This window comes from Aquitalea sp. FG25 (assembly GCF_057809375.1).
The window spans coordinates 1-56,439 of the sequence record NZ_JBMDJV010000008.1 but is presented as its reverse complement, the minus strand read 5'-3'; the positions used below and the strand labels follow the sequence as shown (position 1 = coordinate 56,439).

Annotated in this window: 57 protein-coding genes (1 of these 57 only partly in view); 23 read left to right on the top strand and 34 right to left on the bottom strand. The window is 58.1% G+C overall.

Translation table 11 applies throughout. The annotated features are described in order from the left end of the window. From ACODR9_RS09025 to ACODR9_RS08980, 10 genes are all read left to right on the top strand, one after another. Positions 1-52 carry the 3' end of a 6-pyruvoyl trahydropterin synthase family protein gene (locus tag ACODR9_RS09025; RefSeq protein ID WP_488808913.1) on the top strand. The gene continues 980 nt to the left of window position 1, outside the view, so only the last 52 of its 1,032 coding nucleotides appear in the window; its start codon lies beyond the left edge, outside the window; the stop codon is at positions 50-52. A 1-nt stretch (position 53) separates the two neighbouring features. Further along, positions 54-683: a 7-carboxy-7-deazaguanine synthase gene (gene queE / locus ACODR9_RS09020; protein ID WP_488808912.1), complete on the top strand. Its 630-nt coding sequence runs from the start codon at positions 54-56 to the stop codon at positions 681-683. A 256-nt stretch (positions 684-939) separates the two neighbouring features. Continuing rightward, complete coding sequence (locus ACODR9_RS09015) at positions 940-1,206, top strand: BufA1 family periplasmic bufferin-type metallophore (RefSeq protein ID WP_488808911.1); 267 nt, start codon at positions 940-942, stop codon at positions 1,204-1,206. Positions 1,207-1,299: 93 nt separating this feature from the next. Beyond that, the gene (locus tag ACODR9_RS09010; protein ID WP_159875212.1) at positions 1,300-1,554 is read left to right on the top strand and encodes a BufA1 family periplasmic bufferin-type metallophore; all 255 of its coding nucleotides are present in this window, start codon (positions 1,300-1,302) and stop codon (positions 1,552-1,554) included. Positions 1,555-1,591: 37 nt separating this feature from the next. Beyond that, entirely contained in the window at positions 1,592-2,422 is an 831-nt protein-coding gene (gene bufB / locus ACODR9_RS09005) for an MNIO family bufferin maturase (RefSeq protein ID WP_488808910.1), read from the top strand. Further along, positions 2,412-3,161 carry an HvfC/BufC family peptide modification chaperone gene (locus tag ACODR9_RS09000; protein WP_488808908.1) on the top strand — a complete coding sequence of 250 codons (750 nt, stop codon included), beginning with the start codon at positions 2,412-2,414 and terminating at the stop codon, positions 3,159-3,161. The genes bufB and ACODR9_RS09000 overlap by 11 nt, the downstream gene beginning before the upstream one ends. A 71-nt stretch (positions 3,162-3,232) precedes the next feature. After that, a complete protein-coding gene (locus tag ACODR9_RS08995) occupies positions 3,233-3,691 on the top strand; it encodes a DoxX family protein (RefSeq protein WP_488808907.1) in 459 nt (152 codons plus the stop codon). Between the two features lie 84 nt (positions 3,692-3,775). Continuing rightward, positions 3,776-4,618 (top strand): phosphoserine phosphatase SerB, encoded by an 843-nt coding sequence (gene serB, locus ACODR9_RS08990; protein WP_488808906.1) that lies wholly within the window; start codon positions 3,776-3,778, stop codon positions 4,616-4,618. Positions 4,619-4,643: 25 nt separating this feature from the next. Next, a complete protein-coding gene (locus tag ACODR9_RS08985) occupies positions 4,644-5,156 on the top strand; it encodes a hypothetical protein (protein WP_488808905.1) in 513 nt (170 codons plus the stop codon). Between the two features lie 92 nt (positions 5,157-5,248). Beyond that, entirely contained in the window at positions 5,249-6,178 is a 930-nt protein-coding gene (locus tag ACODR9_RS08980; protein ID WP_488808904.1) for a diguanylate cyclase domain-containing protein, read from the top strand. 7 nt (positions 6,179-6,185) lie between these two features. Here the strand turns inward: ACODR9_RS08980 and ACODR9_RS08975 are convergent, their stop codons facing one another. Both ACODR9_RS08975 and mpl read right to left on the bottom strand, forming a co-directional pair. Further along, the gene (locus tag ACODR9_RS08975) at positions 6,186-6,818 is read right to left on the bottom strand and encodes a LysE family translocator (protein ID WP_488808903.1); all 633 of its coding nucleotides are present in this window, start codon (positions 6,816-6,818) and stop codon (positions 6,186-6,188) included. Positions 6,819-6,849: 31 nt separating this feature from the next. Continuing rightward, a complete protein-coding gene (gene mpl, locus ACODR9_RS08970; RefSeq protein WP_488808902.1) occupies positions 6,850-8,235 on the bottom strand; it encodes a UDP-N-acetylmuramate:L-alanyl-gamma-D-glutamyl-meso-diaminopimelate ligase in 1,386 nt (461 codons plus the stop codon). 147 nt (positions 8,236-8,382) lie between these two features. Here mpl and ypfH point away from each other — a divergent pair, with 147 nt between their 5' ends. Continuing rightward, on the top strand, positions 8,383-9,069 hold the full coding sequence (gene ypfH / locus ACODR9_RS08965) for an esterase (RefSeq protein ID WP_488808901.1): 687 nt from the start codon (positions 8,383-8,385) through the stop codon (positions 9,067-9,069). 66 nt (positions 9,070-9,135) lie between these two features. Here the strand turns inward: ypfH and ACODR9_RS08960 are convergent, their stop codons facing one another. The 16 genes from ACODR9_RS08960 to ACODR9_RS08885 all read right to left on the bottom strand — a co-directional run bounded on the left by ACODR9_RS08960 (position 9,136) and on the right by ACODR9_RS08885 (position 26,854). Continuing rightward, on the bottom strand, positions 9,136-10,539 hold the full coding sequence (locus ACODR9_RS08960; RefSeq protein WP_488808900.1) for a sodium:proton antiporter: 1,404 nt from the start codon (positions 10,537-10,539) through the stop codon (positions 9,136-9,138). A 123-nt stretch (positions 10,540-10,662) separates the two neighbouring features. Continuing rightward, the gene (gene gloA, locus ACODR9_RS08955) at positions 10,663-11,052 is read right to left on the bottom strand and encodes a lactoylglutathione lyase (RefSeq protein ID WP_488808899.1); all 390 of its coding nucleotides are present in this window, start codon (positions 11,050-11,052) and stop codon (positions 10,663-10,665) included. Between the two features lie 50 nt (positions 11,053-11,102). Further along, positions 11,103-11,813 carry a M48 family metallopeptidase gene (locus ACODR9_RS08950; protein WP_488808898.1) on the bottom strand — a complete coding sequence of 237 codons (711 nt, stop codon included), beginning with the start codon at positions 11,811-11,813 and terminating at the stop codon, positions 11,103-11,105. Beyond that, positions 11,773-12,543, bottom strand: coding sequence for a lysophospholipid acyltransferase family protein (locus ACODR9_RS08945; protein ID WP_488808897.1), 771 nt, complete (start codon positions 12,541-12,543; stop codon positions 11,773-11,775). Before ACODR9_RS08945 ends, ACODR9_RS08950 begins: the two co-directional genes overlap by 41 nt. 29 nt (positions 12,544-12,572) lie before the next feature. Further along, positions 12,573-13,109 (bottom strand): D-glycero-beta-D-manno-heptose 1,7-bisphosphate 7-phosphatase, encoded by a 537-nt coding sequence (gmhB, locus tag ACODR9_RS08940; protein WP_488808896.1) that lies wholly within the window; start codon positions 13,107-13,109, stop codon positions 12,573-12,575. Positions 13,110-13,216: 107 nt separating this feature from the next. After that, positions 13,217-15,277 carry a glycine--tRNA ligase subunit beta gene (gene glyS / locus ACODR9_RS08935; protein WP_488808895.1) on the bottom strand — a complete coding sequence of 687 codons (2,061 nt, stop codon included), beginning with the start codon at positions 15,275-15,277 and terminating at the stop codon, positions 13,217-13,219. A gap of 3 nt (positions 15,278-15,280) precedes the next feature. Beyond that, positions 15,281-15,715: a surface-adhesin E family protein gene (locus tag ACODR9_RS08930; protein ID WP_488808894.1), complete on the bottom strand. Its 435-nt coding sequence runs from the start codon at positions 15,713-15,715 to the stop codon at positions 15,281-15,283. Between the two features lie 6 nt (positions 15,716-15,721). Then, positions 15,722-16,612 carry a glycine--tRNA ligase subunit alpha gene (gene glyQ / locus ACODR9_RS08925; RefSeq protein ID WP_045847557.1) on the bottom strand — a complete coding sequence of 297 codons (891 nt, stop codon included), beginning with the start codon at positions 16,610-16,612 and terminating at the stop codon, positions 15,722-15,724. 228 nt (positions 16,613-16,840) lie between these two features. After that, positions 16,841-17,866 (bottom strand): L-threonine 3-dehydrogenase, encoded by a 1,026-nt coding sequence (tdh, locus tag ACODR9_RS08920; protein WP_488808893.1) that lies wholly within the window; start codon positions 17,864-17,866, stop codon positions 16,841-16,843. Positions 17,867-17,928: 62 nt separating this feature from the next. Further along, a complete protein-coding gene (locus tag ACODR9_RS08915; RefSeq protein WP_488808892.1) occupies positions 17,929-19,128 on the bottom strand; it encodes a glycine C-acetyltransferase in 1,200 nt (399 codons plus the stop codon). A gap of 219 nt (positions 19,129-19,347) precedes the next feature. Continuing rightward, positions 19,348-20,313 (bottom strand): PDR/VanB family oxidoreductase, encoded by a 966-nt coding sequence (locus tag ACODR9_RS08910; protein ID WP_488808891.1) that lies wholly within the window; start codon positions 20,311-20,313, stop codon positions 19,348-19,350. Between the two features lie 44 nt (positions 20,314-20,357). Then, positions 20,358-21,806, bottom strand: coding sequence for an NAD-dependent succinate-semialdehyde dehydrogenase (locus ACODR9_RS08905; RefSeq protein ID WP_488808890.1), 1,449 nt, complete (start codon positions 21,804-21,806; stop codon positions 20,358-20,360). 57 nt (positions 21,807-21,863) lie between these two features. After that, entirely contained in the window at positions 21,864-22,982 is a 1,119-nt protein-coding gene (locus ACODR9_RS08900) for an aromatic ring-hydroxylating oxygenase subunit alpha (protein WP_488808888.1), read from the bottom strand. A gap of 145 nt (positions 22,983-23,127) precedes the next feature. After that, on the bottom strand, positions 23,128-24,075 hold the full coding sequence (locus tag ACODR9_RS08895) for an alpha/beta hydrolase fold domain-containing protein (protein ID WP_488808886.1): 948 nt from the start codon (positions 24,073-24,075) through the stop codon (positions 23,128-23,130). Positions 24,076-24,081: 6 nt separating this feature from the next. Further along, complete coding sequence (locus ACODR9_RS08890; protein WP_488808884.1) at positions 24,082-25,656, bottom strand: BCCT family transporter; 1,575 nt, start codon at positions 25,654-25,656, stop codon at positions 24,082-24,084. 112 nt (positions 25,657-25,768) lie between these two features. Continuing rightward, positions 25,769-26,854: a tartrate dehydrogenase gene (locus ACODR9_RS08885; RefSeq protein WP_488808882.1), complete on the bottom strand. Its 1,086-nt coding sequence runs from the start codon at positions 26,852-26,854 to the stop codon at positions 25,769-25,771. Between the two features lie 110 nt (positions 26,855-26,964). Here ACODR9_RS08885 and ACODR9_RS08880 point away from each other — a divergent pair, with 110 nt between their 5' ends. Continuing rightward, positions 26,965-27,870 (top strand): LysR family transcriptional regulator, encoded by a 906-nt coding sequence (locus ACODR9_RS08880; RefSeq protein WP_488808881.1) that lies wholly within the window; start codon positions 26,965-26,967, stop codon positions 27,868-27,870. Positions 27,871-27,906: 36 nt separating this feature from the next. Here ACODR9_RS08880 and ACODR9_RS08875 read toward each other — a convergent pair whose 3' ends face one another. Together ACODR9_RS08875 and hemB are read right to left on the bottom strand one after the other, a co-directional pair. Then, a complete protein-coding gene (locus ACODR9_RS08875) occupies positions 27,907-28,116 on the bottom strand; it encodes a hypothetical protein (protein ID WP_488808880.1) in 210 nt (69 codons plus the stop codon). Positions 28,117-28,178: 62 nt separating this feature from the next. Beyond that, complete coding sequence (gene hemB / locus ACODR9_RS08870) at positions 28,179-29,183, bottom strand: porphobilinogen synthase (RefSeq protein WP_488808878.1); 1,005 nt, start codon at positions 29,181-29,183, stop codon at positions 28,179-28,181. Between the two features lie 608 nt (positions 29,184-29,791). Between hemB and ACODR9_RS08865 the strand changes: the two genes are divergently transcribed. Next, the gene (locus ACODR9_RS08865) at positions 29,792-30,901 is read left to right on the top strand and encodes a porin (RefSeq protein ID WP_488808876.1); all 1,110 of its coding nucleotides are present in this window, start codon (positions 29,792-29,794) and stop codon (positions 30,899-30,901) included. 160 nt (positions 30,902-31,061) lie between these two features. On the opposite strand, the gene dnaJ is transcribed toward ACODR9_RS08865, so the two are convergent. The 3 genes from dnaJ to grpE form a co-directional block, all read right to left on the bottom strand. Next, positions 31,062-32,189: a molecular chaperone DnaJ gene (gene dnaJ / locus ACODR9_RS08860; protein ID WP_488808875.1), complete on the bottom strand. Its 1,128-nt coding sequence runs from the start codon at positions 32,187-32,189 to the stop codon at positions 31,062-31,064. A gap of 130 nt (positions 32,190-32,319) precedes the next feature. Beyond that, positions 32,320-34,239, bottom strand: coding sequence for a molecular chaperone DnaK (gene dnaK / locus ACODR9_RS08855; RefSeq protein ID WP_488808874.1), 1,920 nt, complete (start codon positions 34,237-34,239; stop codon positions 32,320-32,322). Positions 34,240-34,370: 131 nt separating this feature from the next. Continuing rightward, the gene (grpE, locus tag ACODR9_RS08850) at positions 34,371-34,916 is read right to left on the bottom strand and encodes a nucleotide exchange factor GrpE (RefSeq protein WP_488808872.1); all 546 of its coding nucleotides are present in this window, start codon (positions 34,914-34,916) and stop codon (positions 34,371-34,373) included. 452 nt (positions 34,917-35,368) lie between these two features. Here grpE and aceA point away from each other — a divergent pair, with 452 nt between their 5' ends. Together aceA and ACODR9_RS08840 are read left to right on the top strand one after the other, a co-directional pair. After that, the gene (gene aceA / locus ACODR9_RS08845; protein WP_488808871.1) at positions 35,369-36,667 is read left to right on the top strand and encodes an isocitrate lyase; all 1,299 of its coding nucleotides are present in this window, start codon (positions 35,369-35,371) and stop codon (positions 36,665-36,667) included. A gap of 230 nt (positions 36,668-36,897) precedes the next feature. Then, a complete protein-coding gene (locus ACODR9_RS08840; protein ID WP_488808869.1) occupies positions 36,898-37,452 on the top strand; it encodes a flavodoxin family protein in 555 nt (184 codons plus the stop codon). Between the two features lie 77 nt (positions 37,453-37,529). Here the strand turns inward: ACODR9_RS08840 and bcaP are convergent, their stop codons facing one another. Then, complete coding sequence (bcaP, locus tag ACODR9_RS08835; protein WP_488808868.1) at positions 37,530-38,927, bottom strand: branched-chain amino acid transporter BcaP; 1,398 nt, start codon at positions 38,925-38,927, stop codon at positions 37,530-37,532. A gap of 467 nt (positions 38,928-39,394) precedes the next feature. Further along, positions 39,395-40,291: a LysR family transcriptional regulator gene (locus ACODR9_RS08830; RefSeq protein WP_488808867.1), complete on the bottom strand. Its 897-nt coding sequence runs from the start codon at positions 40,289-40,291 to the stop codon at positions 39,395-39,397. Between the two features lie 150 nt (positions 40,292-40,441). On the opposite strand from ACODR9_RS08830, the gene aceB reads away from it, so the two are divergent. The 6 genes from aceB to ACODR9_RS08800 all read left to right on the top strand — a co-directional run bounded on the left by aceB (position 40,442) and on the right by ACODR9_RS08800 (position 46,589). Beyond that, positions 40,442-42,037 carry a malate synthase A gene (aceB, locus tag ACODR9_RS08825; protein ID WP_488808866.1) on the top strand — a complete coding sequence of 532 codons (1,596 nt, stop codon included), beginning with the start codon at positions 40,442-40,444 and terminating at the stop codon, positions 42,035-42,037. Positions 42,038-42,262: 225 nt separating this feature from the next. Then, positions 42,263-43,222, top strand: a complete 960-nt coding sequence (locus ACODR9_RS08820) for an ABC transporter substrate-binding protein (protein ID WP_488808865.1) — start codon at positions 42,263-42,265, stop codon at positions 43,220-43,222. Between the two features lie 130 nt (positions 43,223-43,352). Further along, positions 43,353-44,255 (top strand): ABC transporter permease, encoded by a 903-nt coding sequence (locus ACODR9_RS08815; RefSeq protein ID WP_488808863.1) that lies wholly within the window; start codon positions 43,353-43,355, stop codon positions 44,253-44,255. Then, positions 44,252-45,046, top strand: coding sequence for an ABC transporter ATP-binding protein (locus ACODR9_RS08810; RefSeq protein WP_488808861.1), 795 nt, complete (start codon positions 44,252-44,254; stop codon positions 45,044-45,046). The genes ACODR9_RS08815 and ACODR9_RS08810 overlap by 4 nt, the downstream gene beginning before the upstream one ends. Before the next feature lie 141 nt (positions 45,047-45,187). Then, positions 45,188-45,883, top strand: a complete 696-nt coding sequence (locus ACODR9_RS08805; RefSeq protein ID WP_488808860.1) for an SIMPL domain-containing protein — start codon at positions 45,188-45,190, stop codon at positions 45,881-45,883. A 94-nt stretch (positions 45,884-45,977) separates the two neighbouring features. Continuing rightward, positions 45,978-46,589, top strand: coding sequence for a glutathione S-transferase (locus ACODR9_RS08800; RefSeq protein ID WP_488808859.1), 612 nt, complete (start codon positions 45,978-45,980; stop codon positions 46,587-46,589). A 56-nt stretch (positions 46,590-46,645) separates the two neighbouring features. Here ACODR9_RS08800 and ACODR9_RS08795 read toward each other — a convergent pair whose 3' ends face one another. Together ACODR9_RS08795 and ACODR9_RS08790 are read right to left on the bottom strand one after the other, a co-directional pair. Beyond that, positions 46,646-46,984 carry a YnfA family protein gene (locus tag ACODR9_RS08795; protein ID WP_488808858.1) on the bottom strand — a complete coding sequence of 113 codons (339 nt, stop codon included), beginning with the start codon at positions 46,982-46,984 and terminating at the stop codon, positions 46,646-46,648. A gap of 37 nt (positions 46,985-47,021) precedes the next feature. After that, positions 47,022-47,921, bottom strand: a complete 900-nt coding sequence (locus ACODR9_RS08790; RefSeq protein ID WP_488808857.1) for a LysR substrate-binding domain-containing protein — start codon at positions 47,919-47,921, stop codon at positions 47,022-47,024. 94 nt (positions 47,922-48,015) lie between these two features. On the opposite strand from ACODR9_RS08790, the gene ACODR9_RS08785 reads away from it, so the two are divergent. Together ACODR9_RS08785 and ACODR9_RS08780 are read left to right on the top strand one after the other, a co-directional pair. Next, positions 48,016-48,279 carry a hypothetical protein gene (locus tag ACODR9_RS08785; RefSeq protein ID WP_488808856.1) on the top strand — a complete coding sequence of 88 codons (264 nt, stop codon included), beginning with the start codon at positions 48,016-48,018 and terminating at the stop codon, positions 48,277-48,279. 14 nt (positions 48,280-48,293) lie between these two features. Then, complete coding sequence (locus ACODR9_RS08780) at positions 48,294-48,899, top strand: glutathione S-transferase family protein (RefSeq protein WP_488808855.1); 606 nt, start codon at positions 48,294-48,296, stop codon at positions 48,897-48,899. A gap of 333 nt (positions 48,900-49,232) precedes the next feature. Here the strand turns inward: ACODR9_RS08780 and htpG are convergent, their stop codons facing one another. The 7 genes from htpG to uraD all read right to left on the bottom strand — a co-directional run bounded on the left by htpG (position 49,233) and on the right by uraD (position 56,382). Next, positions 49,233-51,134 (bottom strand): molecular chaperone HtpG, encoded by a 1,902-nt coding sequence (gene htpG / locus ACODR9_RS08775; protein WP_488808854.1) that lies wholly within the window; start codon positions 51,132-51,134, stop codon positions 49,233-49,235. A 126-nt stretch (positions 51,135-51,260) separates the two neighbouring features. Then, the gene (gene xdhC / locus ACODR9_RS08770; protein ID WP_488808852.1) at positions 51,261-52,184 is read right to left on the bottom strand and encodes a xanthine dehydrogenase accessory protein XdhC; all 924 of its coding nucleotides are present in this window, start codon (positions 52,182-52,184) and stop codon (positions 51,261-51,263) included. Positions 52,185-52,253: 69 nt separating this feature from the next. Next, on the bottom strand, positions 52,254-53,609 hold the full coding sequence (locus ACODR9_RS08765) for a nucleobase:cation symporter-2 family protein (protein ID WP_488808851.1): 1,356 nt from the start codon (positions 53,607-53,609) through the stop codon (positions 52,254-52,256). Between the two features lie 111 nt (positions 53,610-53,720). Further along, entirely contained in the window at positions 53,721-54,224 is a 504-nt protein-coding gene (locus ACODR9_RS08760; protein ID WP_488808849.1) for an ureidoglycolate lyase, read from the bottom strand. A gap of 35 nt (positions 54,225-54,259) precedes the next feature. Then, a complete protein-coding gene (gene alc, locus ACODR9_RS08755) occupies positions 54,260-55,300 on the bottom strand; it encodes an allantoicase (protein WP_488808848.1) in 1,041 nt (346 codons plus the stop codon). 42 nt (positions 55,301-55,342) lie between these two features. Continuing rightward, complete coding sequence (locus ACODR9_RS08750) at positions 55,343-55,969, bottom strand: LysE family translocator (RefSeq protein ID WP_488808847.1); 627 nt, start codon at positions 55,967-55,969, stop codon at positions 55,343-55,345. Further along, complete coding sequence (gene uraD, locus ACODR9_RS08745) at positions 55,966-56,382, bottom strand: 2-oxo-4-hydroxy-4-carboxy-5-ureidoimidazoline decarboxylase (RefSeq protein ID WP_488809037.1); 417 nt, start codon at positions 56,380-56,382, stop codon at positions 55,966-55,968. The genes ACODR9_RS08750 and uraD overlap by 4 nt, the downstream gene beginning before the upstream one ends. Between the last annotated feature and the right edge of the window lie 57 nt (positions 56,383-56,439).

The window sequence follows — 56,439 nt, the reverse complement described above, 5'->3', positions numbered from 1 at the left end:
ATCGCTGCTGTTCCATGACGATATGCGCTGGCCGCTGCTGCAAGGGGATTGACATGTACACGGTGAAGGAAATTTTCTACACCCTGCAGGGTGAAGGCCGACAAGCCGGCCGCGCTGCCGTGTTCTGTCGCTTTAGCGGCTGTAATTTGTGGTCTGGCCGCGAGGAAGACCGCAGCAAGGCGGTATGCCAGTTCTGCGATACCGATTTTGTCGGCACCGGCCCGGATGGCGGCAAGTTTGCCACCGCCACCGCGCTGGCCGCCCGCATTGCCAGCCAATGGCCGACTGGCAGCGGCGGCACACCTTATGTGGTGTGCACCGGTGGCGAGCCCCTGCTGCAGCTGGATGCCGAGTTGATTGACGCCCTGCATGCCGAGGGTTTTGAAATCGCGGTGGAAACCAATGGCACCATCGCCGCCCCGGCAGGTATTGACTGGATCTGCGTCAGCCCCAAGGCAGGCGCGCCGCTGCTGCAAACCAGCGGCAACGAGCTGAAGCTGGTTTACCCGCAAGCCACCCAGCTGCCGGAAACCGTAGGCCATTTGCAATTTGATACTTTCTATTTGCAACCGATGGATGGCCCGGAGCTGGCGGCCAACACCCGCGCCGCCATTGCCTACTGCATGGCGCATCCACGCTGGCGGCTGTCGGTGCAAACCCACAAGGTGGTCAATATCCGCTGAGTCATCGGGCAGAACATCCTGCCCGATTTTTTTTTGCCTGCTCCTGTAAGAAGCCGGGGACTGTTCCGACTTATGCAGCAGGGACAGTGATGCAGCGCTACGGAATATTGCATCGAAATACGCACAACCACAGCCAATGACGGCGAATGGCTGCTTATTTCGAAAATAATTCTCCAGCCGTGTAAGAAAGCGGCAGCCTGCACGACTGACTCCTGAAACCCGGCAACAGCCGGTTACCACCCGACAGGAGATAGACATGAACACTTCCAAGACCTTGCTTGCTTCCGCACTCGGTGCCGTTGTCACCATGGCTGCGCTCAGCACCACACCGGCAGCCGCTGCCGACATGGAAAAATGCTATGGCGTGGCCATGGCCGGCATGAACGACTGTGCCTCCACCACCGGCGTACACGGCTGCAAAGGCCAGGCCAAGATGGACAAAGACCCCGGCGACTGGAAACTGGTGGCCAAGGGCAGCTGCGAACAGATGGGTGGCAATACCATGGCACCAATGAAACAATAAGCAGTCTATTGCAAATACGCTCCAGCACGGGCCAGCCCCGGCCCGTGCCACACACCTTACCTTTGCTTGAACTTGCTCCACAGGAGAACCACCATGAATGCTTCCAAAGCCCTGCTCGCCTCCGCCCTGGGTGCTGTTGTTGCCATGGGCGCGCTCAGCGCCACCCCGGCCGCCGCTGCGGAAAAAGAAAAATGCTTCGGCATCGCCCAGGCTGGCAAGAACGACTGCGCCTCAGCCACAGGTGCCCACTCTTGCGCCGGCCAGGCCACCAAGGACAAAGACCCCGGCGACTGGAAATACGTGGCCAAGGGCAGCTGTGAAAAAATGGGCGGCAAGCTGGCCAAGTAAATAGCCCGCTCCCTTTACCTCACCTTGAAGCAGAGCCATGAACCACTCCACCCTTCCTGCCGTTGCCGGTATCGGCCTGCGCGCACCGCATTACCGCCAGGTGCTGGACACCCTGCCACCGCTGGGCTGGGTGGAAGTGCACAGCGAAAACTTCTTCGATGGCGGCATGCCGCTGGCCATGCTGCAGCGCGTGGCAGCGCATTACCCGCTGTCACTGCACGGGGTGGGATTGGGGCTGGGTTCACTGGTGCGGCCCGACGGCGAGCATCTGGCCGCACTCAAGCGGCTGGTGGATGCCATCGACCCACCCGCAGTATCGGAGCACCTGTCGTTCAACCACAGCGCCCAGCGCTATGTGAACGACCTGCTGCCCATACCCTATACCCGGGCCGCGCTGGAGGTGATTGCCAGCCATGTGGATGAGACCCAGCAGGCACTGGGACGGCGCATCTTGCTGGAAAACCTGTCCAGCTATGTGGAATACCCCGGCAACGAGATGCACGAAGGCGAGTTTCTGGCCGAGCTGGTGGCGCGCACCGGCTGCGGCCTGTTGCTGGACGTCAATAATCTCTACGTTAACGGGGTGAATCTGGGCACCGACGTGCAGGCCGTGCTAGCCGCCCTGCCTGCCGCTGCCATCGGAGAAATCCACCTGGCCGGTTACAGCGAGCGCGACGGCATGCTGGTGGACACGCACAGCCAGCCGGTACATCCCGGCGTATGGCAGTTATATACACAGGTGATAGAACAGCTAGGCCCGCGCCCCACGCTGATCGAATGGGATCTGGACATCCCGCCGCTGGATACACTGCAAGCCGAGGCCGCCAAGGCCGATGCCATCCTGCAAGGAGCCCGCCATGACGCCTGAAGCACACTGGCAGGCGCAACTGCTGGAACTGATTGCCCAGCAGGAGCAACTGGCCGACGCCTCACTGGGCCTGAATGCAGCCGGGCTGGCGGTGTATCGCAACAACTACCGTGTAGGCCTGATCGAAACCTTGAGCATGATTTACCCGGTATGCGGGCAAATCGTCGGCGAGGAATTTTTCACCGGGCTGGCACGGGAGTACAGCAAACGCCATGCCTCGCTCAGCGGCAATCTACATCGTTATGGCAGCAGCTTTGCTGCTTTCCTGCAGGACTTTCCACCCGCACAGCAACTGCCCTATCTAGCGGACGTAGCCCGGCTGGAATGGGCAGTGCATCGCAGCTATTACGCCATCGACCAGTCTCCCTTAGCCGCCACGGCACTGGCCGACGTAGCTGCAGAGCAATACGGCCAGCTGCATTTCACGCTGTGCACAGTCTGTGCGCTGCTGGTTTCAGCATGGCCGGTGGTCACGATATGGCAGGGCCATCAGCCTGGCCACACCCTGCAAGTAAATCTGGACAGCGGAGGTGAAACCGCACTGGTAACACGTCGCGCCGGTCAGGTAAGCGTCACCCCGGTCAGCCCGGGCATGGCGGCCCTGCTGCAGTCACTGCAGCAGGAACAAGCACTGGCTGAGGCTGCTGAACAGGCACTGCATGCCGAAACCGGCTTCGACCTGCAAGCCGCACTCGCACAGCTGTTTGCCGACGGCCTGCTCAGCCACTTCCACCTGTAAACACCTGCGCCCTGCTTGATCCGCTCGCACAGCGGAGGGGTGAGGCTTGTCTTTAATCCGGGAGCAACATCATGCAAGCACTGCTGAAAACACTGCAAAACTGGTTCGAACAAGCTAGTCATACCAGCCGCCCGCTGGTACTGCTCTTGCTCAGGCTGTGGGTAGCGAATGTGTTTTTCAAATCCGGCCTGACCAAGCTGGATGACTGGGACACCACCCTGCTGCTATTTACCGAGGAATACCATGTACCGCTGCTGCCACCAGCCGTAGCGGCCGTGATGGGGACTTTTGGCGAAACCGTGTTTTCCAGCCTGCTGGTCGTCGGGCTGTTTGGCCGCTTTGCCGCCGTCGGGCTGTTTGTGGTCAACCTGATGGCGGTCATCAGCTATCCCGGCCTGACCGATATCACCCGCCAGTTTCACTACTACTGGGGCATGTTGCTGCTGGTGCTGTTTACCTGTGGCCCTGGCACCCTGTCGCTGGATAGCGCCTGGCGACACTGGCGTCAGCGGGCCAGGTTTTCACGCTGAGGCGGCACGGCACACATGCCCATTCCGGCAGTCGGCCTGCGAGTGGCATAATGGCGGCTTGCTCAACAGAATCCATGCCAGCCCATGTCCATTACCCTTGTCATTCAGTCCCCCCGTCTCGATAACCGCGAGCTGCAGGAGCTGGCCAACCTTGCCGGTGCCAGCAACATCCAGCAGCCCAGCCCCGACGTGGCCCGGCTGGAGGCGGCCGACCCGGCCAGCCGCGATGCCATCAGCGCCTGCTGCCAGACGCTGGGCTACGACTTTGCCTTTGTCGATGGCACGCTGAAACTGGCAGATTTCGGCCTGCTGGTTTCCGACATGGATTCCACCCTGATCACCATCGAATGCATCGATGAAATTGCCGACATGCAAGGCATCAAGCCGCAAGTAGCCGCCATTACCGAACGCTCCATGCGCGGCGAACTGGATTTTTCCGCCTCGCTGCGCGAGCGGGTATCGCTGCTAGCCGGCCTGCCGGAAAGCGCGCTGGAAAAGGTATATCAGGAACGCCTGCAGCTGAGTCCGGGTGCCGAACAGCTGTTGGCACGCTGCAAGGAAAACGGTATCCGCTTCATGCTGGTATCCGGTGGTTTCACCTTCTTTACCGAACGCCTGAAACAACAGCTGGGACTGGACTATGCTTACGCCAACCAGCTGGAAGTGATGGACGGCAAACTCACTGGCCGCGTGGTGGGCGACATTGTGGATGCCGCTGCCAAGCAACGCCTGCTGATAGAAAAACGCAGCGAACTGGGCCTGCGTGCCGATCAGGTCATCGCCATGGGTGACGGTGCCAACGACCTGTTGATGCTGGGCGAAGCCGGTGTCGGCGTGGCCTACCGTGCCAAACCGGTGGTGCAAGCCAAGGCCGACGTGGCCATCAATATCGTTGGGCTGGATGGTGTGGCCAGTCTGTTTGCCTGATTCCATACCGCACCGGGAGGATGTCATGAATACCTTGCCTGCACTGGACAGTGCCAGTTTTGATGCCCGGCTGCCGCTAAGCGTGCAGCTACTGAGCGAGGAAGAGTGCTCCCCGGCGCGCCAGCGCGAAACCCGGCTGGCACTGCGGATACTGGCCGCCCCCAGCGAAACGCCGGAAGAACCGGACCCCATGCTGGTACGGCTGGAAGCCAAGCTGGACCTGACGCTGGAAATCGCCCTGCTGAGCCACCACCCGGAGCGACCGGCACTCACCCCTTGCCGTCTGGGGCTGGAAAGTATTGCCTGGCTGTCCGACCACCCCTGGCGGGTGGGCGATGCGGTACAGATTGCGCTGATGCCCAACCCGGATTCGGCACTGATGCTGTTTCTTGCCGCCCATATCGAAGCCCAGACCCCCACCCCCGACGAGTCCTACGCCATTACCGCCAGACTGCAACTGCCGGCTGACGAACAAACCAGTCCACTGTGGGAACGCTGGGTGTTCCGTCGGCATCGACGGGCCATTCTGGAACGCTGAAGCCGACCGCCATCATTCCTCGGCAATGCCCTGCCGCCTGGAATAGACTGAAATGATCCGGCAACACCGCCAAGCAGATCAGGTATGCCATCATGGCCAGCATCCCCGTCCTCCAGTCGCTGATTGATACCGTACAGGGCGGACTGCTGCTGGTGGAGCCGGACAGCGGCCACATCCTTGCTGCCAATCAGCTGGCTGCCATTTTACTGGCCACCCCCCATGCGCAATTAATCGGCCAGCCCCTGCATGGTTTTCTGCCGGCTGGTGAGACACAAATCCCCACCCTGCTTGCCGGTCACGACATGGTTTATAACCGTGGCATGCAATTGCAGACCGCAAGCGGGCGGCTGATCAATGTCCAGTTTTCCCTGCGGGAAGTCCTGCTTGATGGCAGCAGAATCATGGTGGTCAGTTTCAGCGACAGAACCGAACAGCAGCTGATGCGCCAGTTGCTGGATTTCGAGCAGCAACTGCTCGCCCGCTCGCTCAAACTGGTCAAGCACCTGCACCAACAACATGCCGCTGGTGCCGAAGACGACCAGCTCACCGGGCTGATCAGCATGCCGGAGTTCCTCGCCGCCGCCCATACCGAAAGCGGGCGCATCCGCCGCTATGGTGGTGCGTTATCCGGCATGGCGGTGCAAATGCTCAGCCTGCCTCCATCCAGTGCCGGTGCCGACATGGCAGCAGCACGTCGGCATTTGCTGCAATTGGCTGCCAGTATTTGTGTGCAGGCCACGCGGGACAGCGATCTGGTGGCGCGGCGGGAAGAAGATGTTTTTCTATTGCTACTGCCCGGCACGCCATTGTCAGGTGCCGATGAACTGGCCCCCCGGCTGCTGCAGGCACTCAGCCAGCCAGCGGGCTTTGCCGAGGTGCAAACGCTGCCACTGCGCGTATGCATTGGCATCAGTGCCTTGCGTGACGATGAACACGCGCCCAACGCCATGTTGACGCGCTTGCAAGGCGCACTGGATCAGGCCCGCATCGCAGGTAGCAACCGGATATTCCGGCAAGCCTAAGCAGGCGTCAGGCCCGGCCCTGACGCGCCAGATGCACAGCCATGACAGCCAGCACGCCACCCATCAGCCAGCGCTGCACGCGCAAAAACAGCGGGCGTCCGCTGAGAAATCGCGCCATGCTGCCGGCCAGCAGCACCAGCACGGCATTGACCAGCAGGCTGATGGCAATCTGGGTAAAACCCAGCCACAAAGACTGAGCCAGTACACTGCCCTGTGCGGTATCGATGAATTGCGGCAGCAGCGACAAATACATCACCGCCACCTTGGGGTTCAGCAGATTGGTCAGCATGCCCATGGCAAACAGTTTGCGCGGGCTGTCGGCGTCCAGCTGACGCACTTCGAAAGGGGAACGGCCACCGGGCTTGAGCGCCTGCCAGGCCAGATACATGAGATAGCCAGCTCCGGCCAGCCGCAAGGCATCGTAGGCCAGCGGAACCGCCAGCAGCAGCGCACTGATGCCCAGTGCGGCACACAACATGTAGCAGAGAAAACCGGTGCCTACGCCTGCCAGCGATATCATGCCGGCACGCCGCCCCTGGCAGATGGAGCGCGACAGCAGATAGGCCATATTCGGGCCGGGGGTCAGCACCATGCCCAGCGCCAGCAGGGCAAAGCTAAGCCAGTGAATGGAGTGTGGCATGGCAGGCGGGGCTTTCAGGAGAAAGGGCTTTTCAGTCTGCCCCAGCGCCAGCCAGCCCGTCCAGCAGCTTCTGATGAATACCGCCAAAACCGCCATTGCTCATCACCAGGATATGATCGCCGCTGCGCGCCTCGGCCAGGATGGCGGCGATCAGTGCATCCAGCTGATCGAAAGTCTCTGCTTTATCGCCCATGGGCAGCAAGGCCTCGGCCGGGCTCCAGTTAAGGCCAACAGCCGAGCAGAACACCCGGTCGGCCAGCGCCAGTGAAGCGGGCAGCGCGTCCTTCATGGTGCCCAGCTTCATGGTGTTGGAGCGCGGCTCCAGCACCGCCAGGATGCGGGCCTCACCCACATGGCGGCGCAAGCCTTCCAGCGTGGTGGCAATGGCCGTGGGATGGTGGGCAAAGTCGTCGTACACGGTGACACCTGCCACCTTGCCGCGCACTTCCATGCGGCGTTTTACGTTGTCAAAGCGTGCCAGTGCGGCGATGGCATCACGCACGCTCACCCCGGCATGACGGGCGGCGGCAATGGCAGCCACCGCATTCAGGCGGTTGTGTTCGCCCATCAGCGTCCACTCCACCCGACCTTGCAGCTGGCCATCCAGCAGCACATCGAAATGACCATTAGCATCCGGCTCGCCCGCTTGCCAGCCACTTGCCACACCAAAGGCTTCCACCGGCGTCCAGCAGCCACGCTCCAGCACCCGGCTCAGGCTGGCTTCACGGCCATTGCTGACAATCAGGCCCTGGGCCGGAATGGTACGCACCAGGTGGTGAAATTGCGTTTCGATGGCAGCCAGATCAGCAAAAATATCCGCGTGATCGTATTCCAGATTATTCAGGATGGCAGTGCGCGGACGGTAGTGGACAAACTTGGAACGCTTGTCAAAGAAGGCGGTGTCGTACTCATCCGCCTCGATCACAAAGAAGGGGCTGGTGCTGGCCGGATCCTGCGCCGGGGTGCCAGGCAGGCGGGCGGATACGCCAAAGTTCTGCGGAATGCCGCCAATCAGGAAGCCAGGGGCCAGGCCCGCGTCTTCCAGAATCCACGCCAGCATGGAGCTGGTGGTGGTTTTGCCGTGGGTACCGGCCACCGCCAGCACCCATTTGTCTTGCAATACGTTTTCGGCCAGCCATTGCGGGCCGGAAATGTAAGGCAGGCCACGATTGAGGATTTCCTCCATCAAGGGCTTGCCGCGTGTCACCACATTGCCAATCACATACATGTCCGCGCCCAGCGCCAGCTGCTCGGCTCCGAAGCCCTGGGTAAGGGTGATGCCCATGGCCTCCAGCTGGGTGCTCATCGGAGGATAAACATTGGCATCGCAGCCGGTAACGGTATGGCCCGCCTGTTTGGCGATGGCAGCAATGCCGCCCATGAAGGTGCCGCAAATGCCCAGGATATGAATGTGCATGACAGTAAATGCTGTGTTAACCGCGAGGGGGCTATTATAACGCCGCATTGGCCTTATATTTCACTCTGTTCGCACGCGGCCCATGGCCCGTCCATCATTCAACACTGGCGCGCCATTTAGGCGGGCCAGCAGTTCAGGAGAAAACACATGCGCCACGACATCGTGATTCAACAACCGGCCAGCCCTGTGCAACTGATGTTGCTATTCCATGGCGTGGGTGCCAGCCCGGACAGCATGGCCGAGGTGGGGCGTTATCTGGGCAAAAACTTTCCGCAGGCGCTGATTGTCAGCGTGGCCGGGGCGGACAGCAGTGACCTGGGCCAGGGTTTTCAGTGGTTTTCGGTGCAAGGGGTCACGGAAGAAAACCGCTTGCAGCGGGTAGCCGACGCCTTGCCGCGCTTTCTTGCTGCAGTTGAATACTGGCAGCAGCAAAGCGGCCTGGGCCATGCGGCCACGGCGCTGGTCGGGTTCAGCCAGGGGGCCATCATGGCACTGGAAGCCGCAGCAGCACGTCCGCAACTGGCCAGCCGCGTGCTGGCCTTCAGCGGGCGCTTTGCCAGCCTGCCGGTTGCAGCTTTGCCGCAAACCACGGTGCACCTGTTCCATGGCAAAGCCGACCCGGTAATTCCGTATGTGCACAGCGTGCAGGCTGCGGAACACCTGATTGCCCTGGGTGGCGATGTGACGGCGGAAATCGAACCGTTTGTGGGTCACCAACTGCATGAAGACTTACTGGAGAAAGCGGTGGAATACCTGCAATCGCATATTCCCAAGCATGTATGGGATGAGGCCATGAGTGCCAGCCCGGAGCAGGCAGCCATCAAGCCCAGGTAAGCAGGCCAACCCCAGTGGCATGACAATGACGGCGCGCCCTCGCAACCAGGGCGCGCCGTCTTGGCATCAGAAGAACAGCCAGGTCATCAAGACAAACAAGGGCAGCAAGATGCTGACCGACCACAACATATAGGCAAAGAAACTGGGCATGGCCACACCGCGCTGCTCGGCAATGGCCTTGACCATGAAGTTGGGAGCATTGCCGATATAGGTATTGGCGCCCATGAACACCGCCCCCATGGAAATGGCCAGCAGAGTTTGTGCCAGCGGCCCCATCAGCGTGCTGGCATTGCCATCGGCCAGATTGAAAAACACCAGATAGGTAGGCGCATTATCCAGAAAGCTGGACAGCAGCCCGGTCATCCAGAAATACATGGCATTCACCGGTTGGCCATCCGCCCCGGAAACCGCATGCACCAGGGCGGCCAGCTGACCTGACGTGCCCGCGCGCAAAATGGCAATAGCCGGGGCGATGGTGATGAAGATACCGGCAAACAGCTTGCCCACTTCCAGAATCGGATCCCAGTTGAACTCATTGCCCGCGCGCACCTGTTTAGGTGTGATCCACAGCGACAGCACGGTCAGCAGCAACAGCAGCCCATCGCGCACCAGGTTTTGCAGCTCGGCATGCACCCCGGCCACCTCCAGATGGATGCCGGGCTGCCAGAAGCCGGACAACAGCACCGCCCCCACCACACCGGCCAGCAAGATAAAGTTGCGCTTGCCATGCAAGCGTAGCGGCTGGTCCCGATGCGGCCGGAACTCCTCGTCCTCACGCCGGTAAAAATAGCTGTCCAGCAGAAAAAACACCAAGAGCAGCGCCAAGGACAACACCAGCACCGGCAGCAGCATGTGCAGGAAAGTCCAGCCGAAGGTGACACCTTTCAGAAAACCCAGAAACAACGGCGGGTCGCCCAGCGGTGTTAAGCCCCCACCGATATTGGCCACCAGAAAGATGAAAAACACCACCACATGTACGCGGTGCTTGCGGTTGTCATTGGCCTTCAGCAAAGGGCGGATCAGCAACATGGCGGCTCCGGTGGTGCCCATGATGGAAGCCAGCGCAGTGCCAATGGCCAGAATGGTGGTATTCACCCCTGGCGAGCCATGCAGACTGCCCCCTACCAGAATGCCACCGGACACGGTATACAGCGCCAGCAGCAGCATGATGAAGGGTATGTACTCGCTCACCAGCGCATGCACGATCAGCCCCAGCGCGCTGCCGGCACCAAAGCTGGCGGTGAAGGGCAGCAGGAACAACACCGTCCAGATGGCGGTGATCTTGCCAAAATGATGGTGCCAGAAGCCCGGCGCAAAAATGGGAAACAGGGCAATGGACAACAGAATGCCGGCAAAGGGCAACACCCAGGCCAGGCTGAGCGTGTGGCCGTCCAGGTCCGCCGCTTGTGCCAGGGCAGGCAGGGCCAGCAGCAGGATCAGGCTGATGGTTTTACGCAGGGTGATTGGCATCTGGACTCCGGTTTAAGCCGCCCGCCAGTACGACTGGGGCAGCGTGAACATGAAAAAGGCTGGAAGACACTGCTCCAGCCTCTTGATCAGCCCTGCCGCTACAGCAGGGAGTGTGCTCGGGGCTTAATGGCTGCCCTTTTGAATAAACTCGATCTTATAACCATCCGGATCTTCCACGAAAGCGATGACCGTCGTGCCATGCTTCATCGGCCCGGCCTCACGCACCACCTTGCCGCCTTTGGCGCGCACGGCATCACAGGCCTGGTAGGCATCTTCCACGCCAATGGCGATATGACCGAAGGCGTTGCCCAGTTCATAGCTGTCGGTATCCCAGTTATGGGTCAGTTCCAGCACGGTGTGGTCGGATTCCTCACCATAACCGACAAAAGCCAGGGTAAAACGGCCTTCCGGGTAATCCTGGCGGCGCAGCAGGCGCATGCCCAACACGTCTTGGTAAAAAGCCAGCGAACGCTCCAGATTGCCGACGCGCAGCATGGTGTGCAGAAATTGCATAGTGGACTCCTGTAATGATGAGGGGGGCCATCTGGTGGCCCGTCGGCATGCTAGCCAAAACGAAAAAGGCCGCTGCCCTGCTGTTTCAGCCAGTGGCGGGCATTTTTCCAATCGGGAAACAAGCGGGCGGTTTCCATCCAGAAGGCCGCCGAATGATTCATGTGCTGCAGATGCGCCAGCTCGTGGGCCAGCACATAATCGATGACGGGGAGCGGGGCCTGCACCAGTCGCCAGTTCAAGCGGATATCCCCCCGCGCAGTACAACTTCCCCAGCGGGTGCGGGCTGATGACAGCGAAAGCTTACCGGGTGGACGCGGGCATTGTGACTGCAGCTGTGCCATGCGCTGGGCAAACAACAATTGCGCCTGTCGTTTTAGCCAGGCGGCCACCACAGCCAGCAGGCCGGATTCATCACCCGGCTGAATGCCCGCCACTTGCAGCACCTCCCCTTCCAGCCGGGCGGAACGACGCGCACCACCAAGCAGCTGAATGGAAAGCTGGCGTCCCAGATAGGTCAAACCGGTCTGATCTGCCAGTTGCTGTTTTTGTTCCCGCTGCAGCACCACATGCCGGGAAATCCAGTCCTGTCTGGCCTGCAACACTTCGTGCAAACGGGCCTGGGTAACACGCGGATGGGCAATCAGCTCCACCCGGCCATTGGCAATGCGTATGCCTATGCTTTTGCGCACCCGGCGCACCAGGTGCACTTCCACCGCGCCCTCAGGCAGCGGCAGGATGGTCCAGGCGGCGGCGCTTGTCATCGGGATGGGCAAAGGGGCCAACGCCGCCGATCTCGCGCTGCTGCGCTTCGATCCACTGCTGGGCCTGTTGAGTCATGGCTTCCGGGCCAACACCATCTTGCGGACGGATTGCCGGGCCGATCACCACGGTAATCTCGCCGGGGTATTTCAGAAAGGCATTACGCGGCCAGAACTCACCGGCATTATGTGCCACCGGCACCAGCGGCATGTCCAGCTGGCGCGACATACGTGCCGCACCATGCTTGTACTTGCCGGCAAAGCCGGGCTTGGTGCGGGTACCTTCGGGAAACACGGTAATCCAGAAGCCATGCTTCTTGCGCTCCAGCCCCTGCTGCAGCATGCGGTCATTGGCGCGGGTGCGGTCGGAGCGGTTGATGGCAATCGGATTCATCAAGGCCAGCCCCCAGCCGAAGAAGGGCAACCACAACAGCTCGCGCTTGGCCACGTAAATCTGCGAGGGAAAAATCTTCTGCAAGGCCAGGGTTTCCCAGCCCGACTGGTGCTTGGAACAGATGATGGACGGTTCGGACGGGATGTTCTCGGCACCGATCACCTTGTACTTCAAGCCCACCACATGCACCAGCAGCCACAGCATGATCCTGGCCCAGCTCTCGCCAAACACATGGCGGGTACGGCGCGGCAGCGGCGCAGCAATGAACAGGCCCAGAAAGCACAGCGGCGTGACAATCAGCAGCAACAGCCAGTAAATCAGGTTACGAATCCAGATCATGAGTTATTTCAGCCTCACAACAAACCACTTCACGAATTGATCAGGTGTTCGGCCGCGTCAAACAGGTCGTCGAACACCAGCGTGCCTTCCGGCAAACCGCCCTTTTCCAGGGTTTGCATGCCTTTGCCGGTGCGCACCAGAATAGGTTGGCCGCCCACGGCAGCAACCGACTCCAGATCACGCAAGCTGTCACCCACCAGCGGCAGGCCCTGCAATTTGACATTGAAACGCTCAGCCAGCTCCAACACCATGCCCGGCAAAGGCTTACGGCATTCACAGCCGTGATCCGGGCCATGCGGACAGTAGGCAACCGCATCAATACGCCCACCGGCCTGGCCAACCAGACGGTGCATTTTCTCGTGCATGGCATTGAGCGCATGCACATCGAACAGGCCACGCGCCAAGCCGGACTGATTGGTGGCCACCACCACGCGCCAGCCAGCCTGGGTAAGGTTGGCTATCGCTTCCAGACTGTGCGGCAGCGGCACCCATTCCATGGTGTTCTTGACGAAATCATCGCGGTCTTCATTGATGACGCCGTCGCGATCCAGGATGACAAGTTTCATGTTGAGCGTGCACTTCCTGAGAAGGGAATGGGGAGTGGCGAGTTAAGAGTAGCGGAGCCCGGCTTATTGCCCACTCCCTATCCCCGACTCTCCACTCCCCTCCCGGGTTAATCCGCCAGCAGCGAGATGTCCGCCACGCGGTTGAACAGAGCAGCCAGGCTAGCCAGCAAGGCGATACGGTTGGCACGTACGGCCAGGTCGTCCGCCATCACCATCACGCCATCAAAGAAGGCATCCACCGGCGCCTTCAGGCTGGACAGTTGCGCCAGCGCACCGGCAAAGTCATGCGCGGCAAACTTGGCATCCACCTGCGGTGCCAGCTCGCGCACGGCAGCATACAGGGCCTGTTCGGCGGCTTCGCTCAGCAGGGCCGGGTTCACCGTGCCCACATCGCCTTCCACTTTTTTCAGGATGTTCTTCACCCGCTTGTTGGCGGCGGCCAGGGTAGCGGCTTCCGGCAGTGCCTTGAAGGCAGCCACGGCGGCCAATACAGCCGGGACTTCGTTCAGGGTGGACGGAGCCAGGGCCAGCACGGCATCGACTTCATCACCCTGATAATCCGCAGCCAGGTAGTTCTTCAGGCGGTCCATCATGAAGGCAAACACTTCGTCCGCCGTGGTGGCGGACAGCTTGCCTGCCGGGAAGGCGGCGGCTACCAGCGTCAGCAGGGCCTTGAGGTCCAGCTTGGCTGCCAGTGCCATGCGCAGCACGCCCAGGGCGGCACGACGCAGGGCGTACGGGTCCTTGTCGCCAGTCGGAATCAGGCCGATGCCCCAGATGCCGACAATGGCTTCCAGCTTGTCGGCCAGTGCCACGGCGGTGGCGATATCGCCCTGCGGCAGGCTGTCACCGGCAAAGCGCGGGTGGTAGTGGCCTTCGATGGCGGCGGCAACCACCTCGCTTTCGCCGTCGTGCTGGGCGTAGTACATGCCCATCACGCCTTGCAGCTCGGGGAATTCGCCCACCATGTCGGTAACCAGGTCGGCCTTGGCGAGCAAGGCGGTACGTTCGGCTGCTGCCTGATCTGCGCCCAGTTGGGCGGCAATCTGGCCGGCGATGGACTGCAGGCGCACTACCCGCTCCAGCTGGCTGCCAATCTTGTTGTGGTAAACCACTTCGGCCAGTTTGGCCAGACGGGTTTCCAGACGGGCTTTCTGGTCTTGCTCGAAGAAGAACTTGGCATCAGACAGGCGGGCGCGCAGCACGCGCTCATTACCCTGGATGATGTGGCTGGGGTCGGCGGTTTCCAGATTGGACACCAGCAGGAAGCGGTTCATCAGCTTGCCCTTGGCATCCAGCAGCGGGAAGTACTTCTGGTTCTGCTGCATGGTCAGGATCAGGCATTCCTGCGGCACCTTGAGGAATTCGGCCTCGAAGCCGGCTTCCAGCACCACCGGCCATTCCACCAGCGCGGTCACTTCGTCCAGCAAAGCGTCGTCGGCGGCAATGGTGGCACCATGTACGGCGGCGGCGTCAGCCAGGCGCTTCTTGATCAGTTCACGGCGGGCATCAAAGCTGGCCAGTACCTTGCCTTGTTCAAACAGCACGCGGGCGTAGTCGTCGGCTTTTTCGACAAATACATCGCCGCTGGACAGGAAGCGGTGACCACGGGTGGCATTGCGGCTGGTGAGGCCCAGCACGCCGCCTTCGATCACGGTTTCGCCCCACAGCATGATCAGGCCATGCACCGGACGCACAAACTGGTAATCCAGATCACCCCAGTGCATCAGCTTGGGAATCGGCAGTTTTTTCAGCGCCAGCGCGACGATGTCGGTGAGTACGGCGGACAACGCTTCGCCGGTCTTGGTGCTTTCATAAGCAAACACATCTTGCTTGCCATCGCTCATGGTGGTGAGCGCGGACACGTCCACGCCGCAGGAGCGGGCAAAGCCTGCCAGTGCCGGGGTGGGCTGGCCATCTTTCATGCCAGCAGTCACCGCCGGGCCCTTGCGCACGATTTTCTGGTCCGGCTGCACGGCCAGCACGGCCGGTACTTGCACGGCCAGGCGGCGTGGCGAGGCAAACACGGTGGCAGCGACATCGGCAGCCACAAACTGCAGTTTTTTCAATTCTTCGGTAATGGTCTGGCCAAAGCTGAGCGACAGCTTTTCCAGCGCCTTGGGCGGCAGCTCTTCGGTGAGCAACTCGATAAGCAGGGTGGCGTTCATGATTTATTCAGGTTTCTTGTGCGGAGCGGTTTTGGCGAGATAGCACACGACTTGCAGCATGGTGTCGGCGACAGACCCCTGCTCCACCGACTGCCATTTCCAGGCAAAGCGTTGCACCGGGAACATCGTGGAGTACAGCTGGCGGCCACGCTTGTCGGCATATTCGAAGCCGACAAAGGTATATTGCTGCTTGCTGCAACTGGCATAGCCACTGGTGCGCCGGATGAAATACTTGATGTCGGTGGCCTTGTCGTACTGACGTTGGCTAAAGCGCTCCTGATTCACAAAATGGACCAGCCCGTCCTTTTCCACCCAGATGGAATTACGGTCCATCGCCAGTTCCAGGGCGGAACCTTGCTGGTAGACACCCCAGTCAGGTTCTGCCGCCATGACGGGCAGGGATAGCAGGGCCAGAAGCAGGCTGATCCGTGTTTTCATGGCCGGTCAGGCCTTGGGGCACATGGGGAAACCCAGTGCCTCGCGGGCGGCGTAGTAAGCCTGGGCCACACCACGCGACAGGGTACGTACCCGGCCAATATAGGTGGCACGTTCGGTTACCGAAATAGCACCGCGCGCATCCAGCAGGTTGAAGCAGTGACCGGCCTTGAGCACCATTTCGTAAGCCGGCAGCGCCAGCGGAATGTCCAGCAGGCGCTTGGCTTCGGATTCGTAGTAGCTGAACAATTCGAACAGCTTGGGCACATTGGCGTGTTCGAAGTTATAGGTGGACTGTTCCACTTCGTTCTGGTGGTACACGTCGCCGTAGGTCACGCGCTGGCCGTTGGGGTAAACCGTCCACAGCAGGTCATACACGTTTTCCACACCTTGCAGATACATGGCCAGACGCTCGATGCCATAGGTGATTTCACCCAGTACCGGCTTGCAGTCCAGACCGCCCACTTGCTGGAAGTAGGTGAACTGAGTGACTTCCATGCCGTTCAGCCAGACTTCCCAGCCCAAGCCCCAGGCGCCCAGCGTCGGGTTTTCCCAGTCATCTTCCACAAAGCGGATATCGTGCACGGTGGGGTCAATGCCCAGCACCTTGAGCGAGCCCAGATACAGCTCCTGGATATTGGCCGGCGACGGCTTGAGCGCTACCTGGAACTGGTAGTAATGCTGCAGACGGTTGGGGTTTTCACCATAGCGGCCATCCTTGGGGCGGCGCGACGGCTGCACGTAAGCTGCATTCCACGGCTCCGGGCCGATGGCACGCAGACAGGTGGCCGGATGTGAGGTACCGGCGCCCACCTCCATGTCGAAGGGTTGCATGATGACGCACCCTTGCTCGTTCCAATAATTCTGGAGGGTAAGGATGATTTCCTGGAAGGTAAGCATAGACGTGGGGTAGCGAGTAAAAAGTCAAAGGTCGATTCTACCGCCTAGCGCCCCCGCCGCAAAGCAAGGCAGTGGCTGAAAGCTGCCGTGCGTTGTGCATTGCACGACTTGCTGCGCATTCTTCCTCGCCTTTTGCCTGGCTGCAGGCCCCCGAACCATGGCGCAAGCAGACAAGAAAAAACCGGCTTACGCCGGTTTTCATCTACACAAGCCAAGGTCGTGACCGGATCAATTCCAGTCCAGAATCACCTTGCCGCTTTGGCCGGACAGCATGGCGGCAAAGCCCTGCTCGAAGTCATCCACCTTGAAGTGGTGAGTGATGATGGGACGGATATCCAGCCCGGACTGAATCAGCGCCACCATCTTGTACCAGGTTTCAAACATCTCGCGGCCATAGATGCCCTTGATTTCCAGGCCCTTGAAGATGACCTGGTTCCAGTCGATGGCAGTATTGGCCGGCGGAATGCCCAGCAGCGCCACCTTGCCACCGTGGTTCATGGTTTCCAGCATCTGGCGGAAGGCTTGCGGATTGCCGGACATTTCCAGCCCCACGTCGAAGCCTTCGCACATGTGCAGCTCGCTCATCACCTGTTTCAGGTCTTCACGCGCCACATTCACGGCGCGGCTGGCCCCCATCTGGAGCGCCAGCTCCAGGCGGTAGTCATTGACGTCGGTAATCACGATATGACGCGCGCCCACATGTTTGGCAATGGCAACGGCCATGATGCCGATGGGGCCAGCGCCGGTAATCAGCACGTCCTCGCCCACCAAGTTGAAGGACAGCGCGGTATGCACCGCATTGCCGAAGGGGTCGAAGATGGCAGCCAGATCGTCGGAAATATCATCCGGAATCGGGAAGGCATTGAAGGCCGGAATCACCAGGTATTCGGCAAATGCGCCTGCGCGGTTAACGCCCACGCCCACGGTGTTGCGGCACAGGTGGCGACGACCGGCACGGCAGTTGCGGCAGTGGCCGCAGGTGATATGGCCTTCGCCGGACACACGCTGGCCGATTTCAAAGCCACGCACTTCAGAGCCCATGGCGGCGACTACGCCCACGTATTCATGGCCAACGTGCATGGGTACCGGAATGGTCTTCTGCGCCCACTCGTCCCAGTTCCAGATATGGATGTCGGTGCCGCAGATGGCGGTTTTGCTGATCTTGATCAGCAAGTCGTTATGGCCGATTTCCGGTTGTGGCACTTCGTTCATCCACAGCCCGGGAGCGGATTTGAGTTTGGAGAGTGCTTTCATTGCATTTGCCTGTCTGTGCTGCGCCCGCCAGGCTTGTGGCCAGCGGGCTGAAGTTTGGGAGATCAGTCGATCACTTTCAGCTCGCGGCCCACCTTGATGAAGGCGGCCACCGCGCGCTGCACCTGCTCCACCGTATGACCGGCCGACATCTGGGTGCGAATGCGCGCCTTGCCCTTGGGTACCACCGGGAAGGAGAAGCCGATGACGTACACGCCTTCTTGCAGCAGGCGGGCGGCCATTTCACCGGCCAGACGCGCATCACCCAGCATCACCGGAATAATGGGGTGCTGGCCCGGCACCAGGGTAAAACCGGCGGCAGACATCTCGTTGCGGAACAGCTCGGCATTACGCTTGAGCTGGGCGCGCAGGCACTCGCCTTCGGACTGGATCAGCTTGAGCACTTCCAGGCTGGCGGCGGCAATGGCCGGGGCCAGGCTGTTGGAGAACAGATAGGGACGCGAGCGCTGGCGCAGAAGGTCGATAATGGGCTGACGCGCTGACACATAACCACCGGAAGCACCGCCCAGCGCCTTGCCCAATGTGCCGGTATAGATGTCCACTTTGTCGGCCACGCCACACAGCTCCGGCGTACCGGCACCGTTTTCACCAATGAAACCGACCGCGTGGGAGTCGTCCACCATCACGATGGCACCATGGCGACCCGCCACTTCGCACAGGGTTTTCAGATCGGCAATGATGCCGTCCATGGAGAACACGCCATCGGTCACGATCAGCTTGAAACGCGCACCAGCGGCTTCGGCAGCAATCAACTGGGCTTCCAGATCAGCCATGTCGTTGTTTTTGTAACGGAAGCGCTTGGCCTTGCACAGCCGCACGCCGTCGATGATGGAGGCGTGATTCAGCTCGTCGGAAATCACCGCATCTTCTTCACCCAGCAGGGTTTCGAATACACCGCCGTTGGCGTCAAAACAGCTGGAATACAGAATGGTGTCATCGGTGCCGAGGAAGCCGGAAATGGCTTGCTCCAGATCCTTGTGTACCTGCTGGGTACCACAGATGAAGCGCACCGAGGCGCAGCCATAACCATACTCATCCAGCCCGCGCTTGGCCGCGTCGATCAGGCGGGCATCATCGGCCAGACCCAGATAGTTGTTGGCGCAGAAGTTAAGTACATGGGCACCACCGGACAGGGCAATGTCGGCACGCTGCGGGGTGGCAATCACCCGTTCCGGCTTTTCAAAACCATCAGCGCGGATTTGTGCCAGCGTGGCATCCAGGTGGGCAAGATAGGTATGGTTCATGGCAGGGATGTCCTTGTAGGCCAATCGTGAGGCGCCGGGACTGCAGTCGCAGCGGGATCACCGCGCGCCGAAAACTGTCATCCATTCTAGCCCAGTGAATCACGCTTTATCAGTGACAGTTGTCAAGGATTTCGCTGCGTAGCTGTCACCACCTGGCCATCACCTGCCGTACAACTGTATTCATCAACGGCGGCTGACCGCCGTCCCTCAGCACCCGGCTTACAAATCAAGCACGATACGCCCACCCCGGGCGCGCGATACGCAAATCAGCAGGCTTTTTTGCGCCTGTTTTTCTTCTTCACTGAGGTACTGGTCCCGATGTTCGGCCTCGCCCTCGACAATGCCCACTTCACAGGTACCGCACACCCCTTCGCGGCACAGGCACTCCACCGCCGCCGTGCCATCGGTCTCGATGGCTTGCAGAATGCTTTGCTCCGCTTCCACCCGGATTTCGTGCCCGGAGCGGGCCAGCACCACGGTAAATGCCTCTCCGCTTTGCGCGCTGGCGGCAAACTGCTCCCAATGCAGGCGGGCTGGCGGTATGCCCTGCTCCGCCCCAGCCAGCTTCACCGCCTCGATCAGCGATGCCGGTCCGCAGACATAGACATGGTCCTGCTCACCCAGTTGTGCCAGCAAGCCCGCGACATTGCATAGCTCGCCCTGGGCAGCATCATAAAAATGGCAGTGCGCACCGTAACGTGCCGCCAGCTCGTCAACAAAGGCAGCCTGTTCGCGACTGCGAAATGCGTAATGCAGCTCAAATGCCGCGCCACTGGCCTGCAACTCTTCCATCTGCGACATGAAAGGGGTGATGCCGATGCCACCGGCAATCAGGATCTGCCGCCCACTGGTGGCATGTAGTGCAAACAGGTTGTTGGGCGGGGATATCTGCAGGATGTCGCCCTCCGCCAGTTGCGCGTGCATGAAAGCCGAGCCGCCACGGGAGGCCTCCTCGCGCCGCACGGCAATCTGGTACTGCTGCAGACTAAAGGGAGATCCCATCAGCGAATAGGCGTTGTGAATCAGCCCGCCTGCAGTGGGAATCTGCACAATCACATGGCTGCCGCCGCTAAAGGCCGGCAGGTCGCGGCCATCCTCGGCCTGCAGGGTGAAGCGCTTGATCAGGGGGCTGGCTTGTTCAATCCGCACCACGCGGACGGTAATCATCGAGGGCTGGAGGGTCATGTTGGTTCAAGTTCGGGGTTGACTGGAAACACAGGGATGCGCGTTTAACACGCCATGCACAGATATTTGGACTCAAGATAGTCATCAATGCCGTAACGGGAGCCTTCACGCCCGAGGCCGGACTGCTTGATGCCGCCAAACGGGGCGACCTCGTTGGACACCATGCCGGTGTTGATGCCGACAATGCCGTACTCCAGTTGCCGCGCCACCCGCCATACCCGGGCAATATCCCGGCTATAGAAATAGGCAGCCAGGCCATATATGGAGTCATTGGCCAGTGCCACCACTTCTTCGTCGGTGGTAAACGGCATGACAGGTGCCAGCGGGCCAAATATTTCCTCGTCCAGCAGGCGCATGCCCGGTTTGACATCGGCAAGGACGGTAGGCGCAAAGTACTGCGGCCCGGCAGCCAGGCTGTGCCCGCCGGTCAGCAAGCGGGCTCCACGCTGTAGCGCGTCGTCCAGCAGCGCTTGCACCTTGCTGACAGCGCGGGCAGAAATCAATGGGCCGATCTCGCTTGCCTCGGCAAAACCGTTCCCCACCCGCAATTCGGCGACGCGTGTGCAAAAGCGCTCCAGAAAGCCGGCATACAGGGACTGGTGGATATAGAAGCGGTTGACGCAGACACAGGTCTGGCCGGCATTGCGGAATTTGGCCTGAATGGCCCCCTCTACTGCCGCATCCAGATCGGCATCGTCAAACACGATAAACGGCGCATTGCCGCCCAACTCCAGCGAGACTTTCTTGATGGTGCTGGCGCACTGTCCCATCAGCAGCCTGCCTATCGGCGTGGAGCCGGTAAAGCTGAGCTTGCGCACCAGCGGATGGGTGCTCAGTTGTCCACCGATGGCCTGGGCATCGCCGGTAACGATGTTGAACACACCCGGCGGGATGCCAGCACGGTGGGCAAGTTCGGCCAGCGCCAGTGCAGATAGCGGCGTTTCATTGGCCGGCTTGATGACGATGGTGCAACCGGCGGCCAAGGCCGGTGCCGCCTTGCGGGTAATCATCGCTGCAGGAAAATTCCACGGCGTGATGGCAGCGCAGACACCGATAGGCTCACGCATCACCAGCAGCTCCTGGCCCTGGCGGGGCGAGGGAATCACATCGCCATACAGACGCTTGGCTTCTTCGGCAAACCATTCAACAAAGGAGGCTGCATAGCGGATTTCACCCCGCGCCTCGGCCAGTGGCTTGCCCTGCTCCCAGGTCATCAGCCGGGCCAGATCCTCTTCGTGTTGCTCCAGCAGGGAAAACCACTGTCTCAGCAACCGGGCGCGTTCTTTTGCGGTCAGGTCACGCCAGGCAGGCAGCGCCGCATCAGCAGCCTGAATGGCACGGATGGTTTCCTGCTCAGCCATTAGCGGAATATGAGCGATGAGCTGATCGGTAGCCGGATCGTGCACCGCAAAGGTGTCCGCGCCATCGGCAGCGCACCATTGACCATTGATATACGCTTGCTGCCGCAACAGCAGGGGGTCATTCAGTTTCATGCAGGATTCTCCAAGCAGAATGGCGGCAGCGCGGATGCGCCGCCGCGAGGGATGGACTTACTCTGCGTGTTGCTGCGCGACCAGATGGTGGAAATGCGCAATGCCGTGCTCACTGATGCCGCTACGCTGGCGGTCGGTCATGATGCGACCCTGACCACGATAGCCACGCGATTTCAGTCCGCGCTGCACGCTCTCTACCAGCCGCAGGTCTTCCGGCCGGAACACGGTGCGATACCACTCCACCAGTGCCTGTTGCTCGGCAGTCAGTTCCTTGTTGCGGAAATAGATGTCGTAGTGCTGCAAGGTGGTTTCGGCATCCACCGGATATTCGTAGATGACGGTCATGAAGTCGGCACCCGGTGGTACGTTGAACATGGTGCTGGGCCAGGCCCAGTAGCCGCTGAAGCTGGGGTCCTTGACCGAGGGGTCGATCTTGAAAGACTTCTCGGAGGAGCGGGCCAAGCCATACTGCAGCGTCCAGTTGCCATGCAAGGTGTGCGTGTATTTGTCCACCTGTACCGAATCGGCAAAGCCCGGATGGGCCGGTGCACAGTGGTAGCACTCCATATAGTTGTCGACGATGATTTTCCAGTTGGCGGGCGTCTCCGTAACAAAACGGGCAGCCAGATGCAACTGGTCGATAACCGGGCATGCCTTGCGCAAGCTGTCGGCCAGGCCAGGCAATTGCTGCTCCACCGGGGCGGCATCCAGATTCATGTTGATGAACACGAAGCCGGCATACTCCTCCACCTTCAAGGGCGACAAGGTCGCCTTGTCTGCATCAAAATCGACCACGTTTTCGCAATTGCGGGCATGGCCCAGCTGGCCGTCCAGCTTGAAAGTCCAGGCATGATAGGGACAGGTGATCACATTCTTGGCCCTGCCACTGCCTTGCAACAGTTGGTGACCACGATGGGGACAGACATTGTAAAAACTGCGCAGCACGCCATCCCGGCCACGAACCACGATGATGTCTTCACCAGCAACCTCGCGGGTGATGTAGTCGTTGGATTCGGCCAGTTCGCTGCCATGGGCCACGCAAATCCAGCTATTGGCGAAAATCTTCTCTTTCTCAAACTGATAGACCTGATCCGAGGTGTAATACGCGGCAGGCAGGGTCCAGGCGCGTTCGGGATCGGCACAGAAATCCGGGCTCAATTTGGTGTAGTCATTCATGGATGTTCTCCTCTGTTTGGGGTTGTCACAGGGCTGTGAATACCTGCCCTTTTTTTGTCCGGTCATCGCTTGCAAATGAAAATTACAAGACCGGGAGAGCGTGCGCAGCGCTACAGAACAGGCCGCTACGCCGCTAATCTGATGTCTAGCCAGCAAGCATGCGAGCAATGGCAACAAGCAGTGCGCGGTACATGCGGGCTGCCTCGCGCCCCTGCGGCCAGAAACGCAGGCAGCCATGCAACAGGCCGGGGCCTATATGGCACTCGGCAGCAACACCGCTCTCCCGCAAGCGTTGTACATAGCGCAGGCCATCGTCACGAAGCGGGTCGTACTCCGCCACTGCTACAAAGGCCGGTGGCAAACCTTGCAGATTGGCGGCTACCAGCGGTGACAGGCGCAGGTCGGTATGCGTAGCCGGATCCGGTGCGTACTGCGCCAGGTAGTAGGCCATGTCATCGCGGCTAAGCAGCGGTGCATCTGCATGTTCGGTGATCGCCGGCTCTGCCGGTTCGGTGGACAGTGCGGGATAGACCAGCGCCTGCCCGCACAAGGGTGGGCCATCTTTCTCACGAGCAGCCAGGCACAGGGCTGCCGCCAGATTGCCACCGGCGCTGTCGCCAGCCACCACCACGCGGGCGGCATTGATACCCAGCGCATGGGCTGAGGTTTGCAGGCTGTCCCATACCGCCATGCAGTCCTCGAAGGCGGCGGGGAACACATGTTCGGGAGCCAGGCGGTAATCAACCACCAGCACCACGGCAGCACACTCTTGCGCCAACGGTGCTGCGATAAAAGCATGTGAATCCAGATCGCCCAACATCCAGCCCCCGCCATGCAGGTACAGCACGCAGGGCCAGCCAGCAGATGGCATGGCAGCAGTGGGGCGGTACAGTCGCAGTCGAATCTGCCGCCCTGCCACCGCTAACGCATGGTCCTCAACCCGTAATCCGGCAGGTAATGGTGGTGTGAAATAACGGCACAGGGCATCGTAGGCCGCCCGCATTTCTGCCAGGCTGTTATCGGCAGGCTGGAACAGAGCGCTCTGCCTCACAAAAGACTGCATTTCTGCAGATAGCTGGTAGTTGCTGGTCATGGCGGCTCAGGAAGCGGACTGGCTGCTGGTTTCCACTGGGGGGGACTGTTCACCAATCTGGTGGGCCGGCACATCGCCATAGTCTTCCCGCAGCCATTTGAGCAGGCCATACACCTTGATCAAGGTGATGATGGCAAAGGGAATGGCGGTAACAATAACCGTGGTCTTCATGGTATTGAGCGGTGCCTTGGCAAATATCATCGCCAGCGGTACCAGGGTCAGCATGACGCACCAGAACAGACGGTCGATGGGTGCCGGGTCTTCACCCTCGCCAAGGTTACGGGTGCAGGTGGCAGATACCGCATACCCCACGGCGTCCATATGCGCCGCCAGAAAGATCGCCATCACCGCCAGGAAGAACCCCATCACCCAGCGCCCGGCCGGCAGCAGATCCAGCAATTGTCCGATGGCCGCCTCTCCCCCTTGTGCACTCAGCATCTGCGGAACATCCACCATGCCGCTGATGAAGCTGTGCACGCTGTAGCTCTCCAGCACGCCATAGACACACCAGATACCGGAGCAGCCACCCACCACCATGGCCAGCAGGACTTCGCGAATAGTGCGGCCACGGGACACGCGGGTAACAAACAGTGCAACGCCGGGGGCATAGGAAATCCACCACAGCCAGTAGAACACCGTCCATTCACGGGTGAACTTACCATCACCCATGGGGTCGGTGAACAGGCTCATGTCGACAAAGCTGCTTAGCATCAGCCCCATGCTGGACAGGGCATTGCTGGTGATGAACTGGGTAGGCCCCAGCAAATAGATGTAGCAAGTCAGCAGCACGATACCCCAGCACACCATGCGGCTCAGCCGTTTCATCCCGCCGTCCATTCCCACCCAGGAAGACAGGGTAAACAGTACCGATACAGCCAGAATGATGATCAGCTGCGTGACAAAGCTATCGGGGATACCGGTCAGAACGGATAGCAGGCGGGCAAAGGTAGTTGCCGTCAGTACCAGCGAAATGGTCAGCGCGCCAAACATGCACAGCATGAACAGCAAATCCACCAACCGCCCAAGCAGGCCATCCGGCTTGCGACCGGTAATGCTGCCGACAATGGCAGCCAAGCTCAAACCCTGATTTTTGCGCACATGAAAGTGGTAGCACATGGCCACCGAGCCGACGGCATAGATGGCCCAGGCGCTCAGACCCGAGTGGAAAAAGGAGTAAGCCACGCTGTATTTCAGCGCTTGCGGCGATGCCGGCGGCAGGTTGAGGCCTGGCGTCTGGTAATAGTAGGCCCAGTCCAGAAAACCCCAGTACAAGGTGGACGACCCCAGCCCGGACATAATGAACATGAAAATCCAGGAGGAGGTTGAGTAATCCGGCGGCCCTTCTCCCAAACGGATCTGGCCGTATTTGCTCATGCCCAGCCAAATAACAAACAGTACACAGCTGAAAGCAAACAACAGGATGGGTGAAGCAAACGCGGTGGTGCACCAGTACATCAAGCGATCAGCAACCGCGATGGACGCCTGTGGCATGACGGTCATGACAAGGACCAGCGCAAATACGATCAATAGGCTGACAACGGCCAGTGGCATATCCCGCCGGCCTTGCTTGGCTTTATGCATGAGTTCTCCTTGCTACCCGGGTCGTATTCCAGACGGGAAAAGATGATGTGCGCTGCCGTCATGCAGCAGCGACAGGGTTATGTCAGGCTTTCAGCCTGGGATGGCTGCGACATCAGGACGTGGCAACTGCCGCCGCAATGGCCATCCCCAGTTCCGTGGTGCTGGCCTTGCCGCCCAGATCTGCCGTCAGCGGCCCCGTACGCAATACCAACTCGATGGCCTGCATGATGGCGTCGTGTGCTGCATGGCACGGTCCCTGGTGGTGACCAAGGAAATCCAGCATCAGTGCACCGGACCAGATCATGGCAATGGGGTTGGCAATGTTCTTGCCATAGATGTCCGGTGCAGAACCATGCACCGGTTCAAACAGAGAAGGAAAACGACGCTCGGGGTTGAGATTGGCCGACGCAGCCAGGCCAATGGTGCCGGTACAGGCCGGGCCCAGATCAGACAAAATGTCGCCAAACAGATTGGACGCCACCACCACATCGAAACGATCGGGCTGTAACACAAAGCGGGCAGCCAGAATATCCACATGCTGCCGTTCCCATTGCACATCCGGGTAATGCTGAGCCACCGCCGCTACACGTTCATCCCAATAGGGCATGCTTACGGCAATGCCGTTGGATTTGGTTGCGGCAGTCAGTTTCTTGCGTGGCCGTCCCTGCGCCAGGGCAAATGCGTGATGCAGGATGCGATCCACCCCGTGTCGGGTGAATATCGACTGCTGCAGTACCAGTTCACGCTCTGTTCCTTCGAACATGCGCCCACCCACGGCCGAGTACTCACCCTCGGTGTTCTCCCGCACCACCAGAAAGTCAATGTCTCCCGGCTGACGATTGGCCAGCGGGCAAGGTACACCGGCAAGCAAACGCACCGGCCGCAAGTTGACGTACTGGTCGAATCCTCGGCGGAACTTCAACAGCGAACCCCACAGCGATACATGGTCCGGGACTTTCTCCGGCATGCCGACCGCTCCGAAGTAAATGGCATCGAAACCCTGCAGGATGTCGAACCAATCGTCCGGCATCATCTGCCCGTGTTGCTGGTAGTAGTCACAGGATGCCCAGTCAAAACGGGTTACAGACAAATCAATATCAAAGCGCCTGGCCGCAGCCTCCACCACCCTCAACCCCTCCGGCAGTACCTCCTGCCCGATACCATCACCTGCAATGGCAGCAATTCTGTAAGCGCGCATCCCGCCCTCCTCTGTTCTTTCGTCGTAATGACTTTGTACTTCGAGGCCTAGCATGGCGGAAAACAAAGCCCGGATAATTGGCAGTTCCGTGCATACAGAAAACACGAAACATGAAGGATCTGCTGCAGCTTGAAGATTTGCGGGTATTTTCTCTGGTCGTGCGCAAGGGTGGATTTGCCGCAGCGGCAGAAGCCATGGCCGCGTCCCCGGCCTATGTCAGCAAGCGGGTTCGCGTGCTGGAGCAGTGCCTCGGCTGTCGCTTGCTGGATCGCACCACCCGGCGCATTGCCATGACTGAAACGGGAGAGCGCATCTACAACTGGGCCGGCAAGATACTGCATGATGTGGAACAGATGAGTGTGGAGATCGGTGCTGCACGGCAGCAGCCGCGCGGCATCATCCGCATCAGCAGCAGCTTCGGCTTTGGTCGGGTACACCTGGCACCGGCACTGGGCGAACTGGCGCGACATTATCCGGAACTGAGTATCCGCTTTGAGGTGGCAGACTGTCTGATCGACCTGGCTCAAGAGGGAATCGATCTGGACATCCGGGTGGGCAACGAGATTGCCCCGCAATTGCTGGCGCGCAAGCTGGCCGACAACCGGCGCATCCTGTGCGCCTCGCCAGCCTACCTGTCACGTCATGGCACTCCTGTGGCGCTCAATGCACTCAGCCAGCACAACTGCTTGGTTATCAAGGAAAGAGATCATCCCTTCGGGGTGTGGCGTCTGACCGGACCACAAGGAGAGCACACCATCCGGGTGCAAGGTGCGCTGGCAGCCAATCATGGCGAAGTGGTACACCAGTGGGCCTTGCAGGGTCATGGCATCATGTTGCGCTCGCTGTGGGATATCGAGCGCGAGCTGAAACTGGGACTGCTGGTACAGGTACTGCCCGACTATTACTTACCGGCAGATATCTGGGCCGTGTATCCGGAAAAACTGGCCAGTTCGGCCAAACTGCGGGTCTGTGTCGAATTCATCCAGCAGTATTTCCGGCGCGGCGGGCTGGCGTGATACCGGCCCGTACGCGATCAAAACGGATATCGCCCCTTATTTAGGCTTGCGCAAGCTGGCCGGGGTATGGCCGGCAGGGCTGTCGGCATCGTCCTTGTCGTCGTCATCCGCATAGGGCTGCGACTTTACCCCTGGCAGATCAACCGGCGGCGGGGCCTTGGACAGTCTGGCCAGCGAGCCGATGGTGGACATTACCAGCGCCACGATGACAAACAGCCAGAACCAGGTGGAATGCAGAATATCCATTATCTACTCCTTCATTGATCAGCTACCGCCCTGCCACGGACAGGCCGGTAGCCGCTAAACGCTCACACGCGGCGCAATACGCGCGCCGCGTCCAGCGCAAAGTACGTCAGGATGCCATCAGCACCGGCACGCTTGAACGCCATCAGGCTTTCCATCATGCACTTTTCTTCATCCAGCCAGCCGTTCTGGAAGGCTGCCTTCAGCATGGCGTATTCGCCAGACACTTGGTAGGCATAAGTCGGCACACGGAAGGTATCTTTCACGCGGCGGATCACGTCCAGGTACGGCATGCCTGGCTTAATCATTACCATGTCGGCCCCCTCTTCCAGATCCATTGCCACTTCCTGGATGGCTTCGTCCAGATTGGCCGGGTCCATCTGGTAGTTGTACTTGTCGGCCTTGCCCAGATTGCCCGCCGAACCAACCGCGTCACGGAAGGGGCCGTAAAAGGCAGACGCATACTTGGCCGAGTAGGCCAGAATCTTGGTATGGATGAAACCGGCTTCTTCAAAGGCATCACGCAATGCACCAATGCGGCCATCCATCATGTCGGAGGGGCCAAACACATCCACGCCGGCTTCGGCATGGCACAGGCCCTGGCGAATCAGCACTTCGGTGGTTTCATCGTTCAAGACATAGCCGCTGTCATCAATCAGGCCATCCTGGCCGTGCACGGTGTACGGGTCCAGCGCACCGTCAGTCATCACCCCCAGTTCGGGGAAGCGTTGCTTGAGCGCACGCACGACAGTCGGCACCAGGCCATCCGGGTTATAGGCTTCCTGCGCGGCATTGTCCTTGCCGGTTTCAATCACCGGAAACAGCGACAGCATGGGGATACCCAGTTCCAGCGCCTGCTCGGCGGTATACAGCAGCTTGTCGAGACTTTGCCGGACCACGCCCGGCATCGAAGCGACCTCCTGTTCGCGGTTTTCACCCTCCAGGACGAATACCGGATAGATCAAATCGTTGGTGGTGAGCACGTTCTCACGCATCAGGCGACGGGAGAAATCATCCTTGCGCATGCGACGCATGCGGGTGGCCGGGAAATAGCGATTGGCAAAAATCATGGTGTTTCCATCACAGGGGACAATGGCAATGGCGGGAATTGTACGCCTGTTGGCCCAGACTGGCAGCGGCATTCCCCACTTGGCCATCAAGGTCAACCCGATTTTGATCGCCAGCATCGCAGATTGAAGGATTTCGCCCTCCAGCACCACGGTCAGCGATTAATCCATGCGTAAAAATCATATCAATCATTCTTGACACTCATGGCAAGCCCTGATTTTTGTGGTGTAAAAGTTGCATTTTTCCGGACAAAATGTCCAATTTACTAAAATACAACAACCTTAACTGCGTAAAAAACAGATGTTTGAAATGACCCGAAACAATGAAAAACAAAAATTAACGAAGGCTAAATCAACAAAAAATCAAATCTATATGATTGATTTTTATGAATTTTAACTTCAACTAACAATGAAAATTTTCCAGTGAGTCTGATTGAGACAACTAGCAAACCGGGTAGTTTGTTAATAAATGTTCGTTGACGCTAACGGGTGCGTTTCGCACACTCAGCCCCGTCGGTGAAATCAAGTTTTTACATGGCTTGAGCACGCCAGCAACCAGCCTGTCATCAGATCAGGCGGACACAGAAATTACTATTAAAGGATTTAGAGGAATGAAAAAACTCGTACTCGCTGCTGCCATTGCAGCAGCAATGCCGGTACTGGCACACGCAGATGTCACCATCTATGGCTCCATTCGTGCCGGCCTGGATAGCATGAAGAGCGCTGACACCAGCTTCAAGTCGAGCACCGGTGTGGACGACTTTGCCAGCCGTATCGGCTTCAAGGGCAACGAAGACCTGGGCAATGGCCTGAAGGCCATCTGGCAGGTTGAAACCGGCATGAACGTGGATGGTGTGACCACCAGCGGCACCGGCTCCGGCACCTTTGCCAACCGCACCAGCTTTGTCGGTGTGGAAGGCAGCTTCGGTAAGGTCCGTCTGGGCTATATTGACGACGTACTGGGCGAAACCGAATCCACTGACAACCTGTATGGTCCGCGCCGTGATGCCAGCACCGGCATCGCCTTCCCGCTGTATGAAGGTACCGATATCTTTGGTGCCTATGGTGACAGCCGCGTGAAAAACGGTGTGCGCTATGACAGCCCAGACCTGAACGGCTTCAATGCCATGGTGCAGCTGGGCTCCGGTGAAGCTCAGGTATCCGGTGGCAAGAAAACCGGCAACACACTGGGCACTCGTCTGGCTTACACCAATTCCGGTTTCTTTGGTGCTTACGCCTACATGGCCAAGTACAACACCGTGGCAGACCACAACAGCGGCATTCACCGCGTTGAATTCGGCTACGACGCCAACAACCTGTACCTGGCAGCCACCCTGCAGCGCAGCAGCCTATGGGGCAATGCCTGGGCGACCAATAGCGATGGCAGCCAGTCAGTTGCCGGCATCGCCAATACGACCGTTGCCAACACCGGCGCCAACAAGCTGACCAGCAATTCTTGGGCCGTCAATGTTGCCTACACCATCGGTGCCTTCAAGCCGTCCTTCGTCTACTCCAAGCGCAGCAGCGTCAAGGTTGACGGCCAGTCGCAGGACTGGGGTGCAACACAGTTTGCTGCGGCACTGGATTACAGCCTGAGCAAGCGCACCATGGTTGAAGCCGGTTACGGTCAGGTGAAGGAAGACAAGGGCGCGCAAACCGCACTGGGCTGGGCCAAGGACAAGGCCACCATTACCTGGGTGATGCTGAAGCACAACTTCTAAGCCGTATCTACTGGCTGGTTCCTTTGAAGAAAGTCATTTGCCACCGCACTGATGCGGTGGCTTTTTTCATTGCAGTCTGCCCTGCCACCATTCCACAAGCAGATGCGCAATAAAAAACGGAGCCCATGGGCTCCGTTGTGTGCACGGTGCAAGACAGCGTTTATTCGAAGAAATCGCGCAGCTTGTCCATGAAGGATTTGGAACGTGGATTATGCATGGCGACATCACCCTGGCTGATGGCTTCAAACTCACGTAGCAGTTCGCGCTGACGCTCGGTCAGCTTGACCGGGGTTTCCACCACCACATGGCAGTGCAGATCGCCATAGTCGGTGCCACGTACCGCTTTCACGCCCTTGCCACGCAGACGGTATACCCGGCCGCTTTGCGTTTCGGCGGCAATCTTCACCTTGGCCATGCCATCCAGCGTAGGGATTTCGATTTCACCGCCCAATGCTGCCGTGGCAAAGGAAATCGGCATTTCGCAGTGCAGATCCATGCCATCACGCTGGAACACCGCGTGCTGCTTGATGTGGGTCACCACATACAAATCGCCGGATGGGCCGCCATTCTGGCCAGGCTCGCCTTCACCGGACAGGCGGATGCGGTCGCCCTCATCCACGCCAGCCGGAATCTTCACGTTCAGCGTCTTGTTGGTTTTCTTCTGACCAGCACCATGGCAGCTGGTGCAAGGGTCTGTGATCTGCTTGCCACTGCCATGGCAGGTCGGGCAGGTTTGCTGGATGGAGAAGAAGCCCTGGCTCATGCGCACCTGGCCGTGACCACCGCAGGTGGAGCAGGTCTTGGGCTGGGTACCCGGCTTGGCACCGGTGCCGTGGCACACTTCGCAGTCTTCATGCGAAGGGATGCGGATTTGTTTTTCGCAGCCGCGTGCCGCTTCTTCCAGCGAGATGTCCAGGTTGTAGCGCAAGTCAGCACCACGATAGACATTGGAACGGCCACCGCCAGCGCCACCACGGCCACCGCCGAAGATGTCGCTGAAGATGTCGGCAAAATCGCCAAAACCACCAAAGCCGGCACCACCACCACCAGCACCGGCCTGCGGGTCTACCCCGGCGTGGCCAAACTGATCGTAAGCGCCACGCTTCTGGCTGTCAGAGAGGATTTCATACGCCTCTTTGACTTCCTTGAACTTTTCTTCGGCTTCCTTGCTGTCCGGATTGCGGTCCGGGTGATACTTCATCGCCAGCTTGCGGTAAGCCTTTTTGATGTCATCCTCGGAAGCATCGCGATTGACGCCGAGCACATCATAAAAATCTCTTTTGGACATGGTGTTTCACTCTCTGGCCGTGACCAACCGGTACGGCAGGCAATGATCTTCTTAACACGGCAAAGGCACAGAGGCCGGTGGAGCACCCTCCGCCATTCCCTGTGCCTCGTTCAATCAGCAAGCCTGTGGCTTACTTCTTGTCTTTTACTTCTTCGAACTCGGCATCCACCACATCGCCTTCGTCCTTGGCCTTGCCGGCATCGGCAGCACCCTGACCAGCTTCAGCCTGCTGTGCCTGAGCGTACATGATTTCGCCCAGCTTCTGGCTGGCCTTGGCCAGTTCTTCGGTCTTGGCTTCGATCACAGCCTTGTCTTCGCTCTTCACCACTTCTTCAGCGGCTTTGACAGCGTCTTCGATCTTGGCCTTTTCTGCGGCGTCGATCTTGTCGCCATGCTCGGACAGGGACTTCTTCACGCTGTGGATCAAGCCTTCAGCCTGGTTACGGGCGGTTACCAGCTCGTGCAGCTTCTTGTCTTCCTCGGCATTGGCTTCGGCATCCTTCACCATGCGCTGGATTTCCTCTTCCGACAGACCGGAGGAAGCCTGGATGGTGATGTTGGCCTGCTTGCCGCTGGCCTTGTCCTTGGCCGATACATGCAGAATACCGTTGGCGTCAATGTTGAATTCCACTTCGATCTGCGGAATGCCACGCGGTGCCGGCGGAATGTCACCCAGATTGAACTGACCCAGGCTCTTGTTGGCCGCAGCCTTTTCACGCTCGCCTTGCAGCACATGGATGGTAACCGCAGTCTGGTTGTCATCCGCCGTGGAGAAGGTTTGCGATGCCTTGGTCGGAATGGTGGTGTTCTTCTGGATCAGCTTGGTCATCACGCCACCCAGGGTTTCGATACCCAGCGACAGCGGCGTCACGTCCAGCAGCAGCACGTCCTTGCGATCGCCGGACAGCACCGAACCCTGAATAGCGGCACCAACGGCCACGGCTTCGTCCGGGTTCACGTCCTTGCGCGGTTCCTTGCCAAAGAATTCCTTCACCGCATCCTGTACCTTGGGCATGCGGGACTGACCACCTACCAGAATCACGTCGGTGATGTCGGCCAGCGAAACACCAGCGTCCTTCAGGGCAACGCGGCACGGTTCGATGGAACGGGTGATCAGGTCGTCAACCAGGCTTTCGAACTTGGCGCGGGTAATCTTCATCGCCAGGTGCTTCGGACCGGTGGCATCCATGGTGATGTACGGCAGGTTCACCTCAGTCTGGGTGGCGCTGGACAGCTCGATCTTGGCCTTTTCAGCAGCTTCCTTCAGACGTTGCAGCGCCATTACGTCGTTCTTCAGGTTCACGCCCTGTTCGCGCTGGAACTCGGTCACGATGTAATCGATGATGCGCTGGTCGAAGTCTTCACCGCCCAGGAAGGTGTCACCGTTGGTGGACAGCACTTCAAACTGGTGCTCGCCATCTACGTCGGCGATTTCAATGATGGACACGTCGAAGGTACCACCGCCCAGATCGTACACGGCAATCTTGCGGTCACCTTCCTGCTTGGCCAGGCCAAAAGCCAGCGCTGCAGCGGTCGGTTCGTTGATGATGCGCTTGACTTCCAGACCGGCGATACGGCCAGCATCCTTGGTGGCCTGACGCTGGCTGTCGTTGAAGTAGGCCGGTACGGTAATCACCGCTTCGGTCACTTCTTCACCCAGGTAGTCTTCGGCAGCCTTTTTCATCTTGCGCAGTACTTCTGCGGAGATTTGCGGCGGAGCCAGTTCCTGATCACGCACTTTCACCCAGGCATCACCGTTGGGTGCCTTCATGATCTGGAAGGGCATCAGGTCGATGTCTTTTTGCACTTCCTTGTCTTCAAAGCGGCGACCGATCAGGCGCTTGGCAGCGTACAGGGTGTTCTTCGGGTTGGTGACTGCCTGGCGCTTGGCCGGTGCGCCAACCAGGATTTCACCGTCTTCCATATAAGCAATGATGGAAGGCGTGGTACGTGCACCTTCGGCATTTTCAATGACTTTCGGGTTGCCACCTTCGACTACAGCTACGCAGGAGTTGGTCGTACCCAGGTCAATACCAATGATTTTGCCCATCTTCTATTCCTTTATCTTTAGATTCGTTGCGACGGCGGCCTTAACTGATAGCCACGGCCTGTTGCATTAATAGGTATTGGCTATGTGATCTTTTTCAAGAGCAGGCCAAGAACCTTTTTATGGCTTTCGTGTCAGGCTTTGGCCTTGGCCACGATCACCATGGCCGGGCGCAGCGTGCGCTCAGCCAGTTGATAACCTTTTTGCAGCACCCGTAACACCGTATTGGCTTCTGCGTCGGACTCTTCCGCGCTCATGGCCTGGTGTTGGTGCGGGTCCAGCTTGTCGCCCACTGCCGGGCTGATTTCCTTGATCTGCACCTTGTCAAAGGCAGCCACCAGCTGCTTGAGCGTCATGTCCACCCCCATTTTCAGGGTGTCGATCTGGCCGCTCTGATCCAGCAGCGCCATTTCCAGGTAGTCCTTTACCGGGACCAGTTCCTGGGCAAACTTGTTGATGGCGTATTTCTGCGTGTTCAGCAATTCTTCGGCATTGCGACGGCGCTGGTTTTCCTGGTCGGCACGGCTGCGCAGCAGTTGATCCTGCAGATCAGCCACCTGGGCTTCCAGTTCGGCAATGCGCTGTTCTACGGTTTGTTCAGCAGCCTGTTCGCTGACAGCGGCGTTGTTCACGTCTTCAACGGCGGCTTCGTTGCTCGCGTTGTTCTGGTTTTCCTGCATGGCAAGACCTCAAAAAAATCGGCTTTTAACAATGTCCCGACGTCAGATAAGGTCTCTTACAGGGAATTCAAGTCCCTTGTCTTGCCCCACGGTCACAGCCGCTGTTACCGGACCTCACCGCACTGTGCGTTTTCGGACTTTTCTTTTCGCAACTGCAACAAAAACTGGGGGATCAAATATTCATTTTTCGCCACAATTGTCACCTTCTGAACATCGCTATTATTTCAGTGTTGCACCGCACACAAGGCTTTTTTTTTGTGCATATAATGGGTCACACCAGCTAAATGACCCACCCGGAAAACCGTCATCCACGGGCCTTGGGTGGTCAGCAAGGGCAATGGCTATAACCTGTTGTCAATAAAATCAGTCCGGAAAAACCGGACCGTCATTTAGCCAGAGGATTGCCGGAATTCGCCGGTCTGCAGAGAAAACTATTCGAGAAGGGTTTGAACATGACTACTCGCGAACAACGTATCGCCGCCATTCAACATGACTGGGACACCAACCCGCGCTGGAAGGGTATCAAGCGTGGTTACACCGCTGCCGACGTAGAGCGTCTGCGTGGTTCGGTGCAAGTGGAACACACCCTGGCCCGCCAAGGGGCCGAAAAACTGTGGAACCTGGTCAACAACGAACCCTACATCAACTGTCTGGGCGCGCTGACCGGTGGTCAGGCCATGCAGCAAGTGAAAGCCGGCATCAAGGCCATCTACCTGTCCGGCTGGCAAGTGGCTGCTGATAACAACGAATACTCCGCCATGTACCCGGACCAGTCCCTGTACCCGGTGGACTCCGTGCCGAAGGTGGTAGAGCGCATCAACAATGCCTTCACCCGCGCCGATGAAATCCAGCACTCCAAAGGTGTTGAAAAAGGTCAGCCTGGTTTTGTTGACTACTACGCTCCGATCGTGGCCGATGCCGAAGCCGGTTTCGGTGGCGTGCTGAACGCTTACGAACTGATGAAGGCCATGATCCGTGCGGGTGCCGGTGGCGTTCACTTTGAAGACCAACTGGCTTCTGTTAAGAAATGCGGCCACATGGGCGGCAAGGTACTGGTTCCGACCCAGGAAGCCATCCAGAAGCTGATCGCTGCCCGTATGGCTGCCGACGTGTATGGTGTGCCGACTCTGGTGATTGCCCGTACCGATGCTGAAGCTGCTGACCTGATCACCAGCGACTACGACGCCAACGACAAGCCTTTCCTGACTGGCGAGCGCACTGCCGAAGGCTTCTACAAGACCAAGAAGGGTCTGGAACAAGCCATCAGCCGCGCCGTGGCCTACGCTGACTATGCCGACCTGGTATGGTGCGAAACCGGCACGCCGGATCTGGAATTTGCCCGCAAGTTTGCCGAAGCGGTACACGCCAAGCATCCGGGCAAGCTGCTGGCCTACAACTGCTCGCCGTCCTTCAACTGGAAAAAGAACCTGGACGATGCCACCATCGCCAAGTTCCAGCGCGAACTGGGTGCCATGGGCTACAAATACCAGTTCATCACTTTGGCTGGTATTCACAGCATGTGGTACAACATGTACGACCTGGCACAAGACTATGTTGCTCGCGGCATGTCGGCCTACGTCGAGAAGGTACAAGAGCCGGAATTCGCAGCACGCGACCGTGGCTACACCTTCGTATCGCATCAACAGGAAGTGGGCACCGGCTACTTTGACGATGTCACCACCGTGATCCAGGGTGGCCAATCCAGCGTAACCGCGCTGACTGGCTCCACCGAAGAAGAGCAGTTCCACTAAGCGCTAAAGCGTGGGCTGCCAGTCAGCCCTTGTTAGCACGCCCGCCGGCTTCACGCTTGCGGGCGTTTTGCTTGCGGTCTGCCGTTTATTAAATCTGGCTAAACAATCAATTCATCAAAACCGACTAGTACTGACACGAACAATCACTATACTGGACGCTGCTATTCTTTCTGGCGCGTCAGTCACGGCACGTCACCTCTCCAGATTCATCTCCAGAAAAGGTATTCACCATGACCAAGGTTGTCGTTGTCTATCATTCCGGCTACGGCCATACCCAACGCGTTGCCCAACAAGTGGCTGCCGGTGCCAATGCCGAACTCATCGCCATTGACGCAGAAGGCAATGTTGCTGACAGCGCCTGGGATCAACTGGCCGCAGCCGACGCCATCATTTTCGGCGCCCCTACTTATATGGGCAGCCCGAGCTGGCAGTTCAAGAAATTTGCCGATGCCACTTCCAAAGCCTGGTTCACCCGCGCCTGGCAAGACAAGGTATTCGGTGGCTTCACCAATAGCGCCAGCCTGAACGGCGACAAGCAAGTTGCCCTGATCACCCTGCAAACCCTGGCGTCGCAGCATGGTGGAATCTGGGTCAGCCTGGGCCTGATGCCGAGCAACACCAAGGCCGCCCAGCGCACCGACATCAATAATCTGGGCGGCTCGGTTGGCCTGTTGGTGCAGTCCCCGGCCGATGCCAGCGTGGATGAAATCCCGCAGGGTGACCTGGACACTGCCAAGCAATACGGCGCACGTGTAGCGGCCATCGCCGCCAAGCTGCGCGGCTGATTCAGCCAGCTTGAGATGTAAAAAAAGCCACCTCGTGAGGTGGCTTTTTTTTGGCAAGTGCCGCAGCAAGTACTGAATCAAGCCTGCTTGTGCAAGTGAGAGTTCTTGCGCGAGTAACCAAAGTACACCACCAAGCCAATTACCAGCCACACCACGAAGCACAGCCAGGTGAGCATGGACAGCTGCGCCATCAGGAATACGCAGAAGATGACGGCCAGTGCCGGTACATAAGGCACACCCGGACACATGAATTTGCGCGGCAGGTTCGGTTCGGTCTTGCGCAGCTTGATGATGGCAATGGCAATCAACGAGAACGCCGCCAGCGTACCGATGTTCACCAGTTCAGCCAGGGTATGCAGCGGAATGAAGCCAGCAATCAGGGCGATAATGGTGCCAATCAGCCAGGTCGCCTTATACGGTGTGCCGTATTTCGGATTCACTTCAGAGAAGACCTTGGGCAGCAGGCCGTCACGGCTCATGGCAAACAGAATGCGAGTCTGGCCATAGGTCATCACCAGAATCACCGTCAGCATGCCCAAAATGGCGCCCAGATCGACAAAACCGGCAAACCAGTCCAGCTTGGCCACTTGCAGGGCCAGCGATACCGGGTGGTCGATACCGGCAAACTGGGCGTAAGGCACGATGCCGGTCATGATGGCAGACACGATTACGTACAGGATGGAGCAAATGGCCAGCGACCAGATCACGCCCTTGGGAATGTCACGCGCCGGGTCTTTCACCTCTTCAGCCGCGCAAGTCACGGCGTCAAAGCCCAGGAAGCTGAAGAACACGATGGCCGCGCCATGGAACACGCCATTCATGCCGTAAGGCAGCGCCGGGCTCCAGTTGACCGGTTTCACATGCCATACGCCAATGGCAATGAACATCAGCACCACGGCAACCTTGATCAGCACCACGATATTGTTTACCCGCTTGGATTCCTTGATGCCAAAGGCCAGCAAGGCAGTAATCAGCATGGCGATGGTGAAGGCAGGCAGGTTGAACAAGGTAGCCTTGCCCGGAACCGCACCCGCCGCAGCCGTCAGCGCATCAGGCAGGTGAATGCCGAAACCGCCCAGCAAGCTCTGGAAATAACCGGACCAGCCCACCGAAACAGCAGACGATGCCAGCAGGTATTCCAGCATCAGGTCCCAGCCGATGATCCAGGCCACCAGCTCACCCAGCGTGGCGTAGGCATAGGTATAAGTGGAACCGGAAATCGGCAGCATGGCGGCGAATTCTGCGTAGCACAGTGCGGCAAAGCCGCAGGCAAACGCGCCGATGATGAAAGACAACACCAAGCCTGGGCCTGCCACGGTGGCACCGGTACCGGTCAACACGAAAATGCCGGTACCGATGATGGCACCAATCCCCAGCATGGTCAGGTCGAAAGCCGTCAGCTCCTTGCGGAGCCCTTTGGCGGTCTGGGCAAATTCCAGCATGCCCTGAACGCTCTTCTTGCGCATCAAACTCATGTTCAGACTATCCTGTGTGCGCCGGTACCCGTCACCATGTTTGGGCTACAGGGCGGCCGGCCGTGATGATCATACTCAGCCCATCCACAGCTGCCCTGTCTGTTGCCGGTTCGTGACCGACATCTCAACGCAGGACACTGCTGCGGAAAACGCGCGATCTTACAGGAAGGGGGGAACAGTTCAAGCCAGAAAGTTGGACAAAGTGTATCCATTATCCATTCATGGACAATTCTGGCAGCAGGATTTGCCCCCAAATTGTCATACTCTCTGAAAAATCAGCAGTTAATGGCACATGACTGTCATTTTTACAGCAGAAATTGCCGCAAAAACGCAATGCCATGCCTATTTGGCATATCCTTGCGCAGAAACAAGCAGCCGCCAGGCAGCAATAAGCAAAGCCTTGCCAATCTACGTCTCACTCCACATGACACAGCAGATAACCCCCATCGCGCACGCCCAGTCCGCTCTCAGTCCCAATAAGCGGGGGCAGTATAGATCTGGCGCAAATGCTCGATGAAATGCCTTACCCGTGCCGGCAGAAAGCGCCGCTGCGGCACCACGGCATATACCGGGTAGTCGGGTGAGGCAAACTGGTCCAGCACCGTCACCAGTCGCCCTTCAGACAGGTCATCCTTCACTTCCCACAGCGAACGCCAGGCCAGGCCCAAGCCCTGCACAGCCCAGTCGTGCAGTACTGCGCCATCATTGCACTCCTGTCGGCCAGACACCCGCAGATTGATCAGCGCCCCGTCACACTCGAAGCTCCAGCCACGGCTTTGGCTCTCACCCAGCGACAGGCAGTTATGCTCGGCCAGTTCTTCCAGGGTATGTGGAATGCCATGCCGCGCCAGATAAGCAGGCGATGCCACCACCACGCGGCGATTTTCTGCCAGCCGCATGGCCACCAGCGAGGAGTCGGCCAAATCCGAAATGCGAATGGCACAGTCAATGCGCTCGCGCTGCAAATCAATCAGCCGGTCTGACAAATCCAGCGTCACGCGGATATCCGGATGCGCCAGTTGAAATGCCGCAATATGCGGTGCCACATGCCGTCGGCCAAAACCGGCCGGGGCGGATACTCGCAAATGACCACGCGCCCGGCCACTACCGGAAGCCACTGCCGCTTCGGCTTCGGACAACTCCGTCAGAATGCGCTGGCAGTCTTCAAAAAAGGCCGCGCCTTCCTGGGTCAGGGTCACGCTGCGCGTGGTGCGAACCAACAGCTTCACCCCCAGCCGCTCCTCCAGCGCATCCAGCCGGCGGCCTATCATGGCCGGTACCACACCTTGCTGGCGTGCAGCAGCGGACAGGCTGCCATGATTGACCACGGCGACGAAGGTTTCCAACTGTTTGAGTTCGCTCATTGCTTACTTAAAAGTAAAAGATGTTATGCCTATTTATGCATTTTTTTTTACTGTTTGGCTAGATACACTGGCTGTCATCGCAATGCAGCATTTTATTGATCAAAGGCAGCGGTTCTGCCGTATAAACGCATTTACTTCAGGAGCAAGCACATGGCTGTCACCCTTCCGCAAGGCGTGGAAATCCTCGCCCCGCTGACCCCGGCGTTTGAAGAAATCCTCACCACCGAAGCACTGGCCTTTGTTGCCAAGCTGCACCGCCAGTTTGAAGCACGCCGCCGTGAGCTGATTGCCGCCCGCGTGGTACGCCAGGCCGAACTGGATGCCGGCAAGCTGCCTGACTTCCTGCCGGAAACCGCCGCCATCCGTACCGGCGACTGGACGATTGCCCCGCTGCCGCAAGACCTGCTGGACCGCCGCGTGGAAATCACCGGCCCGGTGGATCGCAAAATGATGATCAATGCGCTGAACTCCGGTGCCAAGAGCTTCATGGCCGACTTCGAGGACTCCAACTGTCCTAGCTGGGAAAACCAGATCACCGGCCAGATCAACGTCCGTGATGCCTATCGCAAAACCATTTCCTTTGCCAATCCCGACGGCAAGCAATATCGCCTGAACGACAGCGTGGCCACGCTGATCCTGCGTCCGCGCGGCTGGCACCTGATGGAAAAGCACGTGACGGTAGATGGCGAGATTGTCTCCGGCTCGCTGTTCGACTTTGCCCTGTCCTTCTTCCACAACATCGCCTATCTGCAGAGCGTAGGCAGCGCCACCTATTACTACCTGCCCAAGATGGAAGGCCATCTGGAAGCGCGCCTGTGGAACGATGTGTTCGTGTTTGCCCAGCAGGAACTGGGCATCGCCCAAGGCAGCATCAAGGCTACCGTACTGATCGAAACCATCCTCGCCGCCTTCGAGATGGACGAAATCCTCTACGAACTGCGCGAGCATAGCTCCGGCCTGAACGCCGGTCGCTGGGACTACATCTTCAGCTGCATCAAGAAGTTCAAGCAGAACCGCGACTTCTGCCTGGCCAATCGCGCTCAGATCACCATGACCGTGCCCTTCATGCGCGCCTACGCCCTGCTGCTGCTGAAAACCTGCCACCAGCGCAACGCGCCGGCCATTGGCGGCATGGCCGCGCTGATTCCGATCAAGAACGATCCGGTGGCCAATGACAAGGCACTGGGCGGCGTGAAGGCCGATAAGGACCGCGATGCTACTGACGGCTACGATGGTGGCTGGGTGGCTCACCCGGGTTTGGTACCGATTGCCAACGAAGCCTTCAGCCGCGTGCTGGGTGATGCACCCAACCAGATTTCCAAGCAGCGTCCGGACGTAAATGTCACCGCCGCCGACCTGCTGAACTTCCAGCCGGAAGCGCCGATCACCGAAGCCGGCCTGTCGATGAACATCAATGTGGGCATTCAGTATCTGGGTTCCTGGATTTCCGGCAACGGCTGCGTGCCCATCCACAATCTGATGGAAGATGCCGCTACCGCCGAAATTTCCCGCTCGCAGATCTGGCAGTGGATTCGCAGCCCCAAGGGTGTGCTGGACGATGGCCGCAAGGTAACGGTGGAACTGTTCCGCGAACTGCAAGCTGCCGAAGTAGCCAAGCTCAAGGCGGAATACGGCAATCGCTGGACCAAGCAATACGAAGACGCGGCTGGCATGTTCGACCTGCTGACCACCTCGGATGACTTTGTCGAATTCCTCACCCTGCCAGGTTACGACTACATCGATTAAACGATCGATCCAATGGTTGGCAATTTGCCAGCTTACACTCATGCGGCCCGTGATCCGGGCCGCTTTTTTTTCGCCTGCCCGGCGAATGGGCAACTTCCTGTCTCCAATATCCAATTTCAGCCATATTATTGCGCACCGCAACAAGAAAAATCTTTGGTATTGGAATAAAATTGCGCGAAATATTCATTTTCCAAAAAAATCTATCCTGACTCACAAGGAATTGCCATGTCCCTACGCCATCGCCAACTGCTGGCTGCCGCTGCAGCCGTGCTCTCCCTGTCTACTTCCGCCGCCGAGCTCAAATCGGTTGCCATTACGGCAATTGTTGACCACCCGGCGCTGGATGCAGCACGCAAAGGCGTAACCGACGAGCTCAAAGCCGAAGGCATGGGTGAGGACAAGGTCAAGGTGCAATACCAGAGCGCCCAGGGTAATCCGGCCACTGCCGGCCAGATCGCCCGCAAGTTTGTTGGTGATAAGCCGGATGTCGCCGTGGCCATTGCCACCCCGTCCGCACAGGCTCTGGTGGCTGCCAGCAAAACCCTGCCCATCGTATTCACCGCCGTGACTGACCCGGTTGCGGCCAAGCTGGTCAGCAACTGGAAAGCCAGCGGCACCAATGTAACCGGCGTCTCCGACATGCTGCCGCTGGGTCCGCAGGTAGACCTGATCCTGAAGGTGAAACCGGGTGCCAAGCGCATCGGCATGGTATTCAGCCCGGGTGAAGTTAACTCCACCATCGTGGTGAAGGAACTGAAAGCAGAGCTGTCCAAGCGCGGCATGAGCCTGGTGGAAGCACCGGCAGCACGTACCGTGGACGTAGCCCCTGCAGCCAAGAGCCTGATCGGCAAGGTTGATGCCATCTACACCAGCACCGACAACAATGTGGTGTCCACCTATGAATCGCTGGTTGCCGTGGCCAATCAAGCCAAACTGCCGTTGATCGCATCCGATACCGACTCGGTAAAACGTGGAGCCGTGGCAGCGCTGGGGATGAACTACTACGATATGGGCCGCCAGACCGGCAAGATCGTGGTACGCATCCTGAAGGGTGAAAAACCGGGTTCCATTGCACCTGAAGTGGGTAGCAAGCTGAGCCTGACAGTGAACCCGTCTGCCGCCATCAAGCAAGGCGCTCCGCTGTCCGCCACCTTGCTCAAGGAAGCGCAGAACACCGTCAAGTAAGCAGACTACTGTCTGACTGCCCAGATGGCTTCATCGCCATCTGGGCTTTTTCCGTATCAACAGCCCAGCCTCATCCAGGCTTGGCTTACCGGCCCCCACCCTGACGGGCCGGTATGTCTCAGAGGTGTTCATGTCCCTGATTTCACTGATGGGCGCGCTGGAAATCGGCCTGATCTTTGCGCTCGTCGCACTTGGCGTGCTGATTTCCTTCCGCCTGCTCAACTTCCCCGACCTTACCGCCGACGGCAGCTTCCCGCTGGGCGGCGCGGTGGCTGCCGTGCTGATTGCCGGTGGCCATGACCCGTGGCTGGCTTGCGGCCTCGCTGCCATTGCCGGTGCCGCCGCCGGCTGGCTCACCGCCTGGCTCAATGTCCGCCTGGGCATTCTGCAATTGCTGGCCAGCATTCTGGTAATGATTGCGCTGTACTCCATCAACCTGCGCATCATGGGCGCACCCAATATCGCCCTGATCGGCCTGCCAACGGTATTTGCCCCCTTCATCAGCACGGTCAATGACAATGCCTGGCTGATTCAGCCTGCCGTGCTGGCAGTCATTGTGGTAATCGCCAAGCTGTTGCTGGATGCCTTCTTTGCCTCGGAAGCAGGGCTGGCGCTACGCGCCACCGGTGCCAATCCGCGCATGGCACGAGCCCAGGGCATTTCCACCGATCGCATGACGCTGGCCGGCATGGCCCTGTCCAATGCGCTGATTGCACTGGCAGGTGCGCTATACGTGCAAACCCAAGGCGGCGCCGACATTTCCATGGGCATCGGCACCATCGTGGTGGGCCTGGCAGCCGTCATCATCGGCGAAACCCTGCTACCGCCACGCAGCTTGTGGCTGGTGACCCTGGCCACCGTGCTGGGCGCACTGCTCTATCGTCTGCTGATTGCCCTGGCGCTGAATGCCGACTTCATCGGCCTGCAAGCGCAGGATCTGAACCTGATTACCGCCGTGCTGGTGGGCCTGGCGCTGGTACTGCCCAAGATCAAGGGTAAGCTGCGCAACAAGCAAGGAGGAAAATCCGCATGATGCGCGCCGACAATCTGTTCAAAACCTTTAACCCCGGCACCCCGTTGGAAAACCCTGTGCTGCGCGGCCTGTCGCTCACCATCGAATCCGGCCAGTTCGTCACCGTGATTGGCAGCAATGGTGCTGGTAAGTCCACCTTTCTGAATGCAATCAGCGGTGACATCAGTCCGGACACTGGCAGCCTGTTCATCGACGGGCAGGACGTCACCCGCCAGTCCGCCTGGCAGCGTGCTGCACTGGTGGCCCGCGTGTTTCAGGACCCGCTGGCCGGTACCTGCGAAGGGCTCACCATCGAAGAAAACCTGGCGCTGGCCATGCAGCGCGGCCAGGGACGCGGACTGTCGCGCGCCGTCAAGGCCAGTTATCGCGAAGCCTTCCGCGACAAGCTGTCCACACTCAAACTGGGCCTGGAAAACCGCCTGGGCGACCGCATGGGCCTGCTGTCCGGCGGTCAGCGTCAGGCCGTCAGCCTGCTGATGGCATCCTTGCAGCCTTCCCGTCTGCTGCTGCTGGATGAACACACCGCCGCGCTCGACCCTAAAACCGCCGCCTTTGTGCTGGAGCTGACCGACCGCATCGTGACCGAAAACAAGCTGACCGCCCTGATGGTGACCCACTCCATGCGCCAGGCGCTGGATCATGGCCATCGCACCGTCATGCTGCACCAAGGCCGGGTGGTACTGGATGTCAGCGGCGATACTCGCAGCCGCATGGACGTGCCCGATTTGCTGGCCATGTTTGAACAGACCCGTGGTGAAAAGCTGGACGATGACGCACTGTTGCTAGGCTAAGCCCTCACCCTTCACGCCGGTTGATGCCCATCGCCCGGCGTGAGCCAGCCACGCTCAGTGGCCATCTCCCAGCCAGATATGCGAACCTTCTGCACCACGCCCCGCTCAAAAGCCTGTTCTCTAATCTTTGCAGGAGTCCGCATGAAATCCACGCTTATCCCCCCCCTGATGGCAGCCAGCCTGCTCATTCTCCCGGCCATGGCCAAAGCGGCCGAGGGCATCGAACTACGACTCTCTGGCTCAGCCCAGCAGGAAGTCGCCAACGACCAGTTGCAAGCCACACTGTACCTGCAGGAAAAAAGTGAACAGCCCGCCACACTGGCTAACCGCTTGAACAAGGGTATTGCCCAAGGCATGGCACTAGGCAAAAACTACCCGCATGTAGAAGTAAGCAGCGGCAGCTACAACAGCTGGCCCAGCTACGACAAGAACGGCAAGATACAAGGCTGGCAGGGCCGGGCTGAGATCCGTCTGAAAAGCCGCGACATGACCCAGGCGGCCGAGCTGGTCGCACAGCTACAGAAAACCATGCTGCTGGAAGGCGTGCAGTTCACCGTATCCGATACCGCCAGGCGTGCTGCAGAAAAAGCCATGATCCCGGCAGCCCTGGCCGAAATGCAGGCACAAGCCAACATCACGGCACAAACACTGGGCAAAAGCCATATCACCATCAAGGAACTGGAATTTGGCAATGCTGCGCCATCCTTTCGTCCGCCCATGCTGATGCGTGCCGCCGCAGCCCCCATGGCCAAGGAAGCGGATGTAGCACAGCCGGACTGGCAACCTGGGCAAAGCCAGTTGCAACTCATGATCAATGGCAAGATCGAACTCAACTAGCCCTTTATGCAGTAGCGACCTTGCGCTACAGTAAGCAACACAACGGGCTGAACATATCAGCCCGCTTTTACGACCCGCCGAGCACTCTACCACCATGAAACTGATTGCCTCATTCACTAGCCCGTATGCCCGCAAGGTACGCATCGTGCTGGCCGACAAGAAGATTGATTGCCCGCTGGAAGAGGACGTGCCGTGGAACCCGGACAGCCAGGTCGCCCGGTACAACCCGCTGGGCAAAGTCCCCGCGCTGGAACTGGACGATGGCAGCATCTTGTTCGACTCGCGGGTCATCGTGGAATATCTGGACAATATTTCTCCGGTAGCCCGCCTGCTGCCGCAAGAAAACCGCCGTCTGATCAACACCCGGCGCTGGGAGGCACTAGCGGATGGCATCACCGACGCAGCCGTTGCCATCGTCCTGGAACAACGTCGCCCAGCAGACAAGCAGATGCGGGACTGGATAGCACGCCAGCAAGGCAAAATCGACCGGGGGCTTGCCGCCATGTCATCCGACCTGGGAGAACGGCAGTGGTGCAATGGTGAAGGCTACAGCCTGGCTGATATTGCCGTTGGCTGCTGCCTTGGCTATCTGGATTTCCGCTTTCCTGCCATTAACTGGCGCGAGCCCTATCCCAATCTGGCCAATCTGCTGGAACGGTTGTCTGCCCGGCCATCGTTTATCGATACCCGGCCACCGGCTTCCTGAGCATGCCAACAAACAAAAACCGGGCATGGCCCGGTTTTTGTTGCAGCTCAGGCCCCTCACGCCGGCCTGGGTGCCAACATGATGATGGCCATGCCCATCAGAGCCAGCGAAGCGCCCAGCAAGTCCCAGCTACTTGGTCTGACGCCGTCAACCAGCCACAGCCACAACAAGGCCACCACGACATAAACACCACCGTAGGCAGCATAGACACGCCCAGCCGCTGCCGGATGCAAGGTCAACAGCCAGACAAACAGCAGCAGCGACAAGGCTGCCGGTAACAATAGCCAAATCGAACCCTGCTGCTTCAACCACAACCAAGGCAGATAGCAGCCGGTAATCTCGGCCAAGGCAGTCAAGCCAAACAGCAACAATAATTTCAGCAATATCACCCGCATTTCCCTTGCATACATCTGCAGCAAACAGTAGCCCACATCAGCCGTGCGCCCAGCCCAATCCCTGCTGATACACTTCAATCTCCTCGGCCATCCAGCCGATAAAATCACGCTGCTTGAGCAAGGAGCTTTCGCGCTGCGGCCACACCAGCCAGTGCGGGTAGGGATACGGCACCACAATATCACTCAGTTGCACCAGCACACCCGACTTCAGCCCTGCATCCACCAGGCTGCGCCTCTCCAATGCTACCCCCATACCCTGCTGCACTGCCTGCAGCACCAGATTGGAATCATTGATCCACAAGCCGGCCTGTGATGGCTCGTTAACGCCGGCAGCCTGACACCACCCCATCCAGCTTTCCACTGTACGCACCACCGGTCCTGCCACAATCTCAGCCGGAGTCTGCGGTAGTTTGCCCTGCCGAAAGCTTGGCGCAGCCACCACCACCAGTTCGTCATCAAACAGATGTTGCTGTTGTAAACCTTCCCAACCGCCCTGCCCCATGCGCACGCCGATATCCACCAAGCCCTGACGTAAGTCCTGAATGTCCAGGCTGGCACGCAGGCTGATGCGGTATTGCGGGAAGCGGGCCTGGAAACCGGGCAAGCGCGGTAGCAGCCAATGCGCACCAAAGGACGGCATGACCGCCACCACCAGCTCCCCATCTCGCGGCCTGGCCTGGATCAACCGTGTAGCTTCCGTTAACTCGGCCAGGCCGATTCTGACTTGTAGCGCATACAAACGCCCATCCTCGGTCAGGCGCAAACCCCGCCCCTCGCGCACAAACAGCACTACACCCAACAGCTCCTCTAACTGGCGTATTTGCTGACTGATGGCTGAATGTGTCACATGTAGTTCACTGGCAGCCTGCGTCACACTTCCCAGGCGTGCCAAGGCTTCAAAACTGCGCAGGGCAGATAAGGGAGGTAAAAGTCTCATGTTAGAAAAACTAACATGAATTCCAAATAAATATCAATTTTCATCACGACAGCTGCTGCTTATAGTGAACTCACCCCCACGAAAGGAGATGGTCATGTCCCATTCATTACGGCTGGAACTGGCAGATGGCGAACTACTGGTCTTACAGTTGTCCCGTCGTTGCCAGCTATATGCCCGCAGCGGCGCGCACTGGTTAACGGTTGACGGCCAGGACATCTGCTTGCAAGGTGGAGAATCCGCGCAGCTGCCAATAGGCAAGCTGCTACTGGAAGGACATGGCCAGCTGGAAATCCAGCCCGGCACCAATCCCCCCCAGCGCTCCTGGCTTAGCATTGCCAGTCATTACCAAACCGTTTAACAGAAAGTCAGATCATGCAACTGATAGGCATGCTGGACTCCCCCTATGTACGCCGTGTTGCCATCAGCATGCGCTTGATGGCGATTCCCTTTTCCCATCAAGCTGTATCGGTATTTCGTCATCTTGCCGAATTTCAGGCTATCAACCCGGTAGTGAAAGCGCCGACCCTGATTCTGGATGATGGCAGCACGCTGATGGATTCGACCCTGATTCTGGATTATCTGGATACTTTGCACCCAGAACACAGCCTGATGCCACGTGCCCTGCCGCAACGTCAGTACAGCCTGCATTTGTTGGGCTTGGCGCTGGCGGCGATGGAAAAAAGCGTACAGCTGGTTTACGAACAACAGCTACGTCCAGAGGAAAAACGGCATCAGCCATGGCAAGCACGTGTTGCTGCTCAGCTGCTGGCAGCCTATTCCCTGATAGAGCAGGCCATGGCTAAGCAGGCTCTCAGTATTGGTGCCATCGATCAGGCTGGCATCAGCATCGCAGTGGCCTGGCGCTTCAGCCGTGAAATGCTGCCACAGCAATTGGCCTGGAATGACTTCCCGCACTTGCAGCAATGGAGTGCACAGGCCGAGGCTCTGCCAGCCTTTCTCGCCACGCCCTTCGAGTAGGCTATTGCTCGATCAGGTGTCGTACTCACACAGCAATAACAACGATAGCGGCTATTTGCGGACTACCTGTTGCCACGGCAAGTCATCCGGTGCAGTTTGCAGCGCCGACAACAAGTTGAAACTTGCCTGGGGATGGTGCTGTTTTACCAGCGGGTAGCTGGCTACCACAGCGTACCGGGTCAACTGCGTGGAGTTAACAATACGCAACAGACCCCAGATGAGACCAAGCTTTACGCATGACCACCGCTCTTCCATGGTATTGAATGAAAACCGCCCCAGACAAACGGCAAGCCGGTCATCTGGGGCGGTTTCAGTGTGCTACTTACCGCAGGCTTAGGCAGACAGCTCCAACAGCAGCTTGTTGATACGCTTGACGAAGGTGGCAGGGTCTTCCAGCTTGCCACCCTCTGCCAGCAAGGCCTGATCGTACAGCACCTGGGCCAGATCGGCGGCACGACCGGCGTCGGACTCTTCCGCCAGTCGTTTCACCAATACGTGTTCCGGATTGATTTCCAGCGTTGGCTTGCTGACTTCCACTTTTTGCCCTGCAGCCTTTAGCATGCGTTCCAGGTGTGCACTCATATCATGCTCACCCGCCACCAGGCAGGCCGGGCTATCGGTCAGGCGTACCGTAGCACGCACTTCCTTCACCTTGTCACCCAGTGCGCTCTGCACTTTTTCTACCAAGGGCTTAGCTGCTTCTTCAGCCTGCTTCTGTGCTTCCTTGTCGGCTTCATCTTCCAGCGCGCCCAGGTCCAGTTCGCCCTTGGCTACCGACTGCAAGGATTTGCCATCGAATTCGAACAGCGAACCAACCACCCATTCATCCACACGGTCGGTCAGCAACAGCACTTCCACACCCTTTTTCTTGAATACTTCCAGGTGTGGGCTGTTACGTGCAGCGGCCAGGGTGTCCGCCGTGATGAAGTAGATCTTGTCCTGACCTTCCTTCATGCGACCGATATAGTCGCTCAGGCTCACCGTCGGCTCATCGCCATCCACCGCAGTGGAAGCAAAGCGTAACAGTTTGGCAATACGCTCCTTGTTGGCGTGGTCTTCGCCCACCCCTTCTTTCAGTACCTGACCGAATTCCTTCCAGAAGGCGGCATATTTCTCGGTCTGATTGGCCGCCAGATCCTCCAGCAAGCCCAGTACCTTCTTCACGCAACCGGCGCGAATGGCATCGATATCCTTGCTTTCCTGCAGGATTTCACGGGAGACATTCAGCGGCAGATCGTTGCTGTCGATCACCCCACGCACAAAGCGCAGGTATTGCGGCATCAGCTTGTCGCTGTCTTCCATGATGAACACGCGACGGACATACAGTTTGATGCCCTGCTTGCGCTCGCGGTCCCACATGTCAAACGGTGCACGTGCCGGGATGTACAACAGCTCGGTGTATTCCTGGCGGCCTTCAACACGGGCATGGCTCCACGCCAGCGGATCGGCAAAGTCATGTGCCACGTGCTTGTAGAATTCGGTGTACTGCTCGTCGGTGATATCGCTCTTACTCCGAGTCCACAGTGCAGAGGCTGCGTTAACGGCTTCCAGCTCGTCACTTTCAATGACTTCGCCATTCTCGCCGTAGCTATTGCCCTTCTTCATCAAAATGGGGATGGAGATATGATCGGAGTAGGTACGTACGATGCGCTTGAGTGCCCAGTCGGCCAATAACTCGTCTTCCCCCTCTTTCAGGTGCAGCACAATCTCGGTACCCCGGCTGGTTTTTTCAACCTGCTCCAGCGTGTACTCACCCTCACCCTGGGATTCCCAGCGTACGCCTTCCCCCGCTGCCGCACCTGCACGACGGGTTGTGAGGCTGACCTTGTCGGCAACGATAAAGGCCGAGTAGAAACCGACACCAAACTGGCCGATCAGGTTGGCGTCCTTCTTGGAGTCTCCGGACAGTTGCTCGAAAAAGGCCTTGGTACCAGACTTGGCAATCGTGCCGATATTGGCAATCACCTCGTCGCGGCTCATACCTATCCCGTTATCGGAGATGGTGATGGTGCGGGCTTCCTTGTCGAAGCCAACGGTAATCTTCAGCTCGGCATCATTCTCGAACAACTCGGGCTTGGCCAGACCTTCAAAACGCAATTTGTCGGCGGCATCCGATGCATTGGAAATGAGTTCTCGCAGGAAGATTTCCTTGTTGGAGTACAAGGAGTGGATCATCAGGTGAAGCAGTTGCTTGACTTCGGTCTGAAAGCCCAGGGTTTCTTTCTGTGCGCTCATGGTCTCTATTCATCAGTGGTTGAGTAACAATGAGCTGACAGATAGGGACAAGGTAGCCGATTTCAATACCCTTTCTCCAGCAAGGGCAGGATTATCCCTCTTGTAAACTGCTCCCCACCCATACAATTACTCCGACGGGAGCAGCTGCAGTAGCTCGGCCACCACCGCAATAGCAATCGCAGCAGCTTGCCGGCTTTGCATCCCGTCTATACCCAAAGGGCAGTGAATACTGGCAATGCGCCCCAATGGTACGCGATTAATCAGGCGCAAATTAAAACTAGCCAGCTTGCTACGACATCCCAGCAAACCAATAAAGCGTGCATCGTTGCGCAGCAATATCTGCTCAATCCAGTCAAAATCCAATTGATCGCTATGAGTCATCACCAGCCAGCAGGCGTCGGCGGGCAGGCTGTCCATTTGCTCGGCTCCGCCAACGATGGCTGTAGTGTTGGCTGGCAATTCGGCTGGCAAGAATTCTGGACGGCTATCTAGCCAGAATATCCTATAGGGTAGATCACCCAGCAAGCGACTCACCGCCCTACCAATGTGCCCAGCGCCACACAACACCACACGCATTACCGGCACTGGCAGATCATCCTGCCATATTGACGCTTCTAGTTGCCGAATACCGCCTCCCCGCCCTGGCAACAGAAAGTATTCAACAGGAGCATCAGACTCCAACATCACCAGACGTCGCAACGCTCGTCCCTCTGCCCCTGCCTGCCAGGCCATTTCAAGCCAAGGTAAGTCTCGCTCATCCAGTAACTCGAACAACAACCATGCACTACCGGTACAACAGCAATCTGCACAATTGCCTAGATCAAAGCGCTCGCAACAACGCAAGAAAACAGGCAGGGACAGCAGTTGTCGGGCTCTCAGACCTGCTTGTCGCTCCAACCAGCCGTCCCCAAGCGTATCTGCACTCCAATTGCGTCCCACTACCATGCGAGCACCGACCTCCCGTGGCACATGGCCCTGACTACGCACCAAGGTAATCAGTATGGCAGCCTCCTCTGCCGTGCCAGTTGTTGACGTAATACGCTCAACCAATCACCGCCCAGCAGCATCACCTTCCCCTGTGCAATGCCAGCAACCACCAGATACAAATACCTTGTCTGATCAATGTCCAGGTACAGACATCACCTCGGTAGTACTGGCATCGGACAGATCTGCCTCCCCAAGCCCGTTGAAAAATGCATTCAAGAGCACGGCTGTCAGGCTTGCCAGCAAGATACCGCTATGCAGCAGCGGGGCCATGCCTACGGGCATCTGACCAAAGAAATCCTTGGCTACAGTGGGAATCATGCCCATGCCCAAACTGATGGCAACAATATAAAGGTTGTAGCGATTGTGAAAATCTACTCTCGACAACACCTTGATTCCGGTGGCCAATACCATGCCGAACATCACGATCCCCGCTCCACCCAGCACAAAGGGAGGGATGGAGGCCACGATAATGGACATCTTGGGCACCAATCCGAAGGCGATCAGGATAAAACCTGACATTACACATACCCAGCGACTACTGACGCCGGTAATGCTGACCAGGCCGATATTCTGTGAAAATGAAGTATGCGGAAACGTATTAAACATGCCCCCAAACATGGTCCCCAATGCATCCACCCGCAGTCCGCGTACCAGATCCTGTCTTCTTACTGGGCGGTTGACGATTTCCCCCAAGGCAAGAAACATGCCCATGGACTCGATGAAAACGATCAGCATCACCACCGTCAGCGTCACGATGGACCACAGCTCGAACCGTGGCACGCCAAACTTGAAGGGCAGAATCATGGCAAACCAGCTGGCATCGTGCAGGCCATCAAAATCTACCTTACCCAGCGACAGGGCAATGATGAAGCCGAACAACAATCCCAGCAGAATGGATATATTGGCCAGGAAACCGGATGCAAAGCGAATGATCAGAAGAATGAACACAAGAACAGTCAGTGAGATACCCAGATACAAGGGACTACCATAGTCAGGGGAGCCCAGCCCACCTGCCGACCAATTGATGCCAACACCAATGATGGACAAACCAATCGATGTAATAACCACTCCAGTTACCAATGGGGGGAAAAAGCGGATCAATCGTCCAATTAATGGCACCAGCAACAAAGATACCAGCCCCGCTGCCATGGTGGCACCAAAGATGCCAGGCAAACCCAGTTCTTGGTTCTGACCGATGGCAATCATCGGTCCTACCGTGGCAAAGGTAACCGCCATGATGACCGGCATGCGAATGCCAAACCCCTTGAATCCCAGACACTGCAACAAGGTCACCAAACCACAACAAAACAGGTCGGCACTGACCAGAAAAGCAATTTGCTCTTTGGGCAGACCCACCGCACCACCAACAATCAGCGGAACGGCCACTGCGCCAGCATACATCACCAATACATGCTGCAAGCCCAGGGTAAACAATTGCAGCATGGGCAGCTTTTCATCTACCGGATGGATGGTTTGTGTCGAGTTCATCAAGTCTCTCCTTTGCCTTCTTCGTGCAATAACTTTCATGTAATGCACGGACGTGACAGGGCAACCTGCTGCCATAGCAACAAGGAAAATTGCAAGGATTACGGAAATAACCTAGAAAGGTGCTTCGATTTGGTAGATCTGCGAAAGCGTGATTTCGTCGCAGTTATGCCCACTTCCAACACGATCCACCACAATGAAATCTCCCTCCTGCTCCAAACTGATCAAGGGGTGATGCCAGCAACCACGTAGATAGTTGACCCCCTGATCGGAATTGGCGAGAAAAGCGCGCAAAGCACGCTCATCCGGCTGTCCATCAGGCTGGTTGGGAGCCACCACAACAATGAAGGGAACGCCATTACAAGGAATAAATGACTGGCTACCCAATGGATGACGTTCCAACATACAAATATCAATGGGATAGTGAAAAGCAGCCCCTCGCGCCATGCTGATAGCAGGAAGACCACCATCTCCACCAATGTCTACCAAACCAAGCTTGTGGTAGCGACGGGTACTGCCATTATTAATGGGAAACCAGTCACTACCCGCAATCTCGATCACATCCCCGAAAGGGGAAAAAGATTCTTTAGTCAGGGTTTCCAGAGTTAGCAAAGCCATGATGTTCTCCTCGTTCAAATAGTCTTGTGACTTTGCTAATCAGCCAGACGGCCCCATATTCTCAACCGACTGACCCCTCCATCGGGAAAGATATTTAGTCGTACATGATTAACCGGCCCCAATTGGCGAATCAATTCACGATCATAATAATGCTGGGTATCCATGTTGGTTTTCTGTTCGGGCAAGAGCGTGTCCCAGAACATCGCCTGCGTCACAATAGATTGGTCAGTCCCTTGATGGACCAATGCAGCCTGAATAGAAATACTATCTGGATAATTACCCTTGAAATGGGCGGTATCAACTTCGATACGTTCAACAATCGCGCTATGCCCAAGTTGAACAATACACCAGTCATTACCAGGTTCACGTCGACGCCGTGTTTCCCAGCCATCGCCCATATTGATGCCACGCCCCGGCATAATCAGCCTATAAGGAACACCAAAGTGGGCATCGTTATAAGCAACAATTCGGCCTCCTTGCTGTAAGGCAGAGACTTCATACAAGGCACCTCGGTCTTTACCTTGCCAATTACCATCTACTTGCCCGTAAACCCGTAATCTAGCTACCCCACCATCGGGGTAAATATGCAAACGTAAATGGGTCCAGACCCGCGAATCATTAATGCTGAAAAAGTGGTGGGCACCCCCACCTAGGGAAACGGCTGGCAAGATCTCCGTCCACATCGTATCCGGAGTGGGGGAGCCAGTCTCACAGCAGGCCTCCAAAACAGCAGCAGGTGGGAAATTACCAGTAAAATGGCTGGTATCAATGTCTACTCCTTTGATTTCACCTGGCAAACCTAGCTGAATGACCGCATAGTCATGGCCACCATTACGCCGCCGCCTTGTTTCCCAGCCATCCATCCACTTACCATGTTCATCAAACTTATCCACGATAAATACGGGGGCTGCTGAATGCAGCATACGCTCAGCAGGTGCAAACCACTCGTCAGTGCAGAACAGAATCCTGGCACCAAAATCTGCAGCGGCCAGGTTGACATGACGGTGGGCAAAATCAGGCAACTCAACTGGAGCTGCATGCCGTACAGTAGATGACAGGTTGGAATCAAAATTCATGGTGTCTCTCCTTTATTATTACAATACGGACAATCAATATTTTCAGTTCACAGCACTAACCAGTATCTGGCCAAGCAACACGCTACCCATCACAACAAAACACAATGCGGATATCATTAAAAAAATCTTACGTATCACGGCCATCTTGGCTAAGAGACGACTAGCCAGCAGCCCATAACCAAACTTGCACAGCAGATCAACAACGACCCAGGCCACTACCATCCACACCAGTTGCAGGAGCAAAGGCTGGCCCTGGACCAAAAACTGCGGCAATAAAGCCAGAAAAAAAACGATATCTTTAGGATTGCTGATGCCGAGCAGAAAGGCTTTGGAGAAAAGCTGCACCCCAGCTTGACGACGTCCAGTAACGGCATAGGCTTGTCCATGCCGCTCCTGCCAAGTTTGGAAGCCTAGATAAAGCAGGTAGCAAGCACCAAGCAACTGCAGTACAGCAAACGAACCTGCAGATGCAAGCAATACAGAACCAACCCCCAGAGCCGATAACAACAGCAGGCTGACCGAAGCCAGCACACCACCAACGAAACCTGGCCAGCTGCGCCATACACCGTATTGCACAGCATTACTGACCATGTACAACGATAGAGGCCCCGGCACGACAATAACTACGGTGATGGCCAGTAGATATAAGCTCAGCATTTCGATATTCATGTGCCAGAATCTCCGTACACGATTTCCTCTAATCGCAAACGTGCAATACGGTAAATCTGCCGCAAACACTCTCGGCGCTCCTCTTCCACTTCAGAGGACAAACGGCGTTCAAACTCTCCGAGAATGCTGTTACGGTCATGGCCACGAACTGCCAGAATGAATGGAAAACCAAACTTTCTTTGATAAGCATCATTGAGCGCAGTCAAGCGAGAAAACTCCTCCTTGCTACACTGATCCAGCCCGGCACTGGCCTGCTCAACCGAGGACTCTCTTGTCAGCTCACCACATATCGCAGCTTTTCCTGCGAGTTCTGGGTGGGCTCTGATTAATGCCATTTGAGCACGATAACCAGCCTTTTCTACTTCGCCGGTCATCACGGCAGCCAGCTCCTCCACCGAATGGAAAGGGCGCAGGGCTGAATCGCCCCGGCTTCTCTAGACACTCTTGAGCCGTTGGAAATATTGCTTCTC

Bases quoted from the DNA above. Each gene is read 5' to 3' on its own strand.
- queE (WP_488808912.1), top strand. From the start codon at position 54: ATGTACACGGTGAAGGAAATTTTCTACACCCTGCAGGGTGAAGGCCGA.
- ACODR9_RS09015 (WP_488808911.1), top strand. From the start codon at position 940: ATGAACACTTCCAAGACCTTGCTTGCTTCCGCACTCGGTGCCGTTGTC.
- ACODR9_RS09010 (WP_159875212.1), top strand. From the start codon at position 1,300: ATGAATGCTTCCAAAGCCCTGCTCGCCTCCGCCCTGGGTGCTGTTGTT.
- bufB (WP_488808910.1), top strand. From the start codon at position 1,592: ATGAACCACTCCACCCTTCCTGCCGTTGCCGGTATCGGCCTGCGCGCA.
- ACODR9_RS09000 (WP_488808908.1), top strand. From the start codon at position 2,412: ATGACGCCTGAAGCACACTGGCAGGCGCAACTGCTGGAACTGATTGCC.
- ACODR9_RS08995 (WP_488808907.1), top strand. From the start codon at position 3,233: ATGCAAGCACTGCTGAAAACACTGCAAAACTGGTTCGAACAAGCTAGT.
- serB (WP_488808906.1), top strand. From the start codon at position 3,776: ATGTCCATTACCCTTGTCATTCAGTCCCCCCGTCTCGATAACCGCGAG.
- ACODR9_RS08985 (WP_488808905.1), top strand. From the start codon at position 4,644: ATGAATACCTTGCCTGCACTGGACAGTGCCAGTTTTGATGCCCGGCTG.
- ACODR9_RS08980 (WP_488808904.1), top strand. From the start codon at position 5,249: ATGGCCAGCATCCCCGTCCTCCAGTCGCTGATTGATACCGTACAGGGC.
- ACODR9_RS08975 (WP_488808903.1), bottom strand. From the start codon at position 6,818: ATGCCACACTCCATTCACTGGCTTAGCTTTGCCCTGCTGGCGCTGGGC.
- mpl (WP_488808902.1), bottom strand. From the start codon at position 8,235: ATGCACATTCATATCCTGGGCATTTGCGGCACCTTCATGGGCGGCATT.
- ypfH (WP_488808901.1), top strand. From the start codon at position 8,383: ATGCGCCACGACATCGTGATTCAACAACCGGCCAGCCCTGTGCAACTG.
- ACODR9_RS08960 (WP_488808900.1), bottom strand. From the start codon at position 10,539: ATGCCAATCACCCTGCGTAAAACCATCAGCCTGATCCTGCTGCTGGCC.
- gloA (WP_488808899.1), bottom strand. From the start codon at position 11,052: ATGCAATTTCTGCACACCATGCTGCGCGTCGGCAATCTGGAGCGTTCG.
- ACODR9_RS08950 (WP_488808898.1), bottom strand. From the start codon at position 11,813: ATGACAAGCGCCGCCGCCTGGACCATCCTGCCGCTGCCTGAGGGCGCG.
- ACODR9_RS08945 (WP_488808897.1), bottom strand. From the start codon at position 12,543: ATGATCTGGATTCGTAACCTGATTTACTGGCTGTTGCTGCTGATTGTC.
- gmhB (WP_488808896.1), bottom strand. From the start codon at position 13,109: ATGAAACTTGTCATCCTGGATCGCGACGGCGTCATCAATGAAGACCGC.
- glyS (WP_488808895.1), bottom strand. From the start codon at position 15,277: ATGAACGCCACCCTGCTTATCGAGTTGCTCACCGAAGAGCTGCCGCCC.
- ACODR9_RS08930 (WP_488808894.1), bottom strand. From the start codon at position 15,715: ATGAAAACACGGATCAGCCTGCTTCTGGCCCTGCTATCCCTGCCCGTC.
- glyQ (WP_045847557.1), bottom strand. From the start codon at position 16,612: ATGCTTACCTTCCAGGAAATCATCCTTACCCTCCAGAATTATTGGAAC.
- tdh (WP_488808893.1), bottom strand. From the start codon at position 17,866: ATGAAAGCACTCTCCAAACTCAAATCCGCTCCCGGGCTGTGGATGAAC.
- ACODR9_RS08915 (WP_488808892.1), bottom strand. From the start codon at position 19,128: ATGAACCATACCTATCTTGCCCACCTGGATGCCACGCTGGCACAAATC.
- ACODR9_RS08910 (WP_488808891.1), bottom strand. From the start codon at position 20,313: ATGACCCTCCAGCCCTCGATGATTACCGTCCGCGTGGTGCGGATTGAA.
- ACODR9_RS08905 (WP_488808890.1), bottom strand. From the start codon at position 21,806: ATGAAACTGAATGACCCCCTGCTGTTGCGGCAGCAAGCGTATATCAAT.
- ACODR9_RS08900 (WP_488808888.1), bottom strand. From the start codon at position 22,982: ATGAATGACTACACCAAATTGAGCCCGGATTTCTGTGCCGATCCCGAA.
- ACODR9_RS08895 (WP_488808886.1), bottom strand. From the start codon at position 24,075: ATGACCAGCAACTACCAGCTATCTGCAGAAATGCAGTCTTTTGTGAGG.
- ACODR9_RS08890 (WP_488808884.1), bottom strand. From the start codon at position 25,656: ATGCATAAAGCCAAGCAAGGCCGGCGGGATATGCCACTGGCCGTTGTC.
- ACODR9_RS08885 (WP_488808882.1), bottom strand. From the start codon at position 26,854: ATGCGCGCTTACAGAATTGCTGCCATTGCAGGTGATGGTATCGGGCAG.
- ACODR9_RS08880 (WP_488808881.1), top strand. From the start codon at position 26,965: ATGAAGGATCTGCTGCAGCTTGAAGATTTGCGGGTATTTTCTCTGGTC.
- ACODR9_RS08875 (WP_488808880.1), bottom strand. From the start codon at position 28,116: ATGGATATTCTGCATTCCACCTGGTTCTGGCTGTTTGTCATCGTGGCG.
- hemB (WP_488808878.1), bottom strand. From the start codon at position 29,183: ATGATTTTTGCCAATCGCTATTTCCCGGCCACCCGCATGCGTCGCATG.
- ACODR9_RS08865 (WP_488808876.1), top strand. From the start codon at position 29,792: ATGAAAAAACTCGTACTCGCTGCTGCCATTGCAGCAGCAATGCCGGTA.
- dnaJ (WP_488808875.1), bottom strand. From the start codon at position 32,189: ATGTCCAAAAGAGATTTTTATGATGTGCTCGGCGTCAATCGCGATGCT.
- dnaK (WP_488808874.1), bottom strand. From the start codon at position 34,239: ATGGGCAAAATCATTGGTATTGACCTGGGTACGACCAACTCCTGCGTA.
- grpE (WP_488808872.1), bottom strand. From the start codon at position 34,916: ATGCAGGAAAACCAGAACAACGCGAGCAACGAAGCCGCCGTTGAAGAC.
- aceA (WP_488808871.1), top strand. From the start codon at position 35,369: ATGACTACTCGCGAACAACGTATCGCCGCCATTCAACATGACTGGGAC.
- ACODR9_RS08840 (WP_488808869.1), top strand. From the start codon at position 36,898: ATGACCAAGGTTGTCGTTGTCTATCATTCCGGCTACGGCCATACCCAA.
- bcaP (WP_488808868.1), bottom strand. From the start codon at position 38,927: ATGAGTTTGATGCGCAAGAAGAGCGTTCAGGGCATGCTGGAATTTGCC.
- ACODR9_RS08830 (WP_488808867.1), bottom strand. From the start codon at position 40,291: ATGAGCGAACTCAAACAGTTGGAAACCTTCGTCGCCGTGGTCAATCAT.
- aceB (WP_488808866.1), top strand. From the start codon at position 40,442: ATGGCTGTCACCCTTCCGCAAGGCGTGGAAATCCTCGCCCCGCTGACC.
- ACODR9_RS08820 (WP_488808865.1), top strand. From the start codon at position 42,263: ATGTCCCTACGCCATCGCCAACTGCTGGCTGCCGCTGCAGCCGTGCTC.
- ACODR9_RS08815 (WP_488808863.1), top strand. From the start codon at position 43,353: ATGTCCCTGATTTCACTGATGGGCGCGCTGGAAATCGGCCTGATCTTT.
- ACODR9_RS08810 (WP_488808861.1), top strand. From the start codon at position 44,252: ATGATGCGCGCCGACAATCTGTTCAAAACCTTTAACCCCGGCACCCCG.
- ACODR9_RS08805 (WP_488808860.1), top strand. From the start codon at position 45,188: ATGAAATCCACGCTTATCCCCCCCCTGATGGCAGCCAGCCTGCTCATT.
- ACODR9_RS08800 (WP_488808859.1), top strand. From the start codon at position 45,978: ATGAAACTGATTGCCTCATTCACTAGCCCGTATGCCCGCAAGGTACGC.
- ACODR9_RS08795 (WP_488808858.1), bottom strand. From the start codon at position 46,984: ATGCGGGTGATATTGCTGAAATTATTGTTGCTGTTTGGCTTGACTGCC.
- ACODR9_RS08790 (WP_488808857.1), bottom strand. From the start codon at position 47,921: ATGAGACTTTTACCTCCCTTATCTGCCCTGCGCAGTTTTGAAGCCTTG.
- ACODR9_RS08785 (WP_488808856.1), top strand. From the start codon at position 48,016: ATGTCCCATTCATTACGGCTGGAACTGGCAGATGGCGAACTACTGGTC.
- ACODR9_RS08780 (WP_488808855.1), top strand. From the start codon at position 48,294: ATGCAACTGATAGGCATGCTGGACTCCCCCTATGTACGCCGTGTTGCC.
- htpG (WP_488808854.1), bottom strand. From the start codon at position 51,134: ATGAGCGCACAGAAAGAAACCCTGGGCTTTCAGACCGAAGTCAAGCAA.
- ACODR9_RS08765 (WP_488808851.1), bottom strand. From the start codon at position 53,609: ATGAACTCGACACAAACCATCCATCCGGTAGATGAAAAGCTGCCCATG.
- ACODR9_RS08760 (WP_488808849.1), bottom strand. From the start codon at position 54,224: ATGGCTTTGCTAACTCTGGAAACCCTGACTAAAGAATCTTTTTCCCCT.
- alc (WP_488808848.1), bottom strand. From the start codon at position 55,300: ATGAATTTTGATTCCAACCTGTCATCTACTGTACGGCATGCAGCTCCA.
- ACODR9_RS08750 (WP_488808847.1), bottom strand. From the start codon at position 55,969: ATGAATATCGAAATGCTGAGCTTATATCTACTGGCCATCACCGTAGTT.